General features: G+C 55.0%; 57 protein-coding genes, 4 tRNA genes and 3 pseudogenes (1 of these 64 running past the window's edge). 13 read left to right on the top strand and 51 right to left on the bottom strand.

Annotated elements, in window-relative coordinates; all coding sequences use genetic code 11:
• The 31 genes from rpsD to rpsL form a co-directional block, all read right to left on the bottom strand.
• Positions 1-491, bottom strand: partial view of a 30S ribosomal protein S4 gene (gene rpsD, locus AC07V8_RS12700; RefSeq protein ID WP_061936397.1) — the 5' portion only. The gene continues 133 nt to the left of window position 1, outside the view; the window shows 491 of its 624 coding nt (coding positions 1-491); its start codon is at positions 489-491; its stop codon lies off the left edge, out of view.
• Between the two features lie 192 nt (positions 492-683).
• A complete protein-coding gene (gene rpsK / locus AC07V8_RS12695) occupies positions 684-1,088 on the bottom strand; it encodes a 30S ribosomal protein S11 (protein WP_014004417.1) in 405 nt (134 codons plus the stop codon).
• A gap of 63 nt (positions 1,089-1,151) precedes the next feature.
• Complete coding sequence (gene rpsM / locus AC07V8_RS12690) at positions 1,152-1,517, bottom strand: 30S ribosomal protein S13 (RefSeq protein ID WP_061536897.1); 366 nt, start codon at positions 1,515-1,517, stop codon at positions 1,152-1,154.
• 27 nt (positions 1,518-1,544) lie between these two features.
• Entirely contained in the window at positions 1,545-1,658 is a 114-nt protein-coding gene (rpmJ, locus tag AC07V8_RS12685) for a 50S ribosomal protein L36 (RefSeq protein WP_014004415.1), read from the bottom strand.
• Positions 1,659-1,683: 25 nt separating this feature from the next.
• Entirely contained in the window at positions 1,684-1,902 is a 219-nt protein-coding gene (gene infA / locus AC07V8_RS12680; protein ID WP_014004414.1) for a translation initiation factor IF-1, read from the bottom strand.
• 37 nt (positions 1,903-1,939) lie between these two features.
• On the bottom strand, positions 1,940-3,271 hold the full coding sequence (gene secY, locus AC07V8_RS12675; RefSeq protein WP_211442978.1) for a preprotein translocase subunit SecY: 1,332 nt from the start codon (positions 3,269-3,271) through the stop codon (positions 1,940-1,942).
• Positions 3,272-3,305: 34 nt separating this feature from the next.
• Positions 3,306-3,737 carry a 50S ribosomal protein L15 gene (gene rplO, locus AC07V8_RS12670; protein ID WP_494678667.1) on the bottom strand — a complete coding sequence of 144 codons (432 nt, stop codon included), beginning with the start codon at positions 3,735-3,737 and terminating at the stop codon, positions 3,306-3,308.
• A gap of 26 nt (positions 3,738-3,763) precedes the next feature.
• Positions 3,764-3,943, bottom strand: a complete 180-nt coding sequence (gene rpmD / locus AC07V8_RS12665; protein WP_061535113.1) for a 50S ribosomal protein L30 — start codon at positions 3,941-3,943, stop codon at positions 3,764-3,766.
• 10 nt (positions 3,944-3,953) lie between these two features.
• A complete protein-coding gene (gene rpsE / locus AC07V8_RS12660) occupies positions 3,954-4,472 on the bottom strand; it encodes a 30S ribosomal protein S5 (RefSeq protein ID WP_014004410.1) in 519 nt (172 codons plus the stop codon).
• A 12-nt stretch (positions 4,473-4,484) separates the two neighbouring features.
• Positions 4,485-4,847, bottom strand: coding sequence for a 50S ribosomal protein L18 (gene rplR / locus AC07V8_RS12655; RefSeq protein WP_041741098.1), 363 nt, complete (start codon positions 4,845-4,847; stop codon positions 4,485-4,487).
• Positions 4,848-4,859: 12 nt separating this feature from the next.
• A complete protein-coding gene (gene rplF, locus AC07V8_RS12650; RefSeq protein WP_061936388.1) occupies positions 4,860-5,393 on the bottom strand; it encodes a 50S ribosomal protein L6 in 534 nt (177 codons plus the stop codon).
• A gap of 10 nt (positions 5,394-5,403) precedes the next feature.
• Positions 5,404-5,799: a 30S ribosomal protein S8 gene (gene rpsH, locus AC07V8_RS12645; protein WP_014004407.1), complete on the bottom strand. Its 396-nt coding sequence runs from the start codon at positions 5,797-5,799 to the stop codon at positions 5,404-5,406.
• Between the two features lie 14 nt (positions 5,800-5,813).
• A complete protein-coding gene (gene rpsN, locus AC07V8_RS12640) occupies positions 5,814-6,119 on the bottom strand; it encodes a 30S ribosomal protein S14 (RefSeq protein ID WP_014004406.1) in 306 nt (101 codons plus the stop codon).
• A 7-nt stretch (positions 6,120-6,126) separates the two neighbouring features.
• A complete protein-coding gene (gene rplE / locus AC07V8_RS12635; protein WP_038484668.1) occupies positions 6,127-6,666 on the bottom strand; it encodes a 50S ribosomal protein L5 in 540 nt (179 codons plus the stop codon).
• A gap of 6 nt (positions 6,667-6,672) precedes the next feature.
• On the bottom strand, positions 6,673-6,987 hold the full coding sequence (gene rplX / locus AC07V8_RS12630) for a 50S ribosomal protein L24 (protein ID WP_014004404.1): 315 nt from the start codon (positions 6,985-6,987) through the stop codon (positions 6,673-6,675).
• 9 nt (positions 6,988-6,996) lie between these two features.
• Positions 6,997-7,365: a 50S ribosomal protein L14 gene (rplN, locus tag AC07V8_RS12625; protein ID WP_014004403.1), complete on the bottom strand. Its 369-nt coding sequence runs from the start codon at positions 7,363-7,365 to the stop codon at positions 6,997-6,999.
• Positions 7,366-7,602: 237 nt separating this feature from the next.
• Complete coding sequence (gene rpsQ / locus AC07V8_RS12620) at positions 7,603-7,875, bottom strand: 30S ribosomal protein S17 (protein ID WP_014004402.1); 273 nt, start codon at positions 7,873-7,875, stop codon at positions 7,603-7,605.
• Positions 7,875-8,066 (bottom strand): 50S ribosomal protein L29, encoded by a 192-nt coding sequence (gene rpmC / locus AC07V8_RS12615; protein WP_014004401.1) that lies wholly within the window; start codon positions 8,064-8,066, stop codon positions 7,875-7,877. Before rpmC ends, rpsQ begins: the two co-directional genes overlap by 1 nt.
• 12 nt (positions 8,067-8,078) lie before the next feature.
• Complete coding sequence (gene rplP / locus AC07V8_RS12610; protein WP_061936379.1) at positions 8,079-8,498, bottom strand: 50S ribosomal protein L16; 420 nt, start codon at positions 8,496-8,498, stop codon at positions 8,079-8,081.
• A 2-nt stretch (positions 8,499-8,500) separates the two neighbouring features.
• Positions 8,501-9,346, bottom strand: coding sequence for a 30S ribosomal protein S3 (gene rpsC, locus AC07V8_RS12605; protein WP_494678668.1), 846 nt, complete (start codon positions 9,344-9,346; stop codon positions 8,501-8,503).
• Between the two features lie 9 nt (positions 9,347-9,355).
• Positions 9,356-9,688: a 50S ribosomal protein L22 gene (gene rplV, locus AC07V8_RS12600; RefSeq protein ID WP_172656933.1), complete on the bottom strand. Its 333-nt coding sequence runs from the start codon at positions 9,686-9,688 to the stop codon at positions 9,356-9,358.
• Positions 9,689-9,694: 6 nt separating this feature from the next.
• The gene (rpsS, locus tag AC07V8_RS12595; RefSeq protein ID WP_014004397.1) at positions 9,695-9,970 is read right to left on the bottom strand and encodes a 30S ribosomal protein S19; all 276 of its coding nucleotides are present in this window, start codon (positions 9,968-9,970) and stop codon (positions 9,695-9,697) included.
• Between the two features lie 10 nt (positions 9,971-9,980).
• Positions 9,981-10,808, bottom strand: a complete 828-nt coding sequence (gene rplB / locus AC07V8_RS12590) for a 50S ribosomal protein L2 (protein ID WP_038484661.1) — start codon at positions 10,806-10,808, stop codon at positions 9,981-9,983.
• Positions 10,808-11,122, bottom strand: coding sequence for a 50S ribosomal protein L23 (rplW, locus tag AC07V8_RS12585; protein ID WP_061936375.1), 315 nt, complete (start codon positions 11,120-11,122; stop codon positions 10,808-10,810). The genes rplB and rplW overlap by 1 nt, the downstream gene beginning before the upstream one ends.
• Entirely contained in the window at positions 11,119-11,739 is a 621-nt protein-coding gene (gene rplD / locus AC07V8_RS12580) for a 50S ribosomal protein L4 (protein WP_014004394.1), read from the bottom strand. The genes rplW and rplD overlap by 4 nt, the downstream gene beginning before the upstream one ends.
• A 3-nt stretch (positions 11,740-11,742) precedes the next feature.
• Positions 11,743-12,399: a 50S ribosomal protein L3 gene (rplC, locus tag AC07V8_RS12575; RefSeq protein ID WP_041741096.1), complete on the bottom strand. Its 657-nt coding sequence runs from the start codon at positions 12,397-12,399 to the stop codon at positions 11,743-11,745.
• Between the two features lie 279 nt (positions 12,400-12,678).
• Entirely contained in the window at positions 12,679-12,996 is a 318-nt protein-coding gene (rpsJ, locus tag AC07V8_RS12570; RefSeq protein ID WP_038484649.1) for a 30S ribosomal protein S10, read from the bottom strand.
• A gap of 155 nt (positions 12,997-13,151) precedes the next feature.
• The gene (gene tuf / locus AC07V8_RS12565; protein ID WP_061532011.1) at positions 13,152-14,348 is read right to left on the bottom strand and encodes an elongation factor Tu; all 1,197 of its coding nucleotides are present in this window, start codon (positions 14,346-14,348) and stop codon (positions 13,152-13,154) included.
• A 94-nt stretch (positions 14,349-14,442) separates the two neighbouring features.
• Positions 14,443-16,548, bottom strand: coding sequence for an elongation factor G (gene fusA / locus AC07V8_RS12560; RefSeq protein WP_494678669.1), 2,106 nt, complete (start codon positions 16,546-16,548; stop codon positions 14,443-14,445).
• Positions 16,549-16,672: 124 nt separating this feature from the next.
• Positions 16,673-17,143 (bottom strand): 30S ribosomal protein S7, encoded by a 471-nt coding sequence (rpsG, locus tag AC07V8_RS12555; protein ID WP_014004390.1) that lies wholly within the window; start codon positions 17,141-17,143, stop codon positions 16,673-16,675.
• Between the two features lie 137 nt (positions 17,144-17,280).
• Positions 17,281-17,664 carry a 30S ribosomal protein S12 gene (gene rpsL, locus AC07V8_RS12550; RefSeq protein ID WP_014004389.1) on the bottom strand — a complete coding sequence of 128 codons (384 nt, stop codon included), beginning with the start codon at positions 17,662-17,664 and terminating at the stop codon, positions 17,281-17,283.
• A gap of 400 nt (positions 17,665-18,064) precedes the next feature.
• Between rpsL and AC07V8_RS12545 the strand changes: the two genes are divergently transcribed.
• Positions 18,065-19,849 (top strand): phosphoethanolamine transferase, encoded by a 1,785-nt coding sequence (locus AC07V8_RS12545; protein ID WP_494678698.1) that lies wholly within the window; start codon positions 18,065-18,067, stop codon positions 19,847-19,849.
• Positions 19,850-19,875: 26 nt separating this feature from the next.
• On the opposite strand, the gene AC07V8_RS12540 is transcribed toward AC07V8_RS12545, so the two are convergent.
• From AC07V8_RS12540 to AC07V8_RS12470, 15 genes are all read right to left on the bottom strand, one after another.
• Complete coding sequence (locus AC07V8_RS12540; protein ID WP_494678670.1) at positions 19,876-20,703, bottom strand: glycosyltransferase family 9 protein; 828 nt, start codon at positions 20,701-20,703, stop codon at positions 19,876-19,878.
• An 84-nt stretch (positions 20,704-20,787) separates the two neighbouring features.
• On the bottom strand, positions 20,788-25,026 hold the full coding sequence (rpoC, locus tag AC07V8_RS12535) for a DNA-directed RNA polymerase subunit beta' (RefSeq protein WP_494678671.1): 4,239 nt from the start codon (positions 25,024-25,026) through the stop codon (positions 20,788-20,790).
• Positions 25,027-25,180: 154 nt separating this feature from the next.
• Entirely contained in the window at positions 25,181-29,287 is a 4,107-nt protein-coding gene (gene rpoB / locus AC07V8_RS12530; protein WP_494678672.1) for a DNA-directed RNA polymerase subunit beta, read from the bottom strand.
• Positions 29,288-29,556: 269 nt separating this feature from the next.
• Complete coding sequence (gene rplL / locus AC07V8_RS12525; RefSeq protein WP_092360178.1) at positions 29,557-29,931, bottom strand: 50S ribosomal protein L7/L12; 375 nt, start codon at positions 29,929-29,931, stop codon at positions 29,557-29,559.
• Positions 29,932-30,058: 127 nt separating this feature from the next.
• Positions 30,059-30,556, bottom strand: coding sequence for a 50S ribosomal protein L10 (rplJ, locus tag AC07V8_RS12520; protein WP_494678673.1), 498 nt, complete (start codon positions 30,554-30,556; stop codon positions 30,059-30,061).
• Between the two features lie 334 nt (positions 30,557-30,890).
• Positions 30,891-31,586 (bottom strand): 50S ribosomal protein L1, encoded by a 696-nt coding sequence (gene rplA / locus AC07V8_RS12515; RefSeq protein ID WP_211442988.1) that lies wholly within the window; start codon positions 31,584-31,586, stop codon positions 30,891-30,893.
• Positions 31,586-32,017 carry a 50S ribosomal protein L11 gene (gene rplK / locus AC07V8_RS12510; RefSeq protein ID WP_038484621.1) on the bottom strand — a complete coding sequence of 144 codons (432 nt, stop codon included), beginning with the start codon at positions 32,015-32,017 and terminating at the stop codon, positions 31,586-31,588. The genes rplA and rplK overlap by 1 nt, the downstream gene beginning before the upstream one ends.
• 152 nt (positions 32,018-32,169) lie before the next feature.
• Positions 32,170-32,769, bottom strand: a complete 600-nt coding sequence (gene nusG / locus AC07V8_RS12505; RefSeq protein ID WP_061936347.1) for a transcription termination/antitermination protein NusG — start codon at positions 32,767-32,769, stop codon at positions 32,170-32,172.
• The gene (gene secE / locus AC07V8_RS12500; RefSeq protein WP_098495071.1) at positions 32,769-33,152 is read right to left on the bottom strand and encodes a preprotein translocase subunit SecE; all 384 of its coding nucleotides are present in this window, start codon (positions 33,150-33,152) and stop codon (positions 32,769-32,771) included. The genes nusG and secE overlap by 1 nt, the downstream gene beginning before the upstream one ends.
• 36 nt (positions 33,153-33,188) lie before the next feature.
• Positions 33,189-33,264: transfer RNA gene (locus AC07V8_RS12495), tRNA-Trp, on the bottom strand.
• Positions 33,265-33,374: 110 nt separating this feature from the next.
• Positions 33,375-34,571 (bottom strand): elongation factor Tu, encoded by a 1,197-nt coding sequence (gene tuf / locus AC07V8_RS12490; RefSeq protein ID WP_061532011.1) that lies wholly within the window; start codon positions 34,569-34,571, stop codon positions 33,375-33,377.
• A 151-nt stretch (positions 34,572-34,722) separates the two neighbouring features.
• Positions 34,723-34,797 (bottom strand) — tRNA-Thr (locus AC07V8_RS12485).
• 90 nt (positions 34,798-34,887) lie between these two features.
• Positions 34,888-34,961, bottom strand: a tRNA-Gly gene (locus AC07V8_RS12480).
• A 78-nt stretch (positions 34,962-35,039) separates the two neighbouring features.
• Positions 35,040-35,125 (bottom strand) — tRNA-Tyr (locus AC07V8_RS12475).
• 170 nt (positions 35,126-35,295) lie between these two features.
• On the bottom strand, positions 35,296-36,390 hold the full coding sequence (locus AC07V8_RS12470) for a gamma-glutamyl-gamma-aminobutyrate hydrolase family protein (RefSeq protein WP_494678675.1): 1,095 nt from the start codon (positions 36,388-36,390) through the stop codon (positions 35,296-35,298).
• Between the two features lie 223 nt (positions 36,391-36,613).
• On the opposite strand from AC07V8_RS12470, the gene kefF reads away from it, so the two are divergent.
• Genes kefF through arsC form a run of 3 tightly spaced genes read left to right on the top strand, consistent with a single transcriptional unit; the run spans position 36,614 to position 39,408 of the window.
• Positions 36,614-37,201, top strand: coding sequence for a glutathione-regulated potassium-efflux system oxidoreductase KefF (gene kefF / locus AC07V8_RS12465; protein ID WP_494678676.1), 588 nt, complete (start codon positions 36,614-36,616; stop codon positions 37,199-37,201).
• A 5-nt stretch (positions 37,202-37,206) separates the two neighbouring features.
• Positions 37,207-39,051: a glutathione-regulated potassium-efflux system protein KefC gene (gene kefC, locus AC07V8_RS12460; RefSeq protein WP_494678677.1), complete on the top strand. Its 1,845-nt coding sequence runs from the start codon at positions 37,207-37,209 to the stop codon at positions 39,049-39,051.
• Complete coding sequence (arsC, locus tag AC07V8_RS12455) at positions 39,052-39,408, top strand: arsenate reductase (glutaredoxin) (protein ID WP_494678678.1); 357 nt, start codon at positions 39,052-39,054, stop codon at positions 39,406-39,408. It abuts the gene before it with no gap.
• Between the two features lie 25 nt (positions 39,409-39,433).
• On the opposite strand, the gene AC07V8_RS12450 is transcribed toward arsC, so the two are convergent.
• Positions 39,434-39,628, bottom strand: a complete 195-nt coding sequence (locus AC07V8_RS12450; protein ID WP_061936327.1) for a DUF2905 domain-containing protein — start codon at positions 39,626-39,628, stop codon at positions 39,434-39,436.
• A 30-nt stretch (positions 39,629-39,658) separates the two neighbouring features.
• Positions 39,659-40,834 carry a class I SAM-dependent methyltransferase gene (locus tag AC07V8_RS12445; RefSeq protein WP_494678679.1) on the bottom strand — a complete coding sequence of 392 codons (1,176 nt, stop codon included), beginning with the start codon at positions 40,832-40,834 and terminating at the stop codon, positions 39,659-39,661.
• A gap of 66 nt (positions 40,835-40,900) precedes the next feature.
• Between AC07V8_RS12445 and AC07V8_RS12440 the strand changes: the two genes are divergently transcribed.
• From AC07V8_RS12440 to glmU, 6 genes are all read left to right on the top strand, one after another.
• Positions 40,901-41,662, top strand: a complete 762-nt coding sequence (locus AC07V8_RS12440) for an SDR family NAD(P)-dependent oxidoreductase (RefSeq protein ID WP_494678680.1) — start codon at positions 40,901-40,903, stop codon at positions 41,660-41,662.
• Between the two features lie 7 nt (positions 41,663-41,669).
• Positions 41,670-42,068, top strand: a complete 399-nt coding sequence (locus AC07V8_RS12435; protein ID WP_098495063.1) for a dihydroneopterin aldolase — start codon at positions 41,670-41,672, stop codon at positions 42,066-42,068.
• A 61-nt stretch (positions 42,069-42,129) separates the two neighbouring features.
• Positions 42,130-43,119, top strand: a complete 990-nt coding sequence (ttcA, locus tag AC07V8_RS12430; RefSeq protein WP_494678681.1) for a tRNA 2-thiocytidine(32) synthetase TtcA — start codon at positions 42,130-42,132, stop codon at positions 43,117-43,119.
• A gap of 153 nt (positions 43,120-43,272) precedes the next feature.
• Positions 43,273-43,605 (top strand): YegP family protein, encoded by a 333-nt coding sequence (locus AC07V8_RS12425; protein WP_211442996.1) that lies wholly within the window; start codon positions 43,273-43,275, stop codon positions 43,603-43,605.
• Positions 43,606-43,760: 155 nt separating this feature from the next.
• Positions 43,761-44,351, top strand: a complete 591-nt coding sequence (locus tag AC07V8_RS12420; protein ID WP_494678682.1) for a YXWGXW repeat-containing protein — start codon at positions 43,761-43,763, stop codon at positions 44,349-44,351.
• Between the two features lie 185 nt (positions 44,352-44,536).
• Positions 44,537-45,895 carry a bifunctional UDP-N-acetylglucosamine diphosphorylase/glucosamine-1-phosphate N-acetyltransferase GlmU gene (gene glmU, locus AC07V8_RS12415; protein ID WP_494678683.1) on the top strand — a complete coding sequence of 453 codons (1,359 nt, stop codon included), beginning with the start codon at positions 44,537-44,539 and terminating at the stop codon, positions 45,893-45,895.
• 66 nt (positions 45,896-45,961) lie between these two features.
• Here glmU and AC07V8_RS12410 read toward each other — a convergent pair whose 3' ends face one another.
• Positions 45,962-46,426 (bottom strand): Lrp/AsnC family transcriptional regulator, encoded by a 465-nt coding sequence (locus AC07V8_RS12410; RefSeq protein ID WP_494678684.1) that lies wholly within the window; start codon positions 46,424-46,426, stop codon positions 45,962-45,964.
• A 171-nt stretch (positions 46,427-46,597) separates the two neighbouring features.
• Here AC07V8_RS12410 and glmS point away from each other — a divergent pair, with 171 nt between their 5' ends.
• The 3 genes and pseudogenes from glmS to AC07V8_RS12395 form a co-directional block, all read left to right on the top strand.
• Positions 46,598-48,415, top strand: a complete 1,818-nt coding sequence (gene glmS, locus AC07V8_RS12405; RefSeq protein ID WP_494678685.1) for a glutamine--fructose-6-phosphate transaminase (isomerizing) — start codon at positions 46,598-46,600, stop codon at positions 48,413-48,415.
• A gap of 612 nt (positions 48,416-49,027) precedes the next feature.
• Positions 49,028-49,691, top strand: a pseudogene (locus tag AC07V8_RS12400) (transposase); the annotation flags it as partial.
• A gap of 2 nt (positions 49,692-49,693) precedes the next feature.
• Positions 49,694-50,065, top strand: a pseudogene (locus AC07V8_RS12395) (helix-turn-helix domain-containing protein); the annotation flags it as partial.
• On the opposite strand, the pseudogene AC07V8_RS12390 reads toward AC07V8_RS12395, so the two are convergent.
• Positions 50,063-50,185 (bottom strand): annotated as a pseudogene (locus AC07V8_RS12390) (DDE-type integrase/transposase/recombinase); the annotation flags it as partial. The pseudogenes AC07V8_RS12395 and AC07V8_RS12390 sit on opposite strands and share 3 nt — an antisense overlap.
• A 152-nt stretch (positions 50,186-50,337) precedes the next feature.
• Positions 50,338-55,521, bottom strand: coding sequence for a TcdA/TcdB pore-forming domain-containing protein (locus tag AC07V8_RS12385; protein WP_494678686.1), 5,184 nt, complete (start codon positions 55,519-55,521; stop codon positions 50,338-50,340).
• Between the last annotated feature and the right edge of the window lie 191 nt (positions 55,522-55,712).

Below are 55,712 nucleotides of genomic sequence, written 5' to 3'. Positions count from 1 at the left end.
TCGGCCAGTTGCAGCGCTTCAACGATACGCACTTGCTTCTTGGCTTTTTCACGAACAGCGATCACATCGCCGGTCTTGACCTGGTACGAAGCGATGTTGACAACGTTGCCGTTGACGGTGAACGCTTTGTGCGAAACCAGCTGACGGCTTTCAGCGCGGGTCGAACCGAAACCCATGCGATAGACGACGTTGTCCAGACGTGCTTCCAGCAAACGCAGCAGTGTTTCGCCGGTGTTGCCCTTGCGACGGTCCGCTTCTGCGAAATAACGACGGAACTGACGTTCCAGAATGCCGTACATACGCTTAACTTTTTGCTTTTCGCGCAATTGGTTACCGTAGTCGGAGGTACGTGCACCAGATGTGCGGCCATGTTGACCTGGCTTGGAATCCAGCTTGCACTTGGAATCCAGCGAGCGGCGTGCGCTCTTCAGGAACAGGTCCGTACCTTCACGGCGGGAAAGTTTTGCTTTAGGTCCGATATAACGTGCCACGATGCTTCCTTTTAAAAATATGACGCCGGGGCATTACTGCCTTTTGCGGCCAGAATCTGAGTGAACAACGCCGGCCTGGCGCTAGTCTGATTTACCTTCAACCAGACAGTGGGCTTAAGAACAAAACCCGCCAAGGTCATTGGCGGGTCACTTGCATACGCTATTGCCAGACAATAGCGAAATCTGTACAGATTAGATACGACGACGCTTTGGAGGGCGGCAACCGTTATGCGGTACTGGGGTAACATCTTGAATCTGGGTGATCTTGATACCCAGGTTGTTCAACGCACGAACAGCGGACTCACGACCAGGACCTGGGCCCTTGATACGCACTTCCAGGTTCTTTACACCACATTCCACGGCCACTTTACCAGCGGCTTCGGCTGCAACCTGCGCTGCAAATGGAGTCGACTTGCGGGAGCCTTTAAAGCCAGCGCCACCAGATGTCGCCCACGACAACGCATTACCTTGACGATCGGTAATCGTGATGATGGTGTTGTTGAAAGACGCGTGGATGTGCGCGATGCCTTCAGCAACGTTCTTTTTAACTTTTTTACGCACACGTGCTGCTGCGGCGTTATTTGGGGACTTTGCCATAATAATTTCCTAGAATCCGACTACCTAAAAACAATCAGTTGCCACGAGACCGTGGCAGCTTAATTATTTCTTCAGCGATTGAGCGGCTTTGCGCGGGCCCTTGCGGGTACGTGCATTGGTACGAGTACGTTGGCCACGGCAAGGCAAGCCTTTGCGATGACGCATACCACGATAGCAACCCAGATCCATCAAACGCTTGATGTTCATCGACAGTTCACGACGCAGGTCACCTTCGACGACGAATTTTGCAATTTCGTCGCGCAGCTTTTCCAGCTCGTTATCGTCGAGATCTTTGATCTTCTTCGTAGTCAAAATACCCGTGCTTTCGCAAATTTCTTTTGCGCGTGGGCGGCCAACACCGTAGATGGCTGTCAAGCCGATAACGGTGTGCTGATGATTGGGGATGTTTACCCCTGCAATACGTGCCATTCGTTATTCCTCGATCAATAACGTTAATTAACCTTGGCGCTGTTTATGGCGCGGCTCTGTACAAATGACGCGAACCACGCCTTTGCGCTTAATGATCTTACAGTTGCGGCAGATGCGCTTGACTGATGCGAGCACTTTCATTTTCGTCTTCTTTCTATACTAAAAGTTACTTGGTACGGAACACAATCCGTGCCCGGCTTAAATCATAAGGTGTCAATTCTACCGTCACCTTATCTCCTGGGAGGATGCGAATATAGTTCATGCGCATCTTGCCAGAAATATGACCGAGGACGATATGTCCGTTTTCCAACTTGACTCTAAATGTTGCATTGGGGAGATTCTCAAGAATCTCACCTTGCATCTGGATAACGTCGTCTTTTGCCATTCGGTCTACTGGTTCCTTTGGTCGTTCGTTGCAACACTTAGCGTGTCGAAACGCCGCCCTTGAAATTTGCCTTACGAAGCAGCGAATCATATTGCTGCGACATCACGTAATTCTGTACTTGCGCCATGAAATCCATGGTGACCACTACGATAATCAACAGCGATGTACCACCAAAATAAAACGGTACTTTCCAGCGGGCGATCAGAAATTCCGGAACCAAACAAACAACCGTAATATAAACCGCGCCAACCAGTGTCAAACGCATCAGGATCTTGTCGATATAACGTGCTGTCTGCTCGCCTGGACGAATCCCTGGTACAAACGCTCCGCTCTTCTTCAGGTTGTCAGCTGTTTCTTTGCTGTTAAATACCAACGCTGTATAGAAAAAGCAGAAGAACACAATCGCTATCGCATACAGCAGAGCATGAATCGGCTCGCCTGGCGCCAGTGAAGCCGCCATATCCTTGAGGAAGTTGACTACCGGATTGGTTGAATCACCGGAAGTAAACCAACTCGTGATTGTCGCAGGAAACAAGATGATCGAGGAAGCGAAGATTGGAGGAATTACACCAGCCATGTTCAGCTTCAGCGGCAAATGACTACTTTGGCCGCCATAAATCTTGTTGCCTACCTGGCGTTTCGCGTAATTCACCAGAATCTTGCGTTGGCCACGTTCGATAAATACCACCAGATATGTCACGCCGGCCGCGATCAAACAAATCAAAATCGCCGACACGGGACTCATGGAACCGGTACTTACCTGACCGAACAAACCACCGATCGCATTTGGCAAGCCAGCTGCAATACCTGCAAAGATGATGATCGAGATACCGTTACCGAGACCACGCTCAGTAATCTGCTCACCCAACCACATCAAAAACATCGTTCCTGTTACCAGCGTCACAACTGTGGTGAAGCGAAAAGCCAGGCCGGCATCCAGCACCAGGCCAGGTTGCGATTCCAGGGCTACCGCAATCCCCAGGGCCTGAAACGTCGCCAGCAGCAGCGTACCGTAACGGGTGTACTGGGTAATCTTGCGACGACCGGACTCGCCCTCTTTCTTCAACGCTTCTAGCTGAGGTGACACAATCGACATCAATTGCATCACGATCGATGCCGAGATATACGGCATGATACCCAGCGCGAACACGGTGAACCGCGACAACGCACCACCAGAGAACATGTTGAACATGCCCAGAATGCCGCCCTGGTGCTGCTTGAACAATTGCGCCAACTGCGATGGATCAATTCCCGGTACAGGAATGTGAGCACCAATACGATATACAACCAATGCAGCAAGCAAGAACCACAGACGGCCCCATGGGAAGCCGCTCGCAGCACTCTTTGCAAGTTGGGGTGAAGTCGCCACTTATTGCTCCATTGCTACGAGTTAGAACGACAAATTAAGCAACCGATCCGCCGGCCGCTTCAATCGCAGCTTTTGCACCCTTGGTAGCGATCAAGCCCTTGAGCGTAAATTTCTTGGTGACTTCGCCCGACAGGATGACGCGTACCACGCGTGCCAGCTCGCCGATCACGCCAGCTTGCTTCAACACCAGGATATCTACTTCAGTTACCGGCAGGTTTTCCAGGTCCGACAAGCGAACTTCTGCTTTGTACGGCGTTGCCATCGACTTGAAGCCGCGTTTTGGCAAACGACGTTGCAAAGGCATCTGACCACCTTCGAAACCTACTTTGTGGAAACCGCCCGAACGCGATTTTTGACCCTTGTGACCGCGGCCGGCTGTCTTACCCAGGCCCGAGCCGATACCACGACCGACGCGACGCTTGTAGTGCTTGGCGCCATCTGCAGGTTGAATAGTATTCAATTCCATAATTTGCTCCGTTCGCAAGCCGAAGCTTACGACACCACTTTCACAAGATAGGACACTTTATTGATCATGCCGCGCACAGCTGGTGTGTCTTGCAATTCGGAAACCGAATTGACACGACGCAGGCCCAGGCCGCGAACTGTTGCGCGATGCGTTTCGCGCGTGCCGATCAAACCCTTGACCAGTTGTACTTTTACAGTCTTTGTCATTTTGATCACCTTAGCCCAGAATTTCTTCAACGGACTTGCCACGCTTGGCGGCGATTTCCGATGGAGTGTTCATTTTTGACAAGCCGTTCAAAGTTGCACGAACCATGTTGTACGGATTGGTGGAACCTGTGGACTTGGCCACAACGTTCGTCACGCCCAGTACTTCAAAAATTGCGCGCATTGGACCGCCGGCAATAACACCAGTACCGTCTTTAGCTGGCAGCATCAAAACCGATGACGCGCCGTGCTTGCCGGAAATAGCGTGTTGCAGAGTACCGTTCTTGAGCGTTACCTTGATCATCTTGCGACGGGCTTCTTCCATAGCCTTCTGCACAGCGACCGGCACTTCTTTCGATTTGCCCTTGCCCATGCCGATACGGCCATCGCCATCACCAACAACAGCCAATGCTGCGAAACCCATGATACGACCACCCTTGACCACTTTGGTCACACGGTTGACCGCGATCATTTTTTCGCGCATGCCATCATCCGGCTTATCGCTTTGCATTTTTGATTGCATTTTTGCCATGACGATTCTTCCTTAGAACTTCAGACCGGCTTCACGGGCGGCATCTGCCAGCACCTTGACGCGGCCGTGGTAACGGAAACCGGAGCGATCAAACGCAACTTCGGTAACTCCAGCTTTCAGTGCCTTCTCGGCAACGCGCTTGCCAACCAGAGATGCAGCTGCTGTATTGCCGCCTGCACCGGACTTGCCGGCCAGTTCTGCACGTACTTCAGCTTCCAGTGTGGAGGCCGAAGCCAGCACTTTAGCGTCAGGGCCGATGATGCTGGCGTAAATGTGCAAGTTGGTACGATGCACTGCCAGGCGGTTCACCTTTAACTCTGCGATCTTGGCACGCGTTTGGCGTGAACGGCGCAGACGTGATTGTTTCTTATCCATCGTCAACCCCTATTACTTCTTCTTGGTTTCTTTAAGGATTACCACTTCGTCCGAGTAACGAACGCCCTTGCCCTTATAAGGCTCAGGTTCGCGGTAAGCACGAACTTCTGCAGCAACCTGACCAACACGTTGCTTGTCGATACCCTTGATCAGGATTTCGGTCTGCGTCGGTGTTGCCACTGTGACGCCTTCTGGCATCTGGTGCACAACAGGATGCGAAAAACCGAGCGACAGGTTCAACTTGTCACCTTGAGCTTGCGCGCGAAAACCCACTCCAACCAGGTTCAGCTTCTTTTCGAAGCCCTTGGTTACGCCGTTGACCATGTTGTTGACCAGAGCACGCAATGTGCCGGACATCGCATTGGCTTCGCGGCTGTCGTCAGCGGCCGCGAAATTCAGCGTGCCGTTGTTGTTTTCGATTTTTACCAGGCCATTCAAAGCCTGGGAAAGCGAGCCCAATGGGCCCTTGACTGTGATCTGCGCTGCTGTAATGGTCGCTTCCGCGCCAGTCGGCAGTGCAATCGGCATTTTACCTACACGTGACATATTGCACTCCTTAGGCGACGTAGCAAATAACTTCGCCACCGACACCGGTTGCGCGCGCTTTGCGGTCCGTCATGACACCAGCAGGTGTCGAAATAATTGCCACACCTAAGCCGTTCATCACGTTAGGGATGTCATCTTTGCCCTTGTAGATCCGCAGCCCTGGACGGGATACGCGATCAAGACGTTCGATAACAGGACGGCCGGCGTAATACTTCAAACCGATTTTGAGTTCCGCTTTGCCGCCTTCTTCTGCGACAGCGAAATCTTCAATGTAACCCTCGTCCTTGAGGACGTTGGCAATCGCAATCTTGACCTTCGACGATGGCATTGCCACGGTTGTCTTGTGAACTACTTGCGCATTGCGGATACGGGTCAGCATATCGGCGATAGGATCGCTCATACTCATTGCATATTCTCCTATTACCAGCTTGCTTTAGTCATACCCGGAATTTCGCCACGCATGGCGATTTCACGGAGCTTAATACGGCCCAGACCGAACTTGCGGAAAGTGCCACGTGGACGACCAGTCAGGGAGCAACGATTACGTTGACGGGTCGGAGCCGAGTTACGTGGCAGCGCTTGCAATTTCAAGCGAGCTTCGTAGCGCTCTTCTTCCGACTTCGATTGGTCATCAATGATTGCCTTTAACTCGGCACGCTTACCGGCGTATTTTTTTACCAGGTCAGCGCGCTTTTGTTCACGGTTAATCAGTGCCAGTTTTGCCATGGCAACCTCAGTTTCTGAACGGAAATTTAAATGCGGCGAGAAGCGATTTTGCTTCGTCGTCGGTCTTTGCAGTCGTCGTGATACTGATATTCATACCACGCAACACATCAATCTTGTCGTATTCAATTTCGGGGAAAATGATCTGCTCTTTCACGCCGATATTGTAGTTACCACGACCGTCAAATGCACGACCGGAGACGCCACGGAAGTCACGAACGCGCGGCAGCGCGACTGTGATCAGGCGATCCAGAAACTCGTACATATGAGCGCCACGCAATGTAACCATGCAACCGATTGGATAGCCTTCACGGATCTTGAAACCCGCGATAGCCTTCCGTGCCTTGGTCACGACTGGCTTCTGACCTGCAATCTTGGTCAAATCGCCAACAGCGTGTTCAATGATTTTCTTGTCCGCAATCGCTTCCGACAGACCCATGTTCAGGGTGATCTTCAGGATGCGCGGCACTTCCATTACGGACTTGTAAGCGTATTTCGCTGTCAGGTCGGTAACGACTTTATCTTTATAGAATTCTTGGAGACGGGCCATGATCTCTTAAACCTTAACAACTTCGCCGCTGGACTTGAAAACGCGGACTTTCTTGCCGTCCACATCTTTAAAACCAACGCGATCTGCCTTGCCAGTTGCAGCGTTGAACAACGCAACATTTGACACGTGAATTGGCATCAGCTTGTCAATGATGCCACCAGTTACACCAGTCATCGGGTTTGGCTTGGTCGCTTTTTTAGCAACGTTGACACCCTCTACGACGACGTGATTAGCATCAACGCGTTGCTTTACAACACCGCGCTTGCCCTTGTCTTTACCAGTCAGGACGATTACTTCGTCGCTTTTCCGAATCTTATCCATCTCGACTCCTTACAGCACTTCAGGCGCGAGCGACACAATCTTCATGAAGCGCTCAGTGCGCAGTTCACGAGTGACTGGTCCAAAAATACGCGTACCAATTGGCTCAAGCTTCGCGTTCAGCAGCACTGCTGCATTGCCATCGAACTTGACCAACGAACCATCTTGACGGCGAACGCCTTTAGCGGTCCGCACGACAACGGCGTTATAAATCTCGCCTTTTTTGACGCGGCCACGTGGCGCTGCCACTTTGACGGTAACCTTGATCACATCACCAATGCTGGCATAGCGACGCTTGGAACCACCCAGAACTTTGATACACATGACTTCGCGTGCACCAGTGTTGTCGGCTACTTCGAGCCGGCTTTCCGTTTGAATCATAATATTTTCTTTCCCAACTTAACTCGCTGCCGCACGATGCGGATTTACGGTCAGTCTTGGTCCTGTCAGGGCAACTCTGCTGAGCGCACTGCTTAGGTGGACGACTTCCAAAACTTCTTGCTAGAACAAAAATGTACTGCGGGGGTGGTGCTATTTTTTCTTGCCCGCTCTTGTTGGAAGCCAACAGGAGCGAAGCCAAGCATTATTACATCAAAATGCTTGGCTCGCAACCATTACTTACAGGACTTGTGCCACTTGTACCACACGTGTCACGCTCCAAGCTTTAGTCTTGGAGATTGGACGTCCTTCTTGGATCTCGACAACGTCGCCTTCCTTGGCCTGGTTGGTTTCGTCATGTGCATGGTACTTGTTAGTACGCACGATGATTTTGCCATACAGAGGATGCTTGACGTGGCGTTCGATCAGGACAGTAACAGTCTTGTCCATCTTATCGGACACTACTTTACCAACCAGCGTGCGCTTGAGCGCTTGTTTCACTTGATCGTTCATTACAGGGCGCCCTTCGAATTGATCACGGTCTTGACCCGCGCTATATCGCGACGAACTTTCTTCAATTGCGACGTATTGCTCAATTGCTGAGTTGCGATTTGCATGCGGAGGCTAAACTGCGCCTTCAGCAATTCGTTCAGCTCTTTCGTCAAGGCCGCTTGATCTTTGTCGCGGAGTTCAGATGCTTTCATGTTTAACTCCAATTATTGGCCAATTTGACGCACGACGAACGTGGTCAACAATGGCAATTTAGCTGCAGCCAAACGGAATGCCTCACGCGCCAGAGTTTCATCGACGCCATCCATCTCGTACAGCATTTTACCTGGCTGAATTTCAGCCACGTAGTACTCGGGATTACCTTTACCGTTACCCATGCGGACTTCGGCAGGCTTTTGCGAAATTGGCTTATCCGGGAAAATGCGGATCCAGATACGACCACCCCGTTTGATATGCCGGGTCATTGCGCGACGAGCTGCTTCAATCTGACGCGCGGTGATACGACCGCGGCCAACCGCTTTCAAGCCAAATTCGCCGAACGACACGGCAGTGCCGCGCGAATGCGAAATGCCTTTGTTACGGCCTTTTTGCTCTTTACGATATTTTCTGCGTGCTGGTTGCAGCATGATTATTCTCCTGCTTTCTCAGCCGGTGCAGCAACAGCGGCAACACCTTCAGCAGCACCATCCGGCTTCTTGGCACGGGCCGGACGCGCAACTGGCGCACCTGGACCTGCCGTTGTAGTTTTAGCACGTGGACGACCGGCTGGCTTGCCATCATCGCGACGTGGACCACGGCGTTTCTTGTCATCGTCGTTAGGGACGTCGATTACCGGCGCATCGCCGTTAGCCAGACGATCACCCTTGTAAACCCAGACTTTGATGCCGATAATGCCGTATGTGGTTTCAGCTTCGCCGAAACCGTAGTCGATGTCAGCGCGCAGTGTGTGAAGTGGCACGCGACCTTCGCGGTACCATTCGGTACGTGCGATTTCGATACCATTCAGACGACCGGACGACATGATCTTGATCCCTTGCGCGCCCAGACGCATTGCGTTCTGCATCGCACGTTTCATCGCGCGGCGGAACATGATGCGTTTTTCGAGCTGTTGCGCGATCGAGTCAGCGATCAGTTGCGCATCGATTTCAGGTTTACGAATTTCTTCGATATTAACGTGAACCGGCACACCCATCAGCTTAGTCAGCGCGGACTTCAGTACTTCGATGTCCTCGCCTTTTTTACCAATAACAACACCAGGACGCGAGCTGTAGATCGTGATGCGTGCGTTCTTTGCAGGACGCTCGATAACAACGCGGCCGACCGATGCGTTCTTCAGTTTTTTCTTGAGGAAAGCGCGAACCTTCAGATCTTCGCCGAGCATTTGGGCAAAATTGCTATTGCCTGCATACCAGCGAGATCCCCAGTTACGTGTAACCGCAAGGCGAAAACCGGTTGGATGAATCTTCTGTCCCATCGTGACTCCTTAGTTTCCGACAGTCACGTAAATGTGACAGGATTGCTTCGAGATACGATCGCCACGGCCTTTTGCACGCGCTGTGAAGCGCTTCAGGACCGAACCTTTTTCCACGTAAATCGTCGTAACTTTCAGCTCGTCGATGTCGGCACCGTCATTGTGTTCGGCGTTCGCAATTGCGGACTCCAGAACACGCTTGATGATGGCTGCACCTTTCTTAGGGCTGAAAGTCAGGATGTTTAGCGCGTGATCAATTTTTTTGCCGCGAATCAGGTCGGCGACCAGACGGCCCTTTTGGGCCGACAGGCGCACGCCGCGGAGGGTAGCTTTAGTTTCCATCATCGGACCTTATTTCTTAGCCTTCTTATCAGCAGCATGACCCTTGAACGTACGGGTCAGCGCGAATTCGCCGAGCTTGTGACCAACCATGTTCTCGGACACATATACCGGGACGTGTTGTTTGCCGTTATGCACAGCAATCGTCAGACCGATAAAATCCGGCATGATGGTCGAGCGACGGGACCAAGTCTTGATTGGCTTTTTGTCTTTGACTGCTTGCGCAGTTTCAACTTTTTTCACCAGGTGGGCGTCGCAGAACGGCCCTTTTTTCAATGAACGTGTCATGTGTTACCCCTTATTTCTTGCCACGGCGCGAGACGATCATGGAAGTAGTACGCTTGTTGCTGCGTGTCTTCTTACCCTTAGTCTGTTGACCCCATGGCGAAACTGGATGACGACCAGCTGCGGTCTTACCTTCACCACCACCGTGAGGATGGTCGACCGGGTTCATGACCACACCGCGAACGGTAGGACGAACACCACGCCAACGCATCGCACCCGCTTTACCGATCTTGCGCAGGCTGTGTTCGGCATTGCCGACTTCACCTACGGTAGCGCGGCATTCGATGTGCACGCGGCGAACTTCACCGGAGCGCAAACGAATCTGAGCGTAAGTACCTTCACGAGCCATCAGCACAACGCCGGCGCCGGCGGTACGGGCCATTTGGGCACCCTTACCTGGCAGCATTTCGACGCAATGCAGAATCGTACCAACCGGAATGTTGCGGATTGGCAGGCAGTTGCCGGATTTGATCGGCGCTTCCGAGCCGCTCATTACCTGGTCGCCTACAGCCATGCCTTTAGTGGCGATGATGTAGTGACGTTCGCCGTCGGCGTAGCACAACAGGGCGATATTCGCGGTGCGGTTTGGATCGTATTCGATACGTTCCACTTTCGCAGGAATGCCATCCTTGGTGCGCTTGAAGTCGATCAGGCGGTAATGTTGCTTATGACCACCGCCGATGTGGCGAGTAGTGATATGGCCGTTGTTGTTACGACCGGCTGTTTTCGATTTCTTCTCAACCAGGGCTGCGAATGGACGGCCTTTGTACAGGTCGGGATTAACGACCTTGACCATGCCACGGCGGCCCGGCGAGGTTGGTTTAACTTTAACGAGTGCCATTATTTAGCCTCCTCGGTGAAGTTGATCTCTTGACCCGGCTTCAAGCATACGAATGCGCGGCGGGTGTGGTTGCGGCGACCCATGGTCTTGCCGCTACGCTTTTGCTTACCCTGGCGATTGGCAACTTGCACCGATTCAACCTGAACTTTGAAGAGCAGCTCAACAGCAGCCTTGACTTCCAGCTTGGTAGCGTCTGGTGCGATACGGAAAACGACTTGCTCGTTCTTCTCCGCAACCATCGTTGCCTTTTCGGAAATCACCGGCGCCAGCAACACTTTCATCAAGCGTTCTTCGCTATGTTTAATTGCGTTCATGCCAGCATCTCCTCAATCTTCGCCAAAGCCAGCTTGGTGATCAGGATCTTCTTGTAGAACACAAGCGATACTGGATCAGCGTGACGTGGCTCACATACCAGGAAGCCTGGCAGGTTACGCGACGCCAACAACAGGTTTTCTTCCAGGTTGTCGGTAATCACCAACACGGAATCCAGACCCATGGTCTTCAGCTTTTGCGACAGCAACTTGGTCTTTGGCGCTTCGACCGAGAAATTCTCGACGACCGACAGACGACCTTCGCGTGCCAACTGCGACAGAATCGAGCAGAGACCTGCGCGATACATCTTCTTGTTTACTTTGTGGGTGAAGTTCTCATCCGGCGAGTTCGGGAAAATTCGACCACCGCCGCGCCACAGTGGCGAGGACGACATACCAGCACGAGCGCGGCCAGTACCCTTTTGGCGCCATGGCTTCTTAGTCGTGTGATGAACTTCTTCACGGTCTTTTTGCTTACGGTTACCGCTGCGAGCGTTAGCCTGGTAAGCAACTACGACCTGGTGAATCAGAGCTTCGTTGTAGTCGCGGCCGAAAATGGTATCCGGAGCAGCAACGTTCGAAGCAGCTTGACCTTGGTCATTCAGGAGCTTGAGTTCCATGAATTAGGCTCCCTTCTTAGCTTTGATTTTGATCGCAGGGCTGACCACGACTTGGCCGTTCTTAGCACCTGGAACCGCGCCCTTGACCAGCAGCAGTTGGCGCTCAGCGTCAACACGTGCGATTTCGAGGTTTTGCGTGGTTACAGTGACGTCACCCATGTGACCGGTCATGCGCTTACCAGGGAAAACGCGACCTGGATCCTGCGCCATACCGATGGAACCTGGGACATTGTGCGAACGGGAGTTACCGTGGCTGGCACGACCGGATGCAAAGTTGTGACGCTTGATGGTACCAGCGTAACCTTTACCGATCGAGACACCTTGAACGTCAACCTTTTGACCGACTTCGAACAGGCTGGCAGCGATAACTTCGCCGGCCTTCAGCTCGGAAGCCTTGGTTGAATCAATGCGGAATTCTCTGAGGATGGTACCAGCCTCGACGCCAGCTTTGGCGTAGTGACCAGCGGCGGCTTTAGTCACGCGTGAAGCGCGACGCGAACCGAATGCAACTTGAACAGCGGTATAACCGTCTGTTTCAGGCGTTTTGATTTGGGTCACGCGGTTGTTCGACACGTCCAACACGGTTACTGGGATTGAATCCCCATCTTCCGTGAAGATGCGCATCATGCCAACCTTGCGACCAACAAGGCCTAAGCTCATTGTTTTTCTCCATTCCCGCCTACGATTGGGCAGGGCTGATGTTTGTACAACTAAAATAAGCACGATTGCAAAGACGAAAACCGCCGGCAATCGCACCGAAGCCGATCAGTATAACCGCGTAAATTTTTATTTGCAAGACCATCTTTGTCGTGGTATGTCAAAGATTCAGCGGTTAAGGCTGATTTACAACACCTTATAAATAGTTGGGGACAGAGTAATTCGCCACGCTTCGGTGGCTCCTAAACTCTGTCCCACAATTATCTTGCTGTTGCGAATTTATTACTGCAGCTTGATTTCCACGTCCACGCCGGCTGGCAGGTCCAGCTTCATCAACGCATCGACAGTCTTGTCGGTTGGGTCAACGATGTCCATCAGACGCTGGTGGGTACGGATTTCGAACTGGTCGCGCGAAGTCTTGTTGACGTGCGGCGAACGCAATACGTCAAAACGCTGGATACGTGTCGGCAGTGGTACTGGACCCTTGACAACGGCGCCGGTGCGCTTGGCTGTATCAACGATTTCCTGAGCCGACTGGTCGATCAGTTTGTAGTCGAACGCCTTCAGGCGGATGCGGATTTTTTGGTTAGGAGCTGACATGATTTTCCTTAAAAGAACGAACCGCGGATGACAACCACCCACGGTATATAAAACTAATCAGTTGGGGACAGAGTCGCACGGATAGTGTAATTCGCCGCGCTTCGGCGGCTCTTAAACACTCGCCGTGTGCCTCTGTCCCGCAACAATTCGACTTATTACGCGTCAGGCAGGATCTTGGCAACAACGCCTGCACCAACAGTACGGCCACCTTCGCGGATTGCGAAACGCAGACCTTCTTCCATCGCGATTGGGTTGATCAGCATGACTGTGATCGACACGTTATCGCCTGGCATGACCATTTCTTTGTCTTTCGGCAACTCGATCGAACCAGTCACGTCCGTCGTACGGAAGTAGAACTGTGGACGATAGTTGTTGAAGAAAGGCGTATGACGGCCACCTTCGTCTTTCGACAGAACATAGATCTCGCCAGTGAAATGCTTGTGTGGCTTGATCGAACCTGGCTTGGCCAACACTTGGCCCCGCTCCACGTCTTCACGCTTGGTGCCGCGCAGCAGCACGCCAACGTTGTCGCCGGCTTGACCTTGGTCCAGCAGCTTGCGGAACATTTCAACGCCAGTACATGTTGTATCTTGCGTATCGCGGATACCAACGATTTGCAGCGCTTCGCCAACCTTGACGATACCGCGCTCAACACGACCGGTCACAACGGTACCGCGGCCGGAGATCGAGAACACGTCTTCCACTGGCAGCAGGAAGGCGCCGTCAACAGCACGTTCCGGTGTCGGGATGTAAGTGTCCAGTGCTTCAGCCAGAGCCATGATGGCTTGCTCGCCCAATGGGCCAGTGTCGCCTTCCAGAGCCAGCTTCGCCGAACCCTTGATGATTGGCAGGTCGTCGCCTGGGAATTCGTACTTGGTCAACAGCTCGCGCACTTCCATTTCGACCAGCTCGAGCAATTCTTCGTCGTCGACCATGTCAGCCTTGTTCAGGAACACGATGATGTATGGCACGCCAACTTGACGCGACAGCAGGATGTGTTCGCGCGTCTGTGGCATTGGGCCGTCAGCTGCCGAGCAAACCAGGATCGCGCCGTCCATCTGCGCGGCACCGGTGATCATGTTTTTCACATAGTCAGCATGGCCTGGGCAGTCAACGTGCGCGTAGTGGCGGTTGGCAGTTTCGTATTCAACGTGCGCGGTGTTGATCGTGATGCCGCGCGCTTTTTCTTCTGGCGCTGCGTCAATCTGATCGTACGCTTTGGCTTCGCCGCCAAATTTCTTCGACAATACTGTCGCGATCGCTGCTGTCAGCGTGGTCTTGCCGTGGTCGACGTGGCCGATAGTGCCGACGTTGACGTGCGGCTTGGTCCGCTCGAATTTACCTTTTGCCATTTTATTCTTCCTTCAAAAAGAACGATGTCGTTAAACAATGAGTGAAACATTTCAGCCCTTGCCCGCTCGTGGCGGACAAGGGTTACTTGCTAGATTACTTGGCTTTGGACGTTACGATTGCATCGATAACGTTCTTCGGCGCTTCGGAGTAGTGCTTGAATTCCATCGAGTAGGTTGCACGGCCTTGTGTAGCCGAACGCAACGAAGTCGAGTAACCAAACATTTCCGACAGAGGCACTTCGGCCTTGATGATCTTGCCGCCACCGCCGGCGATTTCATCCATGCCTTGCACCATGCCGCGACGCGACGACAGATCGCCCATCACGGTACCAGCGTAGTCTTCCGGAGTTTCGACTTCAACAGCCATCATTGGCTCCAGAATAACCGGGCTGGCTTTACGGCAGCCGTCCTTGAACGCCATCGAAGCGGCCATGCGGAACGCATTTTCGTTCGAGTCAACGTCATGGTAAGAACCGAAGAACAGGGTTACCTTGACGTCTACCACTGGGTAGCCGGCCAGGACGCCGGTGTTCAATGTTTCACGGACACCCTTTTCAACTGCAGGGATGTATTCGCGTGGAACGGTACCACCCTTGATCGCGTCGACGAACTCAAAGCCCTTGCCTGGTTCTTGCGGTTCGATCTTCAGAACCACGTGACCGTATTGACCACGACCACCGGATTGCTTGACGAACTTGCCTTCGATTTCTTCGCAAGTCTTGCGGATCGTTTCACGATACGCAACTTGTGGCTTACCGACAGTCGCTTCAACGTTGAATTCACGCTTCATACGATCGACGATAATGTCCAGATGCAACTCGCCCATACCGGCGATGATGGTCTGACCCGATTCTTCATCAGTGCGGACACGGAAAGAAGGATCTTCTGCTGCCAGGCGGTTCAGCGCCAGGCCCATTTTTTCCTGGTCAGCCTTGGTCTTAGGCTCGACAGCCTGCGAAATCACCGGCTCAGGGAATATCATGCGCTCCAGGATCACGAATGCTGCCGGATCGCACAAGGTGTCACCGGTTGTCGTGTCTTTCAGACCAACCACAGCGGCGATGTCGCCTGCCAGCACTTCCTTGATTTCTTCGCGCTGGTTAGCATGCATCTGCACGATACGGCCGATACGCTCTTTCTTCGCCTTGACCGAGTTCAGGACTGTATCGCCCGAATTCAAAGTACCCGAGTAGCAACGCACGAAGCACAGCTGACCAACGAACGGGTCGGTTGCGATCTTGAACGCCAACGCCGAGAATTTCTCGGTGTCTTCGGCTTTACGCACGATAGGCTCATCGTCTTCATCCAGGCCTGGGACTGGAGGAATGTCGGATGGCGATGGCAGGTATTCAACCACGCCGTCCAGCATCGCTTGCACGCCCTTGTTCTTGAACGCAGTGCCGCACATCATCGGCACGATTTCGCTGGCCAAGGTACGCTGACGGATCGCAGCCTTGATTTCGGCTTCAGTCAGGTCGCCTTCTTCCAGGTACTTGTTCATCAGCTCTTCCGATGCTTCAGCAGCGGCTTCGACCATGTTTTCGCGCCACTTGGCGGCTTCGGCAGCCAGCTCAGCAGGGATTTCACGGTAGTCGAAAGTCATGCCTTGGGTATCGTCGTGCCAGTAGATCGCCTTCATCTTGACCAGGTCGATCACGCCTTCGAACTTGTCTTCAGCACCGATAGGTACTTGCATAGGAACCGGGTTAGCCTTCAGGCGAGCGCGCATCTGCTCGAAAACCTTGAAGAAGTTCGCGCCGGTGCGGTCCATCTTGTTGACGAACGCCAGACGTGGAACCTTGTACTTGTTAGCTTGACGCCACACTGTTTCCGACTGTGGCTGCACGCCGCCGACTGCACAGTAAACCATGCAGGCGCCGTCCAGAACACGCATCGAGCGCTCAACTTCAATCGTAAAGTCAACGTGGCCCGGTGTGTCGATGATGTTGATGTGGTGAGGCTGGAAGTTACCCGCCATGCCCTTCCAGAAACAGGTGGTCGCAGCGGAAGTGATCGTGATGCCACGCTCTTGTTCCTGCTCCATCCAGTCCATGGTGGCCGCGCCATCATGCACTTCACCGATTTTGTGATTCACACCGGTATAAAACAGAACGCGTTCTGTAGTCGTGGTTTTACCTGCATCGATGTGAGCGGAGATACCGATATTGCGATAGCGCTCAATGGGGGTCTTGCGAGCCATGATTTAATCCTAAGTCTTTTAATGCACGAAACCGAGCGCCATTTTTGATAAAAATATGCGCTCGGCTCGAACAAATTTCAGATGCGGACAGCGGCTCGATTCAGGGAGCCGGCTGCCCAGTCTATTAGAAGCGGAAGTGCGAGAACGCCTTGTTCGCTTCTGCCATACGGTGAACTTCGTCACGCTTTTTCATTGCGCCGCCGCGGCCTTCTGCGGCTTCCAGCAATTCGCCACCCAGGCGTTGCGGCATCGATTTTTCGCTGCGCTTGTTAGCTGCTTCACGCAACCAACGCATCGACAAAGCCATACGACGGACAGGACGGACTTCAACTGGCACCTGGTAGTTTGCACCACCAACGCGACGCGACTTAACTTCAACCAATGGTTTGGCGTTGCTGATAGCAAGGGCAAACACTTCCAGCGGATCTTTGCCGGATTTGGCTTGAATGTGCTCGAAGGCACCGTAAATGATGTTTTCTGCGACCGATTTCTTACCGGACAACATCAGGACGTTGACGAACTTCGCAACATCAACATTACCGAATTTCGGATCCGGCAGAATCTCCCGCTTGGGAACTTCACGACGACGTGGCATTTCGATTCCTTTCAATCTTCAGTTGAGCGACAGATCTTTTGTATCTGCACACTCGCGGACAGCCATCATAGCCACCCACTTACTCGGCCCATTGGGGACCGACACTTATTCGTTCGGCTTGCGCCTGGCGAAAACTATTATTTCTTTGCAGCCTTAGCACGCTTTGCACCGTACTTCGAACGTGCTTGCTTACGATCCTTGACGCCCTGGGTATCCAGTGCACCGCGAACCATGTGGTAACGCACACCCGGCAAGTCTTTTACACGGCCGCCGCGCAACAGCACGACACTATGTTCTTGCAGGTTATGGCCTTCACCGCCGATGTACGAAATGACTTCGAAACCGTTGGTCAGGCGAACTTTGGCAACTTTACGCAAAGCCGAGTTAGGCTTCTTTGGAGTTGTCGTATAAACGCGGGTGCAAACGCCGCGTTTTTGCGGGCTGTTTTCCAGCGCTGGTGATTTGCTCTTTACGACCGCAGAAACGCGCGGCTGGCGAATCAATTGATTGATGGTTGGCATCGTTATATATCCAACAAAATTACGACGTTAATAACAACAATCCCGAAATCGGTTGTCCGGGATTGGACAGATACTTGCGCAAGGAATCGTGCGAATCGCACAACACCTGCGCACAATTCGATTCAGCAGTAGAGGAGGAACGCGCTATAAGAAAGCGGAAGCAGACCAAAGAACGTTCGGCCCATAGAGCCTACAATCGAGAACCCGCGAGTATATCCCTATGATGCCTGGCGGTCAACCGCTGTCTGCGATCACCACCCCGTAAACGCAACAGTCCGGCAGGCGGGATTGTTGTCATATCGGCCATTCCGTCAACGCGACGCCCGCCTATATCTCATATGGCGCGATTCCCGGCGCCAGCTTTACGGGATAATGGGATTCAACTATCCTCCCCACCATGATGCCTGCCTTGTTTCGCCGCAAAAACCTGTTCGTGCTGGTTACCTACCTGGCCTTGTCCCTAGTTCCCTTCGTACCCTTGCTGTTCGGGCAGGCGGTAGATCATCCGGCCCGCATCATTGCCACCGAAATGGCGCTTTGGCTGGTGATCTGGTCGATTTTCAAGCGCCCCGCCTGGTTTCACTGGCTGTTGATCCCAGCCTTTCTTGCGCTGCCGACCGAGCTTTACCTGCGCAAGTTCTACGGCCAGGGCATCTCCACCCATCACCTCGGCATCATTGCCGAAACCAGTCCTGGCGAAGCGCTCGAGTTCCTGGGCGACAAAATCTGGTGGCTGGCGCTGGTTCTTGCGCTGGTCGTGCTGTGGTGGGCGCTCAGCTGGCTGGCAGCCAGCCGCACCCGCGACCTGGATCTGGAAGGACCTTCGCGCTGGTTCGGTTGGTTAGTACTTGCTGTTGGCTTATGCGTCTGGTTATATGGGCAGGAAGTTGGCGTGCAGGCGCCCGCCAGCGTAGCCAAGGGCAGCCTGGCGGCCAGCCCAGGCCTGCACTTCGGCAAGCTGCCGAGCTGGGCGGCGACGCCGCTGGAAGCGGAGCCGGTCAGCCGCACCTGGCCCTTCGGCCTGGCGGTGCGCGGCTACGATTTCTGGAAAGAACGGGAATATCTGGACGACCTCGAACACAAGAACAGCCAGTTCCATTTCGGCGCGCATCAAGCCAGCCATCAGAACACACCGCAAATCATCGTCATGGTGATCGGCGAATCGTCGCGCTACGACCGCTGGAGCCTGAACGGCTATCAGCGCGACACCAATCCCCTGCTCGGCAAGGAAAGCAACCTGGTCAGTTTTTCGGATGTGATTACCTCGGTGTCGGCTACCCGGCTGTCGGTGCCGGTGATGGTCTCGCGCAAGCCGGCCACTGAGAGCCTGAAGGCTGGCTTTGCCGAAAAATCTTTCATCACCGGCTATAAGGAAGCCGGTTTCAAGACCTACTGGATCTCGAACCAGATGTCTTATGGCAAGTTCGATACGCCGGTCTCGGTCTTCGCCAACGAGGCGGATGTAGTGCAGTTCCTGAACCTGGGCGGCTTTACCGATGCCTCGAATCTGGATGCGATTCTATTGCCGCAATTGCAAAAAGCCATGGCCGATCCGGCGCCGAAAAAACTGATCGTGCTGCACACGCTCGGCAATCACTGGAATTACAGCCATCGCTATCCGCAGGAATTCGATAAATGGCAGCCTTCCCTGTTCGGCATCGAGCATCCGGCCTATACCAACCTGGCCAACAAGCCGGCGCTAAGCAATAGCTACGACAACTCGATCCGCTATGTCGACTGGTTCCTGGCCCAGGTCATCGGCCAGCTGCGGGATTCCAGGCAATTGAGCGCAATGATGTATTTTTCAGACCACGGCCAGACCTTGTACGACGGCAGCTGCAAGATTGCCTTCCACGGCCACAACACCCAGTTCGAATTCCATATTCCGGCGCTGATGTGGTATTCCGACATCTATAAGCAATCCTATCCCGACAAGGTCGACCAGCTACAGCGCCACAAGCGTGCGCGCATGACGACTGAAAACGTCTTCCATTCGCTGCTCGACCTGGCCGACATCCGCTATCCGGACGAGCATCTGGATTGGAGCTTCCTGAGCAGCAAGCTGCGTCCGCACAAGCGCTACGTCGACAGCTACGGCTGGACCGACTACGACAACTCCACCTTCAAGGGCGATTGCCGGGAAGTGATCGACAACGGCAAGCCGATGCGCCAGCAGCGTGACTAAGACAGCGGCAGAGCCTCGCGCGACTTCTATATTTTGGTGTGGGAAAAGGTCAGACCGACATCGGCATCGAGTTTATTGAAAAACATATTCGATGGATCCACCCAGGAAAACAGCCAGTTGCGTACGTCGCCAGGCCGAAACTGACGCAGTGTTTCCTGGGGCAGCTCCATCATCACGATTCTCTTCTCAAGCCGAGGATAGCAGTTGGCGATATGCATCGGGCCTGAATTGACGCCGATGAACTTGGCGGCGGATGCAATCTCCCCCGCCAGTTGCCAGTAATCATGCTGCCCGCGCATGTCGATGCTGTGACCGCCCAAAGGCTTGTCGGCAAGCGAGCCGACCTGGACCAGCTGATAATCGCGGTAATTTTCAAGGATCGACGCCAGCACCGCGTCCGACATCACGCGCACCTCGTCTTCTCCGGATGCATGCCTGATTGCCGGCTCGCCATCGCGGGTCCGGTCCGAACCGCTGGTATGCACCACAACCTTATGCGGGATGATTTTCTTGTCTTCGTGCAGATATAGACGCGGATGGCGCAATACCGGATCGCTGAGGCCAAAATTCACGCACATGTATTCGCTCTGCGAACCGGCCGTCATATTTTTCATGCTATCGAAATAGTGCTGCGCCTGCTGCGTGGCGCGGCAATCTGGAATCAGGCTGATTTCAGGATATTCGGCAGCTTGCGCCTCCTCCATGAAGACCACATAGGGATTATGCTGAAATGCCCATATCTGCGGCTGCGTGATGACGCACTTGCGGCCGCTGGCGCGAAACACATTCTCCGGAATGGCGGTCGTGGCAATCTGGTCGCCGATATGAAAGAAATTGAATTTAAGCTTGTACATGGCAGTTCCAAAGCAAGCGGGCAAAAAAAAAGCAGCGGATGAATATCATCCGCTGCCATTCTATTGGCTAATCTGGTAAGAGGATTAAGCTTCGCCGCTTTCCTGCGCACCCAGCTCTTCAGCTGCGCGTGCTTCCGCGGCCGCCAGGCGTGCTGCCTGCTCGGATTGCAACAATGCTGTGCGCTCTTCCGCTTCCCAGCTGTCTTTTTCCTTGCGTGCACGGTGGAACGCGAGACCGGTGCCGGCTGGAATCAGGCGGCCGACGATGACGTTTTCCTTCAGGCCGCGCAGCGTGTCTTTCTTGCCCATGATGGCGGCTTCGGTCAACACGCGAGTGGTTTCCTGGAACGATGCGGCCGAGATGAACGAATCGGTCGACAGCGATGCCTTGGTAATACCCAGCAATACGTTTTCGTAGGTTGCAGGAATCTTGCCCGCTGCAATCACGCGATCGTTTTCGTCCAGCAGTTCCGAACGCTCGACCTGCTCGCCAGTGATGTAAGACGCATCGCCGGCATCAACGATCTGAACGCGGCGCAACATCTGGCGCACGATCACTTCGATGTGCTTGTCGTTGATCTTCACGCCTTGCAAGCGGTACACGTCCTGGACTTCGTCGACGATATAGCGTGCCAGCGCTTCGATACCCAACAGGCGCAGGATGTCTTGCGGATCGGCTGGGCCGTCGACAATCATTTCACCCTTGTTCACAACCTGGCCGTCATGCACCAGCACTTGCTTGTCCTTGGTAATCAGGAACTCGTGCTTGTTGCCGTCCATGTCTGTGATTTCCAGACGTTGCTTACCCTTGGTTTCCTTACCGAACGCCACAGTACCGGTGACTTCAGCCAGCATACCGGCATCCTTCGGCGAACGTGCTTCGAACAGCTCGGCAACGCGCGGCAGACCCCCGGTAATATCGCGTGTCTTTTGCGATTCGGTCGGGATACGCGCCAGCACTTCACCAACGTGCACTTGCTGACCGTCTTTCACGGTAATCAGCGCGCCAACCTGGAAGCCGATGGTCACAGCGTGTTCAGTACCGGCGATCTTGACTTCTTCGCCTTGCTCGTTCAACAGTTTGACCTGTGGACGGACAGTCTTGGTAACCGAACCGCGACGCTTCGCATCGATAACCACCAGAGTCGACAGACCGGTGACTTCATCGATCTGACGGGCCACGGTCGAACCTTCTTCGACGTTCTCGAAGCGAACGGTACCGGTGTACTCGGTAATGATCGGACGGGTCAGCGGATCCCATGTCGCCAGCGCTGTACCAGCCTTGATGGTCAAGCCATCCTTGACGATCAGGGTGGCGCCGTAAGGGACTTTATGACGCTCGCGCTCACGGCCGTGGTCGTCGGTGATCAGGACTTCGCCGGAACGGGAAATCACGATCAGTTCGCCCTTGCCGTTAGTCACGTAACGCATGGTCGCCGTGAAGCGGACCGTACCGTTGGACTTGGCTTCCACACTGGATGCCACTGCCGAACGCGATGCCGCACCACCGATGTGGAAAGTACGCATGGTCAGCTGGGTACCCGGCTCACCGATCGACTGCGCGGCAACCACACCGACTGCTTCGCCGTTGTTGACCAGCGTGCCGCGGCCCAGGTCGCGACCGTAGCATTGCGCGCACAGGCCGTAGCGTGTGTCGCAAGTCAGCGGCGTGCGGACCTTGACTTCATCGATGCCGAGGCGTTCGATTTCTTCGACTGCATCTTCGTCCAGCAAAGTACCCGATTCGTACAGGGTGCCCTGGGTTTCCGGATTGACGATATCGTTGGCGGCAACGCGGCCGAGGATACGGTCGCGCAGCGCTTCGATCACTTCACCGCCTTCAACCATCGCCTTCATCGAGGCGCCGTTGGAAGTGCCGCAATCATCTTCGATCACGACCAGATCCTGGGTCACGTCAACCAGACGACGTGTCAGGTAACCCGAGTTCGCTGTCTTCAGCGCGGTATCGGCCAGACCTTTACGTGCACCGTGGGTCGAAATAAAGTACTGCAAAACGTTCAGACCTTCGCGGAAGTTCGCGGTGATCGGCGTTTCGATAATCGAACCATCCGGCTTCGCCATCAGGCCACGCATACCGGCCAGCTGACGAATCTGTGCAGCGGAACCGCGCGCACCGGAGTCGGCCATCATGTAAATCGCGTTGAACGATTCCTGAGTGCCCTTGGTGCCGTCGCGGCGCACCACGTCTTCTACCTTCAGCTGTTCCATCATCGCCTTGCCGACGTCGTCGCCGGCCTTGCCCCAGATGTCCACAACCTTGTTGTAGCGTTCGCCTGCAGTCACCAGACCGGACGAGTACTGCTGTTCGATCTGCTTCACTTCTTGTTCCGCAGTCGCGATGATGGTTGCCTTTTGCGGCGGTACCAGCATGTCGTCCACGCAGATCGAGATACCGGCGCGGGTCGCCAGGCGGAAACCGGACTGCATCAGCTGGTCGGCAAACACCACCGTCGCGCGCAGGCCGCACTTACGGAACGATGTGTTGATCAGCTTCGAGATTTCCTTCTTCTTCAACGCGCGGTTCAGCACGGTGAATGGCAGGCCCTTAGGCAGGATTTCCGACAGGATCGCACGGCCGACAGTCGTTTCGTAACGCTTGATGGTCTTGACGAATTCGCCAGTCACCGCATCCTTCGGATACTCGGTGATACGCACGGTAACGCGGGTCGTCAGCTCGACTTCCTTGTTGTCGTAGGCACGGATGGCTTCCGACACGTCAGGGAACATCATGCCTTCGCCCTTGCCGTTGATTTGCTCACGGGTGGCGTAGTACAGACCCAGCACGATATCCTGCGACGGCACGATCGACGGCTCGCCGTTCGATGGGAACAGGATGTTGTTGGAAGCCAGCATCAAAGTGCGCGCTTCCATCTGTGCTTCGATCGACAGTGGCACGTGGACCGCCATTTGGTCGCCGTCAAAGTCGGCGTTGAATGCGGCGCAGACCAGCGGGTGCAATTGGATCGCCTTGCCTTCGATCAGGACCGGCTCAAACGCCTGGATACCCAAGCGGTGCAATGTAGGCGCACGGTTCAACATGACCGGATGTTCACGGATCACGTCTTCCAGGATGTCCCACACCACGGAAGTCTGGTTTTCAACTTCCTTCTTGGCTGCCTTGATCGTACTGGCGATGCCCATCACTTCCAGCTTGTGGAAAATGAATGGCTTGAACAGTTCCAGGGCCATCAATTTCGGCAAGCCGCATTGATGCAGTTTCAGTTGTGGACCCACCACGATCACCGAACGGCCGGAATAGTCGACGCGCTTACCCAGCAAGTTCTGACGGAAACGGCCGCCCTTACCCTTGATCATTTCTGCCAGGGATTTCAGCGGACGCTTGTTGGCGCCAGTCATTGCCTTGCCGCGACGGCCGTTGTCCAGCAGCGAGTCAACCGCTTCCTGCAACATCCGCTTTTCGTTGCGGGTGATGATTTCCGGAGCGCGCAATTCCATCAGGCGCTTCAGGCGGTTGTTACGGTTGATGACGCGGCGATACAGGTCGTTCAGGTCGGAGGTAGCGAAACGGCCGCCATCCAGCGGCACCAGCGGACGCAACTCAGGCGGCAGTACTGGCAACACTTCCATGATCATCCAGTCAGGCTTGATGCCCGAACGCTGGAACGCTTCCAGCACCTTCAGGCGCTTGGCGTATTTCTTGATCTTGGCTTCGGACTTTGACTCTTTCAATTCCTGACGCAGAGTTTCCGCATCGCGGTCGATATCGATCGCGCGCAGCAACTCACGGATGCCTTCGGCGCCCATGAATGCGGTGAAATCGTCGCCGTACTCTTCGTACTTGGCAGCGTAGTCGTCTTCCGACATGATCTGGCAACGCTTCAGCGGCGTCATGCCTGGATCAGTGATGACGTAGGCTTCAAAATACAATACGCGTTCGATATCCCGCAGGGTCATGTCGAGGACCATGCCCAGACGCGACGGCAGCGATTTCAGGAACCAGATATGCGCAGTCGGCGAGGCCAGTTCGATATGACCCATGCGCTCACGGCGCACCTTGGCCAGCGTGACTTCAACGCCGCACTTTTCGCAGATCACACCGCGATGCTTCAGACGCTTGTACTTGCCGCAGAGGCATTCGTAGTCTTTGATCGGGCCAAAAATCTTGGCGCAGAACAGACCGTCGCGCTCTGGCTTGAAGGTACGGTAGTTGATGGTTTCAGGCTTTTTTACTTCGCCATAAGACCACGAACGAATTTTTTCGGGCGACGCCAGACCAATCTTGATCGAGTCGAACTGTTCATTTTGCTGAACTTGCTTGAATAAATCGAGCAGTGCTTTCATGTATCACTCCAGTTGGCGTGAAGAAACTAAGATTCTTTACTATTGCTGCGTAGGGTGGGCAGCTATGCCCACGCGTGACGTCAAGTCCAACACAAGACTTGCTTCGATAACGCGTGGGCAGAAAATCTGCCCACCCTACTTCTCTGTACTCGGATTACTCGCGGTCGAGGTCCATATCAATACCCAGCGAGCGGATTTCTTTCAACAGCACGTTGAAGGATTCCGGCATGCCGGCGTCGATCACATGGTCACCCTTGACCAGGTTTTCATACACCTTGGTACGACCGTTCACGTCATCCGACTTCACTGTCAGCATTTCCTGCAGCACGTACGACGCACCGTAAGCTTCCAATGCCCAAACTTCCATCTCACCGAAACGCTGGCCGCCGAACTGCGCTTTACCACCCAGCGGCTGCTGGGTAACCAGCGAGTAAGGACCGGTAGAACGTGCATGCATCTTGTCGTCGACCAGATGGTGCAGTTTCAGGTAATGCATGTAGCCGACCGTAACATTGCGCTCGAAAGCTTCGCCGGTACGGCCGTCATACATCGTGACCTGGTTCTTCGAAGGCGTCATGCCCAGCTGCTTGGCGATGACGTCCGGATAAGCCAGGTCCAGCATGCGGCGGATTTCCTCTTCGTGCGCACCGTCAAACACCGGCGTCGCGAATGGCACGCCTTGCTTCAGGTTGTCCGCCAGATGGAAGATTTCCTCATCGCTCATGCCGTCCAGATCTTCCGTCTTGCCCGATTCGTTGTAGATCGTGTTCAGGAACTTGCGCAGTTCGGCAATCTTGGCTTGCGCCTTCAGCATTTCGCCGATACGCAGGCCCAGACCCTTGGCAGCCCAGCCCAGATGGACTTCCAGAACCTGACCGATGTTCATACGCGATGGCACGCCCAGCGGGTTCAGCACGATATCTGCCGGTGTACCGTCGGCCATGTGCGGCATGTCTTCGATCGGCAGGATGCGCGAAACCACACCCTTGTTACCGTGGCGACCCGCCATCTTGTCGCCAGGTTGCAGGCGGCGCTTAACAGCCAGGTAAACCTTGACCATTTTTTGTACGCCAGGCTGCAGCTCGTCGCCCTGCGTCAGCTTCTTGCGCTTTTCTTCAAATGCCAGATCGAACTGGTGACGCTTCTCGGCGATCGATTCCTTGATCGCTTCCAGCGCTACCGCTGCATCGTCGTCCGCCGGGCGGATATCGAACCAGTGGTATTTGTCCAGGTCCGCCAGGTATTCCTTGGTCAGCTTGCTGCCCTTGGCCAGTTTCTTCGGACCGCCGTTGACAACCTTGCCGATCAACATGCGTTCCAGACGCTCGAAGGCATCGCCTTCAACAATCCGCAACTGGTCGTTCAAGTCCAGGCGATAGCGCTGCAGTTCGTCATCGATGATCTGCTGTGCGCGCTTGTCGCGCTGGATGCCTTCGCGGGTAAACACTTGCACATCGATCACGGTGCCGACCATGCCCGAAGGCACGCGCAGCGACGTATCTTTAACGTCAGAAGCCTTTTCACCGAAGATCGCGCGCAGCAGCTTTTCTTCCGGCGTCAGCTGGGTTTCACCCTTAGGCGTCACCTTACCGACCAGCGTATCGCCGGCTTCAACTTCAGCACCGATGTAGACGATGCCGGACTCATCCAGACGCGCCAACTGATTTTCGGCCAGGTTGGAGATGTCGCGGGTGATTTCTTCAGCGCCCAGCTTGGTGTCGCGTGCAACCACCGACAACTCTTCGATATGGATCGACGTGTAGCGGTCGTCAGCCACGACTTTTTCAGAGATCAAAATCGAATCTTCGAAGTTGTAGCCGTTCCATGGCATAAACGCCACCAGCATGTTCTGGCCCAGAGCCAGCTCGCCCAGATCGGTCGATGCGCCATCGGCGATCACGTCGTGCTTGGCGACGCGGTCACCAACTTGCACGATCGGCCGTTGGTTGATGTTGGTGTTCTGGTTCGAACGTGTGTACTTGATCAGATTGTAGATATCGACACCGACTTCGCCGGCAGTCGCTTCTTCGTCATTCACACGAATCACGACACGACCTGCATCGACGTAATCAACGATACCGCCACGCAGTGCCTGCACGGTGGTGCCCGAGTCGACTGCCACGGTGCGTTCGATACCGGTACCGACCAATGCCTTCTCTGGGCGCAGGCAAGGAACTGCCTGGCGCTGCATGTTGGCGCCCATCAATGCGCGGTTCGCGTCATCGTGTTCGAGGAACGGGATCAGCGAAGCAGCAACCGACACCACCTGGCCTGGCGCCACGTCCATGTACTGGACGCGTTCTGGCGACACCAGGATGGTTTCACCAGCTTCACGTGCGGAAACCAGTTCATCCGACAGCTTCAGGGACTTGTCGATGGTCGCATTCGCCTGGGCGATGATGTAGCGGCCTTCTTCAATCGCCGACAGATAGTCGATCTGGTCGGTGACCTTGCTGTCTTCAACCTTGCGGTACGGGGTCTCGAGGAAACCGTATTCGTTCAGGCGAGCATACAGAGCCAGCGAGTTGATCAGGCCAATGTTCGGACCTTCCGGTGTTTCGATCGGGCAGACGCGGCCATAGTGGGTCGGATGCACGTCGCGCACTTCAAAGCCAGCGCGCTCACGGGTCAGACCGCCCGGTCCAAGTGCCGATACGCGGCGCTTGTGGGTGATTTCCGACAGCGGGTTGGTCTGGTCCATAAACTGCGACAACTGCGACGAACCGAAGAATTCACGGATCGCAGCCGAAATCGGCTTGGAATTGATCAGGTCATGCGGCATCAGGTTGTCCGCTTCGGCTTGGCCGAGGCGTTCCTTGACAGCACGCTCGACACGTACCAGGCCAGCGCGGAACTGATTCTCAGCCAGTTCGCCGACGCAACGCACACGACGGTTGCCCAAGTGATCGATATCGTCCACTTCGCCGCGGCCGTTACGCAATTCCACCAGGATCTTGATCACAGCCAGCACGTCGTCGTTCGACAGTGTCATGGCGCCGGTCAGTTCATCGCGGCCGATACGGCGGTTGAACTTCATGCGGCCGACAGCCGACAAATCGTAACGGTCAGCGTTGTAGAACAGGCCGTTGAACAGCGCCTCGACCGAATCTTCGGTTGGCGGTTCGCCAGGACGCATCATGCGATAGATCGCGACGCGGGCAGCCATCTGGTCGTTGGTGTCATCGCTGCGCAGAGTCTGCGAGATGTAGCTACCTTGGTCCAGGTCGTTGGTGTACAGAGTCTGGATGTCGCTGATGTCAGCTTCACGCAGCTTGGCCAGCAATTCTTCGGTCAGCTCGTCGTTGGCGTTGGCCACTACTTCGCCGGTGTCGCCGTCAACGATGTTGCGCGCCAGGACGCGGCCCAGCAGGTAGTCTTCCGGTACCGAGATATGCTTGATGCCGGCGGCTTCCACGTCACGCACGTGCTTGGAATTGATACGCTTGTCTTTCGCGACCAGGACCTTGCCCGCTTTGTCGGTGATGTCGAAACGCGCAACTTCGCCACGCAGGCGTTCTGCCACGAATTCCATCTCCGCGCCTTCGTTACGCAACGCGAAGTTGTCGAATACGAAGAAGTTGGCCAGGATCTGCTCGACCGACATGCCGATCGCTTTCAGCAGGATCGTGACAGGCATCTTGCGGCGGCGGTCGACGCGGAAGAACAGGATGTCTTTCGGGTCGAACTCGAAATCCAGCCATGAACCGCGGTAAGGAATGATACGGGCCGAGAACAGCAGCTTGCCGGACGAGTGCGTCTTGCCGCGGTCATGCTCAAAGAACACGCCTGGCGAACGATGCAGCTGCGATACGATAACGCGTTCGGTGCCGTTGATGACGAACGAACCGGTAGTCGTCATGAGCGGCAATTCGCCCATGTAGACTTCCTGTTCTTTCATTTCCTTGACGACCGGCTTGGTCGGCGATTCCTTGTCCAGGATCACCAGACGCACCTTGGCGCGCAATGGCGACGCGAACGTCAGGCCACGCTGTTGGCATTCCTTGACGTCGAACGGCGGATCGCCGAGCACGTACGACAGGAATTCGAGACGCGCAAAACCATTGTGCGAAACGATAGGGAAAATAGAGGTGAAAGCCGATTGCAGGCCCTCATTCTTACGTTGAGACGGTACTTTGTCTTGTTGCAGGAAGCCAAGATACGACTCGAGCTGGGTCGCCAGCAGGAACGGAACGTGGTGAACGTTAGCGCGTTTCGCAAAAGATTTACGAATACGCTTCTTCTCAGTAAATGAGTAGTGCATTGAACACTCCGTGAGTGACAGGAAGGATAGAGAATTCAGGATTCGCTGGATATTTTGGTGAAACTAGACAAAACTAATGGTCTAGCTACACTGTCTTAACCAACAATTCCTCAAGTCTCAGCCCTTCGAGCTTGATGGCAACGGACGCTTAGTAAAACAACAAGCGCTAAACAAAATCAAAAACGACAAAGGAGCCAAAGCCGAACCCTCTTAATCGAGAGTTCTGCACTTTGACTCCAGCGCAATAAATGCGCTCAAAAAAACTGAAATTACTTGATTTCAGCTTCTGCGCCGGCTTCAACCAATTTCTTGGCTGCTGCATCAGCGTCGGCTTTCGAAACGCCTTCTTTAACTGCCTTCGGTGCGCCGTCAACCAGGTCTTTAGCTTCTTTCAAGCCCAGACCGGTGATTTCGCGGACAGCCTTAATCACGCCAACCTTGTTCGCGCCGATGCCCTTGAGCATGACGGTGAACTCGGTTTGCTCTTCAGCAACAGCAGCAGCGCCGCCGCCTGCGCCGCCAGCAACTGCAACAGCAGCTGCGGAAACGCCGAACTTCTCTTCGAATGCCTTTACCAGGTCATTCAATTCCATAACAGTCAGACCATCGATCTGGGTCAGGAATGCATCTTTATCAAAAGCCATGTGAACTACTCCTAATATGTTGGGGACAGAGTACCGCTACGCTTAACTCTTTCCCGCAAAACAAATGTTTATTACAGTAATAACATCTGATTGGTTTTAACGCCAAGAAAGCGCCATGAAACTGCAATTAAGCAGCTTCGGCTTCTTTCTTTGCTGCCAGAGCAGCCAAACCACGCACAAATCCAGCGATCGGCATCTGCATCATGCCCACAACTTGGGCCAGCAGAACTTCGCGACTTGGAATGTTTGCCAACGCTTGCACAGCCGCTTTATCAAGCGACTTGCCAGCGAAGTTACCTGCCTTGACAACCAGTTTGTCGTTGGTTTTTGCAAAGTCGTTGATGACTTTTGCAGCAGCAACGGCATCCTCGGAGATCGAATAGATCAACGGGCCGGTCATTTGCGAGGCGAGGTCGGCAAACGCGGTACCTTCAACGGCGCGACGTGCCAGTGTATTTTTCAATACACGCAGGTACACACCTTGGGTACGCGCATTAGCGCGCAGTTGGGTCAAGTGACCAACCTGGATGCCACGATATTCGGCCACGACGATAGTCTGTGCAGCAGCTACTTTTGCAGAGACTTCGGCGACTACGGCCTTTTTGTCATTCAGATTGAGACTCAAGATCAACCTCCAAAAATGATGCTCGGAAAATACACAGCCGCAGATGGCTGCTTACCTTACATCGGTTCGAACACGGCGTCCGAAGTTAGGAGTTCAGAACTTGCGCATGACTCAGAGTGAACCAACACGCAGCGATGAGACTACAAAACTTGTTCGGGTACACCATCTGCGTTGGGTTGCTTGCGCGGTTTAACTTTGTCTCGCAGCTTATTTCCTGCCAGACGCCGCCCAACGGTCTTTGATTGCCTGGACTTGTATCGTTACCGCCAATACAGGTCCAGCCCAAAGATTCGCCCGCCGGCTTTTCAGCCAGCAGGACTTAATTCAATGCAGCTTAAGCAGCCAGAGTCGATTGATCGACACGGACGCCAGCGCCCATGGTCGAAGACATCGAGATCTTGCGCAGGTATACACCCTTGCTGGTGGCTGGCTTAGCTTTGCTCAATGCATCGATCAGTGCCAACAAGTTGGACTTCAGTTCTGCATCGCTAAACGATTTACGGCCGATGGTTGCGTGAACGATACCGGCTTTGTCGGTACGGTATTGCACTTGACCGGCTTTTGCGTTCTTGACGGCGGTAGCGACGTCAGGAGTAACAGTACCGACCTTCGGATTAGGCATCAAACCGCGTGGGCCCAGGATCTGACCCAGGGTACCAACGATACGCATGGTATCTGGCGATGCGATCACGATATCGAAAGGCATGTTGCCGGCTTTGATTTGCTCTGCCAGGTCTTCCATGCCAACGATGTCGGCGCCGGCAGCTTTAGCTTGCTCGGCTTTTTCGCCGGAAGCAAATACTGCAACGCGAACGGTCTTGCCGGTGCCGGCTGGCAGCACGACGGAACCGCGAACCACTTGGTCCGATTTCTTTGCATCAACGCCCAACTGGACGGATACATCGATCGATTCGTTGAATTTTGCAGTTGCGCATTCCTTGATCAGCGCAACAGCGCTGTCGAATGGATATGCCTTGGTGCGATCAACTTTAGCTTTGATCGCTTTTGCGCGTTTAGTTAACTTAGCCATTACAGACCCTCCACCGTGATGCCCATCGAACGAGCAGAACCAGCGATAGTACGAACGCCGGCTTCCAGATCAGCACCAGTCAAATCGGGCTTCTTCAAGGTAGCGATTTCTTCTGCTTGCTTACGGGTGATCGAACCGACTTTGTCGGTATGCGGCTTAGCCGAACCCTTGGTGATGCCAGCAGCCTTCTTGATCAGGATCGTTGCTGGAGGCGTCTTCATCACGAATGTGAAGGACTTGTCAGCGAACGCGGTGATCACGACTGGAATTGGCAGGCCTGGCTCAACACCTTGGGTCTGGGCATTGAATGCCTTACAGAATTCCATGATGTTCAGACCGCGCTGACCCAGTGCTGGACCAATCGGTGGGGATGGGTTTGCTTTACCAGCTGGAACTTGCAGCTTGATAAAACCAATGATTTTCTTTGCCATGATGGCTCCTACGTTAAGTGAGTATTAGCGCCTTTTTGATCCGCCCGGTTGAACCGGAAGATGTAATAGGGCTCCTCTTACTGCATCGGATTCCTCGGACTTTCGTCCATGACGCTCCGAACGGCGTTTATTTTTAGACCCGCTTGAGCCGCTTAGACTTTTTCGACCTTGTCGAATTCCAGCTCAACCGGCGTAGCGCGGCCGAAGATGGTGACGGTCACGCGTACGCGCGATTTCTCGTAATTCACTTCTTCGACGTTGCCGTTGAAATCGGTGAAAGCACCTTCCTTGATGCGCACCAGCTCGCCGACTTCATACAGAACCTTAGGCCGTGGCTTCTCGATGCCATCTTGCATCTGCTGCATGATCTTGTCGACTTCATGCTGCGGAATCGGGGTAGGCTTGTTCGACTTGCCGCCGATGAAACCGGTCACCTTGTTGGTGTTCTTTACCAGATGCCAGGTTTCGTCCGTCATTTCCATCTCGACCAGGACATAACCTGGGAAGAAACGACGTTCGGTAACGGCTTTCTGGCCATTCTTGACTTCAATCACTTCTTCAGTCGGCACCAGGATCTGGCCGAACTGTTCTTGCATTCCGGCGCGGTCAATGCGCTCGGTAAGCGCGCGTTGCACGCTCTTTTCCATACCGGAATAAGCATGCACCACATACCAGCGCTTTTTGCCCGCTGGCGCCGAAGGCGTTACAGCAGGCGGCGTTGCTTGCGCATCGTTTTGTGTGCTATCGCTCATTATTGTTTCCAACCCAATATCACGTCGTACAACAAGACTTCGAGGATCTTATCGATGCCCCACAGGAAAATCGCCATCACCAGCACAAATGCGAAAACGATGGCAGTGATCTGCATCGCTTCCTTGCGGGTCGGCCAGACCACCTTTTTTGTCTCACGCACGGCTTCTTTGGCGAAACCAAGGAACTCACGGCCTTGGGTCGAAGTCCATGCCAGCGCGACTGCCGCCACCAAACCGGCAACCAGTGCACCAGCGCGCACCAGACCAGACTGGCCCGACAAAAAATAAAAGCCGACAACGCCGGCGACGACAGCCAAAACTGCCAGTATTACTTTGAGCTTGCTGCCGGATTCGCCGACAGTTTGCACAGGGTGGTTAGACATACGCGGTTTACTTTCAGTACCCTACACCTGAATCGGTGGCAGGGGCGGAGGGCATCGAACCCCCAACCTCCGGTTTTGGAGACCGGCGCTCTGCCAATTGAGCTACACCCCTACGCTTAAAACACTTCCCTGACCAGCCGCTCGGCAACTTCTTGCTTGCTGATCAGACATCAACGCCGCGAGACCGGTTTTCCCGGGTCGCGGCGATTACTGCTATTTCAATTACGCGTCAGGCAGGATCTTGGCAACAACACCTGCACCAACAGTACGGCCACCTTCGCGGATCGCGAAACGCAGGCCTTCTTCCATCGCGATTGGGTTGATCAGCATGACTGTGATCGACACGTTATCGCCTGGCATGACCATTTCTTTGTCTTTCGGCAACTCGATCGAACCAGTCACGTCCGTCGTACGGAAGTAGAACTGTGGACGATAGTTGTTGAAGAAAGGCGTATGACGGCCACCTTCGTCTTTCGACAGAACATAGATCTCGCCAGTGAAATGCTTGTGTGGCTTGATCGAACCTGGCTTGGCCAACACTTGGCCCCGCTCCACGTCTTCACGCTTGGTGCCGCGCAGCAGCACGCCAACGTTGTCGCCGGCTTGACCTTGGTCCAGCAGCTTGCGGAACATTTCAACGCCAGTACATGTTGTATCTTGCGTATCGCGGATACCAACGATTTGCAGCGCTTCGCCAACCTTGACGATACCGCGCTCAACACGACCGGTCACAACGGTACCGCGGCCGGAGATCGAGAACACGTCTTCCACTGGCAGCAGGAAGGCGCCGTCAACAGCACGTTCCGGTGTCGGGATGTAAGTGTCCAGTGCTTCAGCCAGAGCCATGATGGCTTGCTCGCCCAATGGGCCAGTGTCGCCTTCCAGAGCCAGCTTCGCCGAACCCTTGATGATTGGCAGGTCGTCGCCTGGGAATTCGTACTTGGTCAACAGCTCGCGCACTTCCATTTCGACCAGCTCGAGCAATTCTTCGTCGTCGACCATGTCAGCCTTGTTCAGGAACACGATGATGTATGGCACGCCAACTTGACGCGACAGCAGGATGTGTTCGCGCGTCTGTGGCATTGGGCCGTCAGCTGCCGAGCAAACCAGGATCGCGCCGTCCATCTGCGCGGCACCGGTGATCATGTTTTTCACATAGTCAGCATGGCCTGGGCAGTCAACGTGCGCGTAGTGGCGGTTGGCAGTTTCGTATTCAACGTGCGCGGTGTTGATCGTGATGCCGCGCGCTTTTTCTTCTGGCGCTGCGTCAATCTGATCGTACGCTTTGGCTTCGCCGCCAAATTTCTTCGACAATACTGTCGCGATCGCTGCTGTCAGCGTGGTCTTGCCGTGGTCGACGTGGCCGATAGTGCCGACGTTGACGTGCGGCTTGGTCCGCTCAAACTTGCCTTTTGCCATCTTAGACTCCTAAAGATTTGATGAGAATGTTCAGGCCAGCGCCCGACCGTCTTACAGATTGAAAACTCGAATTGAAAACCCGAATCAATAGTGACATCCAACTTTCACGGCGCCAGTGCCGGCGCCGCAAATTAAACCGAGATACTAAATCTGGTGCCCTTGACGTGGATCGAACACGTGGCCTCTCCCTTACCAAGGGAGTGCTCTACCACTGAGCTACAAGGGCTATGCTGTATGCGTGCTTCGATTATTAACAACACGCCCAACTTAATGTTCTTGCTATTTTTACTTTCCTTGCTGTTTTTGCAAAATCTACTGGAGCGGGTGAAGGGAATCGAACCCTCGTCATAAGCTTGGAAGGCTTCAGCTCTACCATTGAGCTACACCCGCGAGATCATTTCAATTCAGCTCACTTCACTTCTACCGCCGCACTATCTTTTACAGCTGCTGCTTTACTTCTTCCCAAAATGGTGGAGAGGGCTGGATTCGAACCAGCGTACTCGTAAGAGGGCAGATTTACAGTCTGCTGCCATTAACCACTCGGCCACCTCTCCGCAGGGAACCCCAGATTATAGTAAAGCACCCTCTGAGTGTCAACTGTGGAAATCGAATTCTGCTAAATATTTCTTAGTTTTTTCGATTTCCCCGTCGCAATGCCGTCGGGCCCAGCCGGAATCGGGAAAAAGCGTGAAAAACACTTCACCGGCCAAGGCGCGAGATAATATCAGAAACGCGTCTCGCGTGCAGCTCTTAAAAATCCATCGAGGATTGGAGTGCAATCCAGCAACTGCGGACCGCCAGCCCGATGGAATTCCGGATGCCATTGCAAACCCATGACAAAAGCTGCCTTGCGGTAACGAATTGCTTCAACGATATTGTCGCTGCCGGAAATCGCTTCCACCGTCAGGTCGCGCCCCAGGTCGCGCACCGCCTGGTGATGGATGGAATTGACCACCCATTCGCTCTGCTCGCTGCCGTGGGTATTGAACAAGGTTGCCAGAGAGGAACCCGGCGGAAACTGGATCGCATGATGCAGCCGGTCGTATTCATCGTTCACATGCTTGATCGAGGTCGGCACATCGGTGGCAATGTCCTGATACAGGGTGCCGCCAAAGGCCACATTGATCAATTGACAACCGCGGCAAATCCCCAGCACTGGTTTGCCGGCTTCGATGAATTCATGCAGCAGCTCCAGCTCGTACATGTCGCGCACGCGGTCGCCGCCCCATTCCGGCCGGGTGGCTGCCTGGGCGTAGCTTTGCGGCGAGACGTCGGCGCCGCCCTGCAGCACCAGGCCGTCCAGGTGCTTGGCGTAGTCGCGCAAGCGGATCGAACTGGGATGGACCAAACCGTTGGTGTTGACGGTAGGAATCATGAACACCAGCACATTGCGCGACATGACCCACTGCGCGATCGACTCTTCCAGGTATTGCAGGGTGCGCCCGCGCAGGCCCTTGGCGCCTTCTTCCGGATGAAAGATGCGCGCCGAGATGCCGATCTTCAGGGTCCGCTGCATCATGCGGCGGCCAGCCTTGTCCGACAGCGCGCGGAAACGCGCCGCGATCAGCTTCCAGGTTTGCGGCCAGGGAGGGGAGTCGTCACCGCCCGGACCGGCGGCCCTGAAAGCGGGATGCGGCTGGGCTGCAGCCGGTTCTGGCTGAGCTGCGGCGGGTTGCGGCTGCGGCGACTCCTTGGCGGCTGCCGCAACGGGCTCGGTCTGGGCCGCTTGAGGCGCTGCTGGCGGCAGGGGTTCGAACGTCCCCTCTGGAACGGAATTGGCTGGATCGCTGGGCGGATCGCTCGGTTTGGTGTCGGACATATTTATTAGGAATTGTCAGAAGTAAAAATGTTTGCGAAAGTACTGCTAGCATGTGGCTGCGAATAAAACAGCGCAGCACTTTGGCACGCCGATCAAAAAACTATTTGCCAAAGTATAGGCTCGATTAGCCTGTGAGCATGGTTTTCACGATCGGTTCAGCCAGAATTAGCCGTTTGCCGAATATTTCCCTTTTTGATTTGCTTAAATACCCAGCCTTGCCGACATGTCCAAACCACCGCAAATCCTGATCCTGTACGCGCATCCGACGCCGCACCATTCACGCGTCAACCGCCGCCTGGCGCAGGCCGCCGCCAAGATGCCGAACGTTAAGGTACACGACCTCTACGAGCTCTATCCCGATTTCCATATCCCGGTGCGGCGCGAGCAGGCGCTGCTGCAGGAAGCCGACCTGGTCGTGTTCCAGCATCCGGTGCAGTGGTACAGCATGCCGGCGCTGCTGAAACAATGGGTCGATTCGGTCTTCACCCCCGGCTGGGCTTACGGCCCCGGCGGCACTGCCTTGCACGGCAAGGATTTCTGGCTAGTCGCCACCCTGGGCGGCTCGGAGCGCTCCTATCAGCCGGAGGGCCACAACCAGCGGCCGTTCTCCGCCTTCCTGCCACCCTTCCAGCAAACCGCCGAGCTGTGCGGCATGCGCTGGCTGCCGCCGCATCTGCTGTTCGGCGCCCACCAGGTCAACCAGCAAACCCTCGCAGCCTACATAGATACCTACAAGAAGCGCCTGTCGCACTATCCCAACTGGCCCGAACTGCTGGCAGCCAGCACAACCGAGTCATTAACCGGTACCTGAGCCTCATGGAACAAAGTCTCTTATTCAATGCCTTGATCTACCTGGCGGCAGCGGTCGCCGCGGTGCCGATCGCCAAGCGCCTCGGCTTGGGCGCGGTGCTGGGCTACCTGCTGGCCGGCATGGCGATCGGCCCCTGGGGCCTGCGCCTGATCGACAATGTCGAAGACATCCTGCACTTCTCCGAATTCGGCGTGGTGCTGCTGCTATTCATGATCGGCCTGGAACTCGAACCGAAGCGCCTGTGGTCGCTGCGCCGTTCGATCTTCGGCTGGGGCACCGCGCAGGTGATAACGGTGTCGCTGGCGCTGTTCAGCGCCGCGGTAGCTGTCGGCGTCGACTGGAAAACCGCGCTGATCGCCGCGCTCGGCATGTCGCTCTCTTCCACCGCGATCGCGCTCGCCACCATCAACGAGCGCAAGCTCAATAGCACGCCGGCCGGCCGCGCCGGCTTTGCCATCCTGCCGTTCCAGGATATCGCCGCGATTCCCATGATCGCCATCGTGCCGCTGCTCGGCGTCGCTGCCGCCCATGGCAGCGGCGAGGGCTGGATCGGCGGCTTGAAAGTGCTGGCGGTGATCGCCACCCTGATCGTCGGCGGCCGCTATCTGGTGCGGCCGCTGATGCGCATGATCGCCCGCACCGGACTGCGCGAAATCTTTACCGCCTTCGCCTTGTTGCTGGTGATCGCCATCGGCCTGCTGATGGAATCGGTCGGCATGTCGATGGCCCTGGGCAGCTTCCTGGCCGGCGTCCTGCTGGCCGATTCCGAATACCGGCATGCGCTGGAAACCGATCTGGAGCCGTTCAAGGGCTTGCTGCTGGGGCTCTTCTTCATCGCCGTCGGCATGTCGGTCGACTTCGGCCTGCTGCTAAGCCATCCCTGGCTGATCCTGGGCTTGGTGGCCGGCTTCCTGGCGATCAAGCTGGCGGTCCTGTACCTGCTCAGCAAAGTGTTCCAGATCGCCCGCGCCCAGCAGTTCCTGTTTGCCGCACTGCTGTCGCAAGGCGGCGAATTCGCCTTCGTGGTGTTCGGCGCAGCCGCCACCGCCCGCGTCTTTTCCGAGGAAACCTCCTCCATCCTGGTGGTGGTGGTGGCTTTGTCGATGGTAACCACGCCGCTGTTGCTGGTGCTGTACGACAAAGTCATTGCCCCCTATTTCCTGAAGGCGCAAAAACGGCCAGACGACGATATCGACGACAATGAAAATCCGGTCATCATTGCCGGCTTCGGCCGCTTCGGCCAGATCATCGGCCGCCTGCTGCACGCCAACAAGATCGGCCTGACTGTGCTCGACCACGACCCGGACCAGATCGAACTGTTGCGCAAATTCGGCTTCAAGGTGTTCTACGGCGACGCCACCCGCATCGACCTGATGCATGCCGCCGGCATCGCCAAGGCGCGCCTGCTGGTGGTGGCGCTGGACGATATCGAAGGCAGCCTGAAGCTGGTGGCGGCGGTGCGCCATGAATTTCCCGACCTGCAGATCATCGCCCGCGCCCGCAACGTCACCCATTATTTCGACCTGATGGACCTGGGCGTCACCGTGATCGAGCGCGAAACCTTCGAATCGGCGCTGCTGCTCGGCCGCGAAGCCCTGCGCAGGCTCGGCTTCGGCGCCTACCGGGCGCGCCAGGCGGCGATGAAATTCCGCGCCCACAACCTGCAAACCCTGCACGATATGTATCCGCACCAGAAAGACCAGCAGCAGATCGTTTCCATCGCCAAGCAGGCGCGCGAAGAACTGGAAGAAATGTTTGCGCACGACCGCATCTTGCGCGAGGATATGCCCGCCAGCGGCTGGGACGATGAAGTCGTACCGCTGGATGAGACTACACAGGAATCTAAATAAATGATCACGATCTATCACAACCCGCGCTGCTCGAAATCGCGCGAGGCGTTGGCCATGGCTGAGCAATTCAGCCATGAACACAAGCTCAAGCTGGAAGTCGTCGACTATCAGAAGACGCCGCTGACGCTGGCGCAGCTGAAGGATCTGCACTGGATCTTGGGCGGCCCGGTCAGCGCCATGCTGCGCGACAATGAACCGGAATACGCAGCGCTCGGCCTGGCGCAGGCCGACGATGCCGCCCTGCTGGAGGCACTGGCGGCGCATCCGAAACTGCTGCAGCGGCCCATCGTGGTTTACCGCAAGCGTGCCGTGATTGCACGGCCGCCGCAGCTGCTCAACGCATTTTTCGGGAATTGAACCTAGGGTGGCACAGATACCCGCCCTACAGTATCCGCACCAGCAGGAAGATCACAGTCGACAGCAGGACGGTCGAGGCGAACGGCAGTGAGAAATTCTTGCCGAACAGGGTGAAGCGCACATCGCCGGGCAGCCGGCCGAGGCCGAGTTTTTCCAGCCAGGGCAAGGCGCTGGAAAACACAATCACGGCAACGAAAATCACCAGCATCCAGCGGATCATGCTGCGCTTTCAAGGAACAAAGTCATGGGGCTACAGGCGATGGCTGCGGTCATGGCGGCTGAAACGCTCGGGCAATTCAGCGCCGACGCCAACCGCCAGCACCTTGAACAGCTCGCCCATTTCGGCCGGCGACACCAGTTTTTGCAAGGCGTTGGCCTGCGGCAGATACTGTAAAGCATTCTCGGGCGGCGTGCGCAACAGCAACTGGCCGATGCCTGCCTCCAGTAAAAAGGAAGCCTGGCTGGTGTAACCCAGCAGATCCAGGCCGGAATCCAGCGCGGCCCTTGCCATGGCGGTGAAGTCGACGTGGGCGGTCACATCCTGCAAACCCGGCAGATAAAAAGGATCGGGATGGGCGTGATGGCGGTAATGGCACATCAGGGTGCCCTGGTCACGCTGCTGCAGATAGTATTCCGCCGCCGGGAAACCGTAGTCGAAGAAAATGGCGACCGCGCCCTGCCCGGCTTTCAGCATGGCCGACAGCGAATGCATGAAACCGATGGCGACCGGATGCACTTCAGTCAGGTGACCGGGAACCAGCGTATCGGCATCGGGAATCTGCGCGATCAGCGCCGGATCGGCAGGCCGGTCGATGTAGACAAATTGATCATCCGCGTCGGCAAGGCCAACCCCGCGCTGCTGCCAGCCCTGGCCCTGCTCGCCCAGCACCACCAGTTCGACCGGCATCGCATCGAGCACCTCGTTGCCGAGCACCACGCCGGAAAATGCCTCGGGCAGGCGGTCCAGCCACTGCACTTGCGGGAAATCGCGCAGCTTCAGTTGCTGGCGGGCCCGCAGTTCGGCCGACAGTTCGACGATGTAATAGGCTTGCAGCGGCCGCTCCGCATCGCCGTGCGCAGCCAGTTCCGTCAGGATATCGAAAGCCAGCTGGCCGCTGCCGGCGCCGAATTCGAGGATCTGCGGCTGCAGCGCCGGGGAAGCAGCGCGCAACTCTGTTGTCAATTGCGCCAAAGTTGCGCCAAAAAGCGGCGTAATCTCCGGCGCGGTTGTAAAATCACCGTCTTTGCCCAATTTTTCTGCACCGCCGCTGTAATAGCCGAGGTCCGGCGCATACAGCAGCAGTTCCATATAACGTGCGAACGAAATCCAGCCCCGCTGCAGGCGGATTTCAGTGGCGATCAGATTGTGTAACAGGCGCGATGCGCGCTGTGCTTCGACCGAAGCTTCAGGTAATTGCAGTTGCATGGCGCTATTGTAGGAGATAACGCAAGCACCCTGCGCAAAAGTAGTCTCTTAATCCAGTTTGTCATTATGCCAACCAGAATAACTGCCGATCATGCCGTAGCCCTTGTCACCGACGCCGCCAGCGCGCTCGGCCGCGCCATTGCGCTGGCGCTGGCGCGACGGGGCTGGCAGCTGGCGCTGCATCATCAGGAAGAGCAGGCGCCGGCGACGCTGACGGCGCTGCTGCAGGAGTGCGAAGCGCTGGGCGTCAAGGCGGTGGCCGTGCGCTGCCGCCTGGATGATGAAAAAGACATCACTGCCTTGCTGCCGGCAGTCGCCGCGGCGCTGGGCGCAGTCCGTTGCCTGGTCAACAACGCCAGCCATATCGAGCACGATACCGCAGCGGCGTTTTCGCCGGCCGGCCTGGCGCGCCACATGCAAGCCAACCTGGCGGCGCCGCTGCAGCTGGCGCAGGAACTGCATGCGGCCACGCTCAAAAGCCCGGGTGCGCAGGCGGTGGTGATCAATCTGCTGGACCAGAAGCTGTTCAATCCGCAGCCGGATTTTTTATCCTATACTTTGTCCAAAGCCGCTCTGCACAGCGCCACCACCTTGCTGGCGCAAGCCTTTGCACCGCAAGTACGGGTGGCCGGCATTGCGCCGGTGATGCCGGCGGCCGGCTCTGCCATTGACCCTGCCGCTTTGGAAGATATCGCGGCGACAGTCTGTTTTGTCGCCGCTTCCTCCGCCATTACCGGCAGCACGCTGCTGGTCGATGGCGGCCGACATTTGCATCCTCACTCACGGGACAAGAGCGCCGCCCCGGGCCCGCTGTTCCAACCTCACTGAAAAAAACATGCTCTCCGCACTCATCCATCCCGACCTTAGCGATTGCCGTCGCCTGTTCCTGCGCGACTACGAAGTGCAGATCAATATCGGCGTCTACGAATCTGAAAAACAAGGCACGCAGCGCGCGCTGATCAACGTCGACCTGTTCGTGCCGCTGGCTTTGTCGACGCCGACCAAAGACCATGTGGATGACGTGCTGGACTACAATTTCATGCGCAACACCGTGGCCAAACGCATGGCCCAGGGCCATATCCACTTGCAGGAAACCCTGTGCGACGACCTGGCCAACGCACTGCTGCTGCATCCGCGCGTGCGCGCAGTGCGGGTATCCTCGGAAAAGCCGGACGCCTATCCCGACTGCCGTTCGGTCGGCGTCGAAGTATTCCGCATCAAGCCGAAAGCCTGAGCCCCGCGGCGCAACGCAACGCAGAACCGCCATGAATCACCTATTGAAGCAGGAAGTCCTTATGCAAGACCAAACATCCGCAGCAAGCCAGCCGTCCTCGCCGGCGCACGACGCCGCCGGCGCGCCCAGCCACAAGAGCGCTGAAAAGATCGCCCACGAAAACAACAAGCTGCACAAGCGCCTGTGCCGCCAGGTCGGCCAGGCGATCGGCGATTTCAACATGATCGAAGACGGCGACAAGGTCATGGTCTGCCTCTCCGGCGGCAAGGATAGCTACGCCCTGCTGGATATCCTGATGACCTTGCGCGAACGGGCGCCGATCAATTTCGAGATCGTCGCCGTCAACCTTGACCAGAAGCAGCCGAACTTCCCCGACCATATCCTGCCGGCCTACCTCGACAAGCTGGGCGTCGCCTATCACATCGAAAACCAGGATACCTACAGCATCGTCAAGCGCCTGATCCCGGAAGGCAAGACTACCTGCTCACTGTGCTCGCGCCTGCGGCGCGGCATCCTGTACCGCGTCGCCAGCGAGCTGGGCGCGACCAAGGTCGCCCTCGGCCATCACCGCGACGACATCATGGAAACCTTTTTCCTCAACATGTTCTTCGGCGGCAAACTGAAGAGCATGCCGGCGAAGCTGCAGTCGGACGACGGCAAGCAGATCGTGATCCGGCCGCTGGCCTACGTCAAGGAAGCCGACCTGATCCGCTACGCCGAGGTCAAGCAGTTCCCGATCATTCCCTGCGACCTGTGCGGCAGCCAGGAGAACCTGCAGCGCAAGCAGATCAAGGGCATGCTGCGCGAGTGGGAAAAGAAATTCCCTGGCCGGGTCGACAATGTTTTTGCTTCCTTGTCGACGGTGGCGCCGTCGCACCTGATGGACCGCAACCTGTTCGGCTTCACCGGCCTGAAGGCCAGCGGCATCGCCGACCCCAACGGCGACATCGCGTTCGACGACGATCCTTGTTCGACACCCACCGGCGCGACCGTCTCCAGCATCATTCCGCTGCAGGCCGTCGTGCAATCAGGTGCACAGTTGGGCACGTAATTGGGCGCGCGGTTGGACGCGCAGTTGGATGCGTAATTAGACGATTAAGCAACAGTATTGCATTCACCGCCAGAGCTATATAATCAAAGCGGACGAGCGGCGCAGAAAGCTATTTCGTCGCCGCTTCGTCTGCAACCCATCAGGAGAAGCTCAATGGCAGGGTCCTACGTACTCAAGAAGTCTGTGGATGGACAGTTTTACTTCCTGCTCTACTCTGACAACGGCGAAGTAGTGCTCAACAGCGAGATGTATGTCGCCAAGGCATCCGCCGAAAACGGCATCGCCTCGGTACAGATCAACAGCACCCAGGACGATCGCTATAGCCGCAACCAGGCTTCCAACGGCAGGTTCTATTTCAACCTGAAGGCTGCCAATCACCAGGTCATCGGCAGCAGCCAGATGTACAGCACCACCAGCGCGCGCGACGCCGGCATCCACGCTGTCAAGAAAAACGGCCCCAACACCAATATCAAAGACGAAGCCTGAAGCTGTAGCCAGCGGCGCCAGAAACGCTCCGGAACGCCTTGCCGGGCGAGCCTGGCCGGCCTGCGCACGGGTAAATTGCAAGCATTTGTAATGCCTGTATTCATTCCGCACGGCAAAACGTTCTAATACGCGGGATCTTTATTTTGGAGACATCAATGAACCGCCGTCGTTTTCAACGTTATCTGGTATTGTCCGCCGTCGCAGCCGCCACGGTGTCGCTGGCCGGCTGCGTGGTCGAGCCGCCGCGCACCCGCGTCGAGTACCGCGAAGTCAAGGTCGTACAGGCGCCGCCGGCGCCGCTGGTGGAAGTGGTGCCGCCGGCGCCCTACCCCGACTCCTACTGGATCGGCGGCCACTGGAAGTGGGAAGGCAACCGCTACGTCTGGAACAACGGCCATTGGGAGCAGTCGCGCCCGAACATGGTTTTCCAGCACGCTTACTGGAGCAACGACGGCGGCCAATGGAATTTCCATCCGGGCCGCTGGGTGCAGATCAACAATACCTACAATACCGCTCCGATCGTGATCAACGTCGCGCCGCCGCCGCCGCGGGTGGAAATCATGACGCCGGCGCCTAGCCCGGACCACGTCTGGATCGGCGGCTACTGGCGCTGGAACAATGGCCGCCACGACTGGGTCAACGGCCACTGGGAAGCGCGCCGCGACGGTTATTTCTGGGCGCCCGGCCACTGGGTCCGCAACGGCAACGGCTGGGCCTTCTCGGGCGGTTTCTGGCAGCATTATTAATCCGCCTTGCCAGCAAAAGCGCAAACCCCGCATCGCCCCAATACCGCCCCGGTCCTGGGGCGATGTGGTTTCCAGCGCCAACCGTCCATCACGGTTTCAGCGGATTGCCATGCAATCCGCACCAGCGCTGATTCCGGCAGCACCTGCCGTGCTAAAATTTCCCACCTTTTCTTTCTATATTGACTATGAACGTTGTCATTCTCGCTGCCGGCATGGGCAAGCGCATGCAGTCCGCACTCCCCAAGGTACTGCATCCCCTGGCGGGCCAGCCGTTGCTGGCGCATGTGATTGCCGCGGCGCGCGCCTTGTCGCCGACTACTCTGTGCGTCATCTACGGTCATGGCGGCGACGCCGTGCCGCGCTCGCTGGCGGCTGCCGACCTGGTTTTTGCCAAGCAGGAGCCGCAGCTCGGCACCGGCCATGCGGTGGCGCAAGCAGCCGCTCACCTGGATGACAAGGTGCCGACGCTGGTGCTGTATGGCGATGTGCCGCTGATCGCCAGCGCTACGCTGCAACGGCTGATCGACAGCGCCGGCGCCGACAAGCTGGCGGTGCTGACTGTCGATATGGAAGATCCCACCGGCTACGGCCGCATCGTCCGCGCGCAGGGCAAGATTGTCAGCATCGTCGAGCAAAAGGACGCCACGCCCGAACAGCGCGCCATCCGCGAATGCAACACCGGCATCATGGTGGCGCCGACCGTGCAGCTGAAAAAATGGCTGGCAGGCCTCTCCAACAATAACGCCCAGGGCGAATACTATCTGACCGACATCGTCGCCAGCGCCGTCGCCGACGGCACCCCGGTCGTCTCGGCGCAGCCCGATGCGGTAGCGGAAACCCTGGGTGTGAACAGCAAGGTGCAGCTGGCCGAACTGGAGCGCATCCACCAGCGCAATATCGCCAACCGCTTGCTGGAGCAGGGTGTCACCCTGCTCGATCCGGCGCGGCTGGATGTGCGCGGCGCGCTCAGCTGCGGCCGCGACGTCAGCATCGATATCGGCTGCATCTTCGAGGGCGAAGTCAGCATCGAAGACGGCGCCGTGATCGGCGCCCATTGCGTCATCAAGAATGCCCGCATCGGCCGCGACGCCAACATCAAGCCGTTCTGCCATATCGAAGACGCCGTGGTCGGCGCCGCTTCGCAGATCGGCCCGTATGCGCGCCTGCGCCCGGGTACGGAACTGGGTGAAGACGTCCACATCGGCAACTTCGTCGAAGTCAAGAACAGCCAGGTCGCCGCGCACAGCAAGGCCAATCACCTGGCCTATGTCGGCGACGCCACGGTGGGCTCGCGCGTCAACATCGGCGCCGGCACCATCACCTGCAACTACGACGGCGCCAACAAATTCCGCACCATTATCGAGGACGACGCCTTCATCGGCAGCGACAGCCAGCTGGTGGCGCCGGTACGCGTCGGCAAGGGCGCCACGCTCGGCGCCGGCACCACGCTGACCAAGGATGCGCCGGAAGGCAAGCTGACCGTCTCGCGTTCGCGCCAGGTCACCGTCGACGGCTGGCAGCGGCCGGAGAAGATCAAGAAGTAAAGCAAAGACAGCAGCAGATCGGCAATCCATGGATAGTCCCGGCTACGGCCGGCGCTATCCATTTTTTTAGACCGCCAGCCGGGTCTCGAACTTGCTGCGGTGGATAGAGAAATAAGTGCGCACGTTGCGCACATTCTTTTGCGCGGCAAACAGCTGGTGCGCCAGCGCATGGTAGGCCGCCATGTCCGCCACTTGCACCACCAGCACGAAATCCGGTCCGGGCGAGACCCGGTAGCATTGCAGCAGCATCGGCTCGGCCGCCACCAAGGCCTCAAACTCCACCAATCGCTCATCGGCCTGGTTGTCAAGCGTGACTTCGACGATTGCGGTCAGCCCGGCGCCGACCTTGTCCGGTGCCACGATCGCTACCTGCCGCAGGATGATGCCGGCATCGGTCAGGCGCTTGACGCGCCGCAGGCAGGTCGGCGCCGAGGCGTGCACCAGCTGCGCCAGCTGATGGTTGGTTTGCGCGGCATCGGCCTGCAAGGCATTCAGAATCCGCTTGTCCAGATCGTCGAGGGTAATTTCCATATAGAAATATGCAATTTATTAGATATATTCGAATGTATGTGAAATATTATTTCACTTCATTTATACGATGAAATAATTCGCGAAATTACTAATCATATAGATACATTATTTCATAACAGCTCGCCTAAGATACCCATATTCTTGAATTTCACCTTCAATGAGGAAAAGACCATGTGCGGTATCGTCGCAGCAGTTGCTCAAATTAATGTCACCCCCATCCTGCTGGAAGGGCTGAAACGGCTCGAGTACCGCGGCTACGATTCCTGCGGCGTCGCCTTGCATATCGACGGCAAGCTGCAGCGTTCGCGCAGCACATCGCGCGTGGCGGACCTTGAAAGCCAGATGGAAAAGGCCCAGCTGTCCGGCTTCACCGGCATCGCCCACACCCGCTGGGCCACCCACGGCGCGCCGGCAACACACAACGCCCATCCGCATTTTTCGCGCGACCGCATCGCCCTGGTCCACAACGGCATCATCGAGAACCACGACGAACTGCGCGCCGAACTGCAAGCGGCCGGTTACCAGTTTGAAAGCCAGACCGATACCGAAGTCATCGCCCACCTGGTCGACCACATGTACAGCGGCGACCTGTTCTCCACCGTGCAGCAAGCCGTCAAACACCTGACCGGCGCCTATGCGATTGCCGTGTTCTGCGTCGATGAACCGCACCGCGTGGTCGCCGCGCGCCAGGGTTCGCCGCTGATCGTCGGCGTCGGCCAAGGCCAGAACTTCGTCGCCTCGGACGCCATGGCGCTGGCCGGCACCACCGACCAGATCATCTACCTGGAAGAAGGCGACGTGGTCGACCTGCAACTGCAGCGCGTCTGGATCGTCGACGCCGCCGGCAAGGCGGTCGAGCGCGAAGTGAAAACCGTGCATGCCTACAGCAGCGCGGTCGAGCTCGGCCCTTACCAGCACTACATGCAAAAGGAAATTTTCGAACAGCCGCGGGCGATCGCCGACACCCTCGAAGGCGTCACCGGCATCATGCCGGAACTGTTCGGCGACGGCGCCTTCAACGTCTTCAAGCAGATCGACTCGGTCCTGATCCTGGCCTGCGGCACCAGCTACTATGCCGGCCTGACGGCCAAATACTGGATCGAATCGGTCGCCAGGATCCCGGTCAGCGTCGAGATCGCCAGCGAATACCGCTACCGCGACAGCGTGCCGAATCCGAACTCGTTGGTGGTCACCATCTCGCAAAGCGGTGAAACCGCCGACACCCTGGCCGCGCTCAAGCACGCGCGCTCACTCGGCATGCTGCACACGCTAACCATTTGCAACGTCGCCACCAGCGCCATGGTGCGCGAATGCGCGCTGGCCTACATCACCCGCGCCGGCGTCGAAGTCGGCGTCGCCTCGACCAAGGCCTTCACCACCCAGCTGGCCGCACTGTTCCTGCTGGCGCTGGCGCTGGCGCAAAGCAAAGGCCGCCTCAGCGACGAAGAAGAAGCCGCCCACCTGAAAGCCATGCGCCACCTGCCCGCCGCGCTGCAAAGCGTGCTGGCGCTGGAGCCGCATATCGTGGCCTGGGCCGAAGCCTTCGCGCGCAAGGAAAACGCCCTGTTCCTGGGCCGCGGCATCCACTACCCGATCGCCCTGGAAGGCGCCTTGAAACTCAAGGAAATCACCTACATCCACGCCGAAGCCTACGCCGCCGGCGAACTCAAGCACGGTCCGCTGGCGCTGGTGACGGAAGAAATGCCGGTAGTGACGGTGGCGCCTAACGACGCGCTGATCGAAAAGCTGAAATCGAACATGCAGGAAGTGCGCGCACGCGGCGGCCAGCTGTATGTTTTCGCCGATGCCGATTCGCAGATCAAGTCGAGCGAAGGCGTGCACGTGATCCGGTTGCCGGAAAACTATGGTTTGTTGTCGCCGATTCTGCACGTGGTGCCGTTGCAGCTGCTGTCGTATCACACGGCGCTGGCGCGGGGGACGGATGTGGATAAGCCACGGAATCTGGCTAAGTCGGTGACTGTCGAATAGTGCTCACACCAACGCAGTTATCTTATTCCTTACAATTAAAGTCGAAAACAGGTCATTAAAGTCGAAAACAAGACATTAAAGTCGAAAACATTGATATACCTGAGCATGGAGCCCAACTCACAAGGTTGGGCTTCTTTCTGTAGGATGACCGTTCCGGAGTCGACGAGGCGCCAGAGATCATTCGCAGGGTCCGACGCGGTGGAACAATGGCAGGCCATTGCTGCGAGCGTTGGCGTGGCCGACTACGTGTTCGTTTGCGCGCCGAATTGGCCCACTCAGTTTGTGCCCCTCCCTCCATTGCCTGGCGAATGCCGCCACCCTGTCGTAAGACCCCTTAAACCCAATTCCAACAGGTCCTCGTGAAGCTGTTTCAAGCCGCGGCGTTGCTTGCGGGATTTGGCCGTCTCGGTCTTGAGCCAACCTGAGAGCTGGAAGGCATATGGGTCGATGGCACTTGCCGATTGGCGCTCTGCATAGACCGGCTCGGTCGTTTCCGAGCGCAGGTAGCGTCGGACGGTGTTGCGCGAAATGCCCAACCGCTTGACAATCTCTGAGGTAGCCCGACATTTTCGGACACTCCCGATTGATAAACTTATCAAAGGGAGAACTGAAATGAAATTGAAGACATACACGCCGGAATTCCGGGCTGAAGCGGTCAAACTGGTGCTGGCACAAGGGCTGTCTCTGGAGGACGCGGCGCAGCGGATCGCGATGCCCAAAGGGACGCTGGGTAACTGGGTGAGCGCAGCAATGGGAGGACTGCGGCACCCGGTATCCGAACGATTCCCGAACTGGAGGCAGAGGTGGCGAGGACGCGCACCCTCGCAGCGCAAGCGGGACGATGAGCGCCTGAAAGTGGCGATCAAGGCTGCGCACGTCCAGACGCGAGAAACCTACGGGCCACTGCGCATGTGGCCGGAACTGGTCGCGCAAGGATTCGCCCCGGGACGCTCAGCTGCGACGGGAACTTGGCTTGCGCTGTAAGCAAAAACGCAAGTTCAAGGCCACCACGAATTCGAAGCATGGCTTACTGACCCAGATCCATCCCGCCTTAGAGCGGGTGCTGGGACCACGCCTTGATCATCCAGCAGTCCTTGATCTGCTCGATCGATACCCATCACCAACCAAGCTCGCCGCAGTCACCGAGAAACAGTTGGCAAACCGGCTTACCAAACTGACTCCTCGTCTGGGCAAGAATCTGGCTGCTGAAATCGTTCAGGCTCTCTCGGAACAAGCTGTCGTGGTTCCTGGAACCAACGCCGCTATGATCGTATTGGAGTGATCGACGTGGCATTATTAGGCATTATTCGACGCTGGCACCTTCGTGACCAGGTCTCCTTGAGGGAGATCGCCAGGCGCTTGGGGATCTCCAGAAACACCGTCAGACGCTATCTACGCTCAAAAATCGTAGAGCCGGCTTATCGGGATCGACGCACTCCCAGTGCTCTTGATCTGTACGCCTTCAAACTTTCATCCTGGCTTAAAACCGAAGCGACAAAGTCTCGAAAACAGCGGCGCAGCTTAAAACAGATCCATGCTGATTTATGTGAGCTAGGCTTTGAAGGATCCTACGACCGGGTTGCCGCCTTTGCGCGACAGTGGCGAGTGGATCAGTTGGATAGGGTCAATTCTGCAAGCAAAGGAACATTTGCCGTCCATGCTGATGGCGATACCGTTATCCTTGAGTCGTTGCGTGAATTCCAGACTGGTGAACTGACTGCCCTGGTCTGTGTTGAAGATTGCCGGTCTGCTATAACGATGAATTGCTTCGGTAAGTACCTTATTCCACATCCAGTCATTGTCAGATCTAATCTACGAGAAGTGTGCATGGTCGAAGGTATAACCGGCTACCCAATGTTGCTCGGGTAGCCGGTTATACCTAGGTTATGAGCACACTTCTCTTAGCCAGTACATGAAGCAAATTAATGAGTCATCGCTAGGGAAGGCACTGACGTAGTCCTGGTTGTAGGTTTGATTGGCAAGCCATCTGCCAGACCGCTGCCGGTAACCATGCTGTTCATGGCAACGACCAACTTTAGGGCAGAATTGACATTGGCTGGTTGCATATGCTTTGGCAATTTGTGAGGGGACATGATTGAAGCTTGCATTTGCGGCGCTTTCCCGGATTCGTTCATTAAGGCAGCACCATCATTTGCAGAGCCGTGATTATCCCCTGGGTGACTCGATCGATTCCAAACTTTTCCAATGAGGTCTGAGGTTGCTTTGTATCGCCCAAACCATTCCTGCAAGGATCCATCGGAAACCCGGGTAACAAAATATTGCCCACCATCAACAGGCATATAGATAGCCTTAACCGCATTATTAGGAATTTTCATTTCTCCAATAGAAACTATATTCATTTTTCCATCTGACATAGGAGTAAATCTTACGTCAAGATTCGTTCTGAAAATGTATCCTTCGTTTGTATTAGGCACGCGCTCTACTTCGGAAATTGTACCCATGCAGGTATTAATCCCCGATTTAATAAAAATCTTATCATCAATCGAAATTTTGTATTTCTCACGTAATTCAGAAATATTCCTTATCAAATAATCATTTAAACTGAGCGCATCCTTTGGTGTTTTTTGACTTTCTAATTTGGTAACGTCCAACTCATATAGATGAACTGAATCTGATTTCAGCCTGCATTTCATTGCGCCTTGATTCAGTTCCACTATAAAACGCAAACTGGACTCGACTTTCATTTTATCTTGACTCAGATCTTCAAAATAACGAAAACTCCCTTCGAAAATTTGATTTATTGAATATGGTGTTGGCGCCTCAAAAATACACCGAAGGCTATTCTGCGTTGTGACCGATGAATCATTGTGGTAATAAATTTTCGAGGTCTTAAAGTTACAGAAATATGAATCTTCCAGAAATTGGAATAGTTCCACGTCGGCGTCAAGCGGAATGAATTTTCCTTCCCTATTGACGATATTGGTCACACCATCCTGCCTAGCATATGTCAGTCCTGACTTACCTTTGAAATGAATCCCAGATCCGGAAATAACGTTATCAAATTCTTCCGGTGCAGTAAAAATTACCTTCTCACCAGTCTTTCTTATTTGAGTCACTATACGAGTCCTAGGATCTTGGAAAAAATTTCCTTCGTCGCCAGCACTGCCAAGCCCTTTTGTAATCGACCAAGTCAAATGTGCGTCAGATACACGCACTTGTCCTACAATCCCTTTTGAACCATCGTACATCGCAACATCTGTAACCGAACTCAATAGTGATTTAACAGCATTTTGGTTGAAATATTGCTTAATTTCAGTCAACGCGTGTTGCGTCAAACCTTTTGTCAAACCAATTTCATATACGGGTGTCAGACTGCTGCCTGTAAAATGAATCAACAATACTGCGCCATTACCGATCGATTGTTTAAGTATTAATTTTTCAACCACCTTACCCTCGAAGCTGATCGTCTGGCCACCGATAGTAAATTTTCTCTGATCTGATTTCAGCCCAGCAAGCTGTATCTTCAAGTCTTCTATTACATTCAGTTTAAGGGCACCAAATTCGATTTTCCCGTCCTCAATGCTCCAGCTTTTCATTAGGTGGTCCAAATCAAGCAACCAACGCTCCTTTTCGACGTTACTGGCCGTAATGGTAATTTTGACAGGTTCGGCTGGCAGCTTGATCGAATAGGTAGCCCCATTGCCTTGCAATGCATAGGACAGCTTATCGCGGTGGTCTTTGTCGCTTACCGTCGGCACAATAAGGACCCGATTCTTATTATCCAATTTGACGGCAATCGGCGTTGGATGCCGCTCTTCTTTGAGCGTGTCTATGCCATAGTCGAAAAGTGCGTTAAACCCCCAAATAAATTTCTTCCCGTAAAAATCACGCAACTTCTTATAGGCGGGCACATTCGCGTACCGATTGAATGGTACGAGGTCATAGCCGAGTCGGAGGCTCTTACTTACCCCACTAGGCAGTATGACCGGACCATCGATATTTTTGTCGAAAGATTGATTTTTGTCTTTTCTCAGGTGTTCACTGAGCCCCATATATACGTCAAGGAATTTATTCCAATCGTGCTCAAGTCCGCCGAAACAGGTATCCCATCCTGTTAAAGCATATTGCGCACGTCCCTCCTTGGTGGAACTCACTTTTACATCGCCATACTGGAGCACGCCCGTTGTAAAGTCGATGCTATTCACAACTGCGCCAGAATGGATTTTCCATCGATTGCCATCTTTTTGAAAACCTAGAGTAGAAACACTTTCCAAAATCTTTTCAAACCGCGCTGCAACGGCATCAAATCTCGCTTCTTCGCGCGCAATATTTTCCACTAGAGCGGGTAATGCCGTGGCAATACCCGCAAGAGGGACCGCTAACGGCGCCAAAAACTCCGCAACGACGGTACCTGTCAAGGAGGCGGCCAATGTGGCCGAGTCCAGGCCAGTGGAAATGAGTGCCAATCCGAGTTTCGTCTTGATGCCTGCGCGCTGCACCGGATCTTGCGTTTGTGTTAATTCGGTGATGATTGCCGCGATGTTGATCCCGTTCAGCAGTCTGGTCGCGGCACCGCCCAAGTTCTGCGCCAGCTTGGCGGCTGAAGACAGCAACGCCGATTTGGTGTCGAGTGCAGCATTGATGTTGGAGACTAGCTTGACGGCATCGTCAAAAACACCTACACCATTCTGTGCCAGTTGGGCATATAGCTGCACTTTGAGGGCGTTGCTTCTGTGAGACTGATTCGTGCCATCCTTGTCATACCCGAACAATGTCTGAATCAGTAGGGCTGTGTTCAAGCTGTTCACCCCCTCTCCTTCCACCACACCCGTACGAATTTGCAATTTCTTACTCGTCTGGTCGAATGTAAACCCCTTGCTCAAGTCATCTTTCAACTTTGTAGCGAGTGCATCAAAATCCCGACAGGTCTGTTGATCCGGCGCGGCCTTGACCGGCTTCCATTGACTGGAGCCATTAAGTTTATTTACAAAACGCAATTCCAAGTCTTTGTTTGTTGTCCGTGTTTCAGGTACAGCAAGCCAGGTATCGTCGAGCGTCCATTCGGCCTTTAATTTGCTGACTACCGCGTCCCACTTTTCCGCTTTGGTTTGATTTTGCAGAATCTCGCCAATGTGCTTCTGCATCTCCTGTTCCTGTGCTTCTGTCGGATGTTCCCGCATGGGCACAAGCTGATCTAAAAGCTGCCGGGCGGCAGGTTTCTCCATGGCTTGGAGCTCATTCTTAGTCGCGTAGGCTAAATCCGGATTTTGAATTTCCTTCTCCAGATCACTACATGCTGTCACCAGTTCAGTAGAAGGAATCCCATTGTTTTTCAACTTGCCGGCGGTGGCATCCCAGCCGATCACCTGCTTATGGAACAAGTCCTTCAGGCGCGCCGTCTCTTTCGTGATCCAGCCGAACTCAGGCGTGAGGATTTCTTTCTTGCCGCCGTCAATGACGCGCACAGGATATTGCCGAGCGCTGACCGTTAAGGCGTCACGACGGATTCCTAAACTATCGCCTTTTGCCATCAGCCACGTAGCCAACTGCCCTGGCAGGGTATTCTCCAGCGACTGCTTCGGATCAGCCAATTCGCAGCCGACAAGATCCAGGTGGATGCCTTTGATTTTCGTAGTGGTTTTTGGCAATAAGGAAGCAAGGAAGTCTTGAATTTCGACAACAGTTTTGCCTGCAAATAAGGGGGTGCCGTCGTTCCTTTTAGTGCCATGCCCAACCAAAACGATGCGGACATTCCCATCACTATCAAGCTGTAGCGGACGGATCGTAACCGATTTACTGCTCTCGTCCCAACCAACACAATTAAGCGGTCCCTCGCCTCTCCATTGCATCAGTTCAGTTTGTTTGGGGTGCTTGTTAAATAAATTATTTGCTGCCGTGTAGCTAATATCATCGCTTTGCAGTTGGATGATGAGTTGTTTTTTGTACGCAAAGCCGGTATCGCTTAGTGGATTTTTTGTTGCCTGTTCTGTCAGTCCGTCTAGGGCGATAGTCTGCCATCCCTTGGATTCGTCCAACGCTCCAAGTGCATTATCCTCACCCCGTAAAGTGACGGAGTTAATACGCAGGCGTCCTGCAACTCCTTCCAGCGCCTTCCTGGCATTAGAAGGATGCGAAGATATTTTGCGATATTGGGAAACCATCAACGCCAAATTCGTTAATTTTCCCACCTTTTCGCGTAAAGTTAATTGAGACACACGTGTATGATAATCATTCAATTCCGAATATATGGCCTGATACTCTTTATCGGCGCTTATCTTCTCATTTAACTCATCTGTGGAAATTACTGTCGAATCCGAGCTGATTTTCCCTTTTTTTATACCCTCTTCGGTCTTAATAATTTTATTAACTTCCTTTTCCCATGGTTTCAAATTTTCTTTGCTAATTTCAACTTTTTCACTATACTCTTTTTCTTTTTTGTTAATATTTTTCTCGAATTTATTTTTTTGTTCGATAGTAATTTTTCCACTTTTCACATCTTCATTTAATTCTTTATAAGCCTCTGGTAATTTATCAAGAAACGTTTTTCTTTCTAGCTCCGATTTTCTCCATTCGATAAAAATATCGCCATACTTCGGACACATTAGAAATTTTTCGAGCCATGGCTGTTTGACGAGATACTTTGCACCTGCTTCATTTACTGGATGTTCATGAAGTACATCGTCGACGGCTTGAGTTTTAAGGACATCTGTGAAATCTTGATAAGTAATGACTTTTCCTTTGTTTTCTGGAAGAGCGATGAATTTACTTTTCCAATTTACTTCATTGTCAATAATTCGCCCCGGTGTTTTCAATAGAATCAGACTACGCTTTAAGTTTTCTATTTCCTTTTGCGTTAAAAATTGACCTGCAGTTACATCGATAAAAATCTTATGATCATCTATTTCAGCGACCACGACATAATGGTTGGAAATTCCCATAACTTGTCCAGCATCACTATAAATACGAAAAGCTTTAAAAGTATGTTTAATCTTTTCAGTTTTTAATCTTTCTGAAATTCCTTTCATTGCATTTTCACATTCTACAAGAGGATTTTTTACCCAATCTACATGCTTTTTTATTAAATCATCAATGATTTCATTTACTTTGTTCAAAGCTTGTTCGAACGTTGTTTTTTCATTTGGCATGATATTTATTCTCCAATTAATTGATGGTTAAAACCCACGTAATACAATGATCTGAACTTAGGTCGCACCTCGCACTACCGTTCCTTGATTGCCTCTGAGAACACCTCCTTAATCGGCGATAACAAATAGTCGACAACCCGACGGCGATCGGTCTTGATCTCCACCGTGACCGCCATCCCCGCTTGCAGGGG

The organism is Collimonas sp. GW821-FHT02H07, assembly GCF_059421505.1.
The sequence above is the reverse complement of the archived record's forward strand: the minus strand, read 5'-3'. Positions and strand labels throughout refer to the sequence as shown.

Excerpts from the sequence above, each read along its gene's own strand:
- rpsK (WP_014004417.1), bottom strand. The coding sequence starts at position 1,088 with ATGGCAAAGTCCCCAAATAACGCCGCAGCAGCACGTGTGCGTAAAAAA.
- rpsM (WP_061536897.1), bottom strand. The coding sequence starts at position 1,517 with ATGGCACGTATTGCAGGGGTAAACATCCCCAATCATCAGCACACCGTT.
- rpmJ (WP_014004415.1), bottom strand. The coding sequence starts at position 1,658 with ATGAAAGTGCTCGCATCAGTCAAGCGCATCTGCCGCAACTGTAAGATC.
- infA (WP_014004414.1), bottom strand. The coding sequence starts at position 1,902 with ATGGCAAAAGACGACGTTATCCAGATGCAAGGTGAGATTCTTGAGAAT.
- rplO (WP_494678667.1), bottom strand. The coding sequence starts at position 3,737 with ATGGAATTGAATACTATTCAACCTGCAGATGGCGCCAAGCACTACAAG.
- rpmD (WP_061535113.1), bottom strand. The coding sequence starts at position 3,943 with ATGACAAAGACTGTAAAAGTACAACTGGTCAAGGGTTTGATCGGCACG.
- rpsE (WP_014004410.1), bottom strand. The coding sequence starts at position 4,472 with ATGGCAAAAATGCAATCAAAAATGCAAAGCGATAAGCCGGATGATGGC.
- rplR (WP_041741098.1), bottom strand. The coding sequence starts at position 4,847 with ATGGATAAGAAACAATCACGTCTGCGCCGTTCACGCCAAACGCGTGCC.
- rplF (WP_061936388.1), bottom strand. The coding sequence starts at position 5,393 with ATGTCACGTGTAGGTAAAATGCCGATTGCACTGCCGACTGGCGCGGAA.
- rpsH (WP_014004407.1), bottom strand. The coding sequence starts at position 5,799 with ATGAGTATGAGCGATCCTATCGCCGATATGCTGACCCGTATCCGCAAT.
- rpsN (WP_014004406.1), bottom strand. The coding sequence starts at position 6,119 with ATGGCAAAACTGGCACTGATTAACCGTGAACAAAAGCGCGCTGACCTG.
- rplE (WP_038484668.1), bottom strand. The coding sequence starts at position 6,666 with ATGGCCCGTCTCCAAGAATTCTATAAAGATAAAGTCGTTACCGACCTG.
- rplX (WP_014004404.1), bottom strand. The coding sequence starts at position 6,987 with ATGGATAAGATTCGGAAAAGCGACGAAGTAATCGTCCTGACTGGTAAA.
- rplN (WP_014004403.1), bottom strand. The coding sequence starts at position 7,365 with ATGATTCAAACGGAAAGCCGGCTCGAAGTAGCCGACAACACTGGTGCA.
- rpsQ (WP_014004402.1), bottom strand. The coding sequence starts at position 7,875 with ATGAACGATCAAGTGAAACAAGCGCTCAAGCGCACGCTGGTTGGTAAA.
- rpmC (WP_014004401.1), bottom strand. The coding sequence starts at position 8,066 with ATGAAAGCATCTGAACTCCGCGACAAAGATCAAGCGGCCTTGACGAAA.
- rplP (WP_061936379.1), bottom strand. The coding sequence starts at position 8,498 with ATGCTGCAACCAGCACGCAGAAAATATCGTAAAGAGCAAAAAGGCCGT.
- rpsC (WP_494678668.1), bottom strand. The coding sequence starts at position 9,346 with ATGGGACAGAAGATTCATCCAACCGGTTTTCGCCTTGCGGTTACACGT.
- rplV (WP_172656933.1), bottom strand. The coding sequence starts at position 9,688 with ATGATGGAAACTAAAGCTACCCTCCGCGGCGTGCGCCTGTCGGCCCAA.
- rpsS (WP_014004397.1), bottom strand. The coding sequence starts at position 9,970 with ATGACACGTTCATTGAAAAAAGGGCCGTTCTGCGACGCCCACCTGGTG.
- rplB (WP_038484661.1), bottom strand. The coding sequence starts at position 10,808 with ATGGCACTCGTTAAAGTTAAACCAACCTCGCCGGGCCGCCGTGGCATG.
- rplW (WP_061936375.1), bottom strand. The coding sequence starts at position 11,122 with ATGAACGCAATTAAACATAGCGAAGAACGCTTGATGAAAGTGTTGCTG.
- rplD (WP_014004394.1), bottom strand. The coding sequence starts at position 11,739 with ATGGAACTCAAGCTCCTGAATGACCAAGGTCAAGCTGCTTCGAACGTT.
- rplC (WP_041741096.1), bottom strand. The coding sequence starts at position 12,399 with ATGAGCTTAGGCCTTGTTGGTCGCAAGGTTGGCATGATGCGCATCTTC.
- rpsJ (WP_038484649.1), bottom strand. The coding sequence starts at position 12,996 with ATGTCAGCTCCTAACCAAAAAATCCGCATCCGCCTGAAGGCGTTCGAC.
- tuf (WP_061532011.1), bottom strand. The coding sequence starts at position 14,348 with ATGGCAAAAGGTAAATTCGAGCGGACCAAGCCGCACGTCAACGTCGGC.
- fusA (WP_494678669.1), bottom strand. The coding sequence starts at position 16,548 with ATGGCTCGCAAGACCCCCATTGAGCGCTATCGCAATATCGGTATCTCC.
- rpsG (WP_014004390.1), bottom strand. The coding sequence starts at position 17,143 with ATGCCACGTCGTCGTGAAGTTCCCAAGCGGGAGATTCTGCCGGATCCG.
- rpsL (WP_014004389.1), bottom strand. The coding sequence starts at position 17,664 with ATGCCAACCATCAATCAATTGATTCGCCAGCCGCGCGTTTCTGCGGTC.
- AC07V8_RS12545 (WP_494678698.1), top strand. The coding sequence starts at position 18,065 with ATGCCTGCCTTGTTTCGCCGCAAAAACCTGTTCGTGCTGGTTACCTAC.
- AC07V8_RS12540 (WP_494678670.1), bottom strand. The coding sequence starts at position 20,703 with ATGTACAAGCTTAAATTCAATTTCTTTCATATCGGCGACCAGATTGCC.
- rpoC (WP_494678671.1), bottom strand. The coding sequence starts at position 25,026 with ATGAAAGCACTGCTCGATTTATTCAAGCAAGTTCAGCAAAATGAACAG.
- rpoB (WP_494678672.1), bottom strand. The coding sequence starts at position 29,287 with ATGCACTACTCATTTACTGAGAAGAAGCGTATTCGTAAATCTTTTGCG.
- rplL (WP_092360178.1), bottom strand. The coding sequence starts at position 29,931 with ATGGCTTTTGATAAAGATGCATTCCTGACCCAGATCGATGGTCTGACT.
- rplA (WP_211442988.1), bottom strand. The coding sequence starts at position 31,586 with ATGGCTAAGTTAACTAAACGCGCAAAAGCGATCAAAGCTAAAGTTGAT.
- rplK (WP_038484621.1), bottom strand. The coding sequence starts at position 32,017 with ATGGCAAAGAAAATCATTGGTTTTATCAAGCTGCAAGTTCCAGCTGGT.
- nusG (WP_061936347.1), bottom strand. The coding sequence starts at position 32,769 with ATGAGCGATAGCACACAAAACGATGCGCAAGCAACGCCGCCTGCTGTA.
- secE (WP_098495071.1), bottom strand. The coding sequence starts at position 33,152 with ATGTCTAACCACCCTGTGCAAACTGTCGGCGAATCCGGCAGCAAGCTC.
- tuf (WP_061532011.1), bottom strand. The coding sequence starts at position 34,571 with ATGGCAAAAGGCAAGTTTGAGCGGACCAAGCCGCACGTCAACGTCGGC.
- AC07V8_RS12470 (WP_494678675.1), bottom strand. The coding sequence starts at position 36,390 with ATGTCCGACACCAAACCGAGCGATCCGCCCAGCGATCCAGCCAATTCC.
- kefF (WP_494678676.1), top strand. The coding sequence starts at position 36,614 with ATGTCCAAACCACCGCAAATCCTGATCCTGTACGCGCATCCGACGCCG.
- kefC (WP_494678677.1), top strand. The coding sequence starts at position 37,207 with ATGGAACAAAGTCTCTTATTCAATGCCTTGATCTACCTGGCGGCAGCG.
- arsC (WP_494678678.1), top strand. The coding sequence starts at position 39,052 with ATGATCACGATCTATCACAACCCGCGCTGCTCGAAATCGCGCGAGGCG.
- AC07V8_RS12450 (WP_061936327.1), bottom strand. The coding sequence starts at position 39,628 with ATGATCCGCTGGATGCTGGTGATTTTCGTTGCCGTGATTGTGTTTTCC.
- AC07V8_RS12445 (WP_494678679.1), bottom strand. The coding sequence starts at position 40,834 with ATGCAACTGCAATTACCTGAAGCTTCGGTCGAAGCACAGCGCGCATCG.
- AC07V8_RS12440 (WP_494678680.1), top strand. The coding sequence starts at position 40,901 with ATGCCAACCAGAATAACTGCCGATCATGCCGTAGCCCTTGTCACCGAC.
- AC07V8_RS12435 (WP_098495063.1), top strand. The coding sequence starts at position 41,670 with ATGCTCTCCGCACTCATCCATCCCGACCTTAGCGATTGCCGTCGCCTG.
- ttcA (WP_494678681.1), top strand. The coding sequence starts at position 42,130 with ATGCAAGACCAAACATCCGCAGCAAGCCAGCCGTCCTCGCCGGCGCAC.
- AC07V8_RS12425 (WP_211442996.1), top strand. The coding sequence starts at position 43,273 with ATGGCAGGGTCCTACGTACTCAAGAAGTCTGTGGATGGACAGTTTTAC.
- AC07V8_RS12420 (WP_494678682.1), top strand. The coding sequence starts at position 43,761 with ATGAACCGCCGTCGTTTTCAACGTTATCTGGTATTGTCCGCCGTCGCA.
- glmU (WP_494678683.1), top strand. The coding sequence starts at position 44,537 with ATGAACGTTGTCATTCTCGCTGCCGGCATGGGCAAGCGCATGCAGTCC.
- AC07V8_RS12410 (WP_494678684.1), bottom strand. The coding sequence starts at position 46,426 with ATGGAAATTACCCTCGACGATCTGGACAAGCGGATTCTGAATGCCTTG.
- glmS (WP_494678685.1), top strand. The coding sequence starts at position 46,598 with ATGTGCGGTATCGTCGCAGCAGTTGCTCAAATTAATGTCACCCCCATC.
- AC07V8_RS12385 (WP_494678686.1), bottom strand. The coding sequence starts at position 55,521 with ATGCCAAATGAAAAAACAACGTTCGAACAAGCTTTGAACAAAGTAAAT.